The 57,671-nt window shown below is 42.4% G+C and carries 58 protein-coding genes and 2 pseudogenes (1 of these 60 running past the window's edge); 5 read left to right on the forward strand and 55 right to left on the reverse strand.

All coding sequences use genetic code 11. The features are described from left to right. The 5 genes from ABID29_RS03465 to ABID29_RS03485 form a co-directional block, all read right to left on the reverse strand. Positions 1 to 539 (reverse strand): transposase (locus ABID29_RS03465; protein ID WP_354364430.1); only part of this gene is annotated, 539 nt, incomplete at its 3' end. Between the two features lie 477 nt (positions 540 to 1,016). Beyond that, positions 1,017 to 2,027 (reverse strand): ArsR/SmtB family transcription factor, encoded by a 1,011-nt coding sequence (locus ABID29_RS03470; RefSeq protein WP_354364431.1) that lies wholly within the window; start codon positions 2,025 to 2,027, stop codon positions 1,017 to 1,019. Beyond that, a complete protein-coding gene (locus ABID29_RS03475) occupies positions 2,011 to 3,291 on the reverse strand; it encodes an MFS transporter (protein WP_354364433.1) in 1,281 nt (426 codons plus the stop codon). Before ABID29_RS03475 ends, ABID29_RS03470 begins: the two co-directional genes overlap by 17 nt. Before the next feature lie 361 nt (positions 3,292 to 3,652). Next, positions 3,653 to 5,383 (reverse strand): phosphoenolpyruvate--protein phosphotransferase, encoded by a 1,731-nt coding sequence (ptsP, locus tag ABID29_RS03480; RefSeq protein WP_354364434.1) that lies wholly within the window; start codon positions 5,381 to 5,383, stop codon positions 3,653 to 3,655. Positions 5,384 to 5,385: 2 nt separating this feature from the next. Next, positions 5,386 to 5,649 (reverse strand): phosphocarrier protein HPr, encoded by a 264-nt coding sequence (locus ABID29_RS03485; RefSeq protein ID WP_168549411.1) that lies wholly within the window; start codon positions 5,647 to 5,649, stop codon positions 5,386 to 5,388. 262 nt (positions 5,650 to 5,911) lie between these two features. On the opposite strand from ABID29_RS03485, the gene ABID29_RS03490 reads away from it, so the two are divergent. Both ABID29_RS03490 and citG read left to right on the forward strand, forming a co-directional pair. Beyond that, positions 5,912 to 6,607 carry a GntR family transcriptional regulator gene (locus ABID29_RS03490; protein ID WP_354364436.1) on the forward strand — a complete coding sequence of 232 codons (696 nt, stop codon included), beginning with the start codon at positions 5,912 to 5,914 and terminating at the stop codon, positions 6,605 to 6,607. Continuing rightward, complete coding sequence (citG, locus tag ABID29_RS03495) at positions 6,600 to 7,466, forward strand: triphosphoribosyl-dephospho-CoA synthase CitG (RefSeq protein ID WP_354364438.1); 867 nt, start codon at positions 6,600 to 6,602, stop codon at positions 7,464 to 7,466. Before ABID29_RS03490 ends, citG begins: the two co-directional genes overlap by 8 nt. 116 nt (positions 7,467 to 7,582) lie before the next feature. Here the strand turns inward: citG and ABID29_RS03500 are convergent. The 30 genes and pseudogenes from ABID29_RS03500 to ABID29_RS03645 all read right to left on the reverse strand — a co-directional run bounded on the left by ABID29_RS03500 (position 7,583) and on the right by ABID29_RS03645 (position 36,173). Further along, positions 7,583 to 9,153, reverse strand: a protein-coding gene (locus ABID29_RS03500; RefSeq protein WP_354364440.1) for an IS3 family transposase whose coding sequence is annotated in 2 segments (ribosomal slippage) — positions 7,583 to 8,496 and positions 8,496 to 9,153 — 1,572 coding nt in all. Because the reading frame shifts where the segments join, the coding sequence is not laid out codon by codon here. A gap of 94 nt (positions 9,154 to 9,247) precedes the next feature. Further along, on the reverse strand, positions 9,248 to 9,796 hold the full coding sequence (gene citX, locus ABID29_RS03505; RefSeq protein WP_354364442.1) for a citrate lyase holo-[acyl-carrier protein] synthase: 549 nt from the start codon (positions 9,794 to 9,796) through the stop codon (positions 9,248 to 9,250). Between the two features lie 272 nt (positions 9,797 to 10,068). Continuing rightward, a complete protein-coding gene (locus tag ABID29_RS03510) occupies positions 10,069 to 11,355 on the reverse strand; it encodes a 2-hydroxycarboxylate transporter family protein (RefSeq protein WP_354364444.1) in 1,287 nt (428 codons plus the stop codon). Positions 11,356 to 11,376: 21 nt separating this feature from the next. Further along, complete coding sequence (gene citF / locus ABID29_RS03515) at positions 11,377 to 12,918, reverse strand: citrate lyase subunit alpha (protein WP_354364446.1); 1,542 nt, start codon at positions 12,916 to 12,918, stop codon at positions 11,377 to 11,379. 2 nt (positions 12,919 to 12,920) lie between these two features. Continuing rightward, entirely contained in the window at positions 12,921 to 13,814 is an 894-nt protein-coding gene (citE, locus tag ABID29_RS03520) for a citrate (pro-3S)-lyase subunit beta (protein ID WP_354364448.1), read from the reverse strand. Next, on the reverse strand, positions 13,802 to 14,122 hold the full coding sequence (gene citD, locus ABID29_RS03525) for a citrate lyase acyl carrier protein (protein WP_354364449.1): 321 nt from the start codon (positions 14,120 to 14,122) through the stop codon (positions 13,802 to 13,804). The genes citE and citD overlap by 13 nt, the downstream gene beginning before the upstream one ends. Then, positions 14,119 to 15,117, reverse strand: a complete 999-nt coding sequence (citC, locus tag ABID29_RS03530; protein ID WP_354364450.1) for a [citrate (pro-3S)-lyase] ligase — start codon at positions 15,115 to 15,117, stop codon at positions 14,119 to 14,121. Before citC ends, citD begins: the two co-directional genes overlap by 4 nt. 36 nt (positions 15,118 to 15,153) lie before the next feature. Next, positions 15,154 to 16,284 carry a sodium ion-translocating decarboxylase subunit beta gene (locus ABID29_RS03535; protein ID WP_354364451.1) on the reverse strand — a complete coding sequence of 377 codons (1,131 nt, stop codon included), beginning with the start codon at positions 16,282 to 16,284 and terminating at the stop codon, positions 15,154 to 15,156. A gap of 16 nt (positions 16,285 to 16,300) precedes the next feature. Next, positions 16,301 to 16,636: a biotin/lipoyl-containing protein gene (locus ABID29_RS03540; protein WP_354364452.1), complete on the reverse strand. Its 336-nt coding sequence runs from the start codon at positions 16,634 to 16,636 to the stop codon at positions 16,301 to 16,303. Positions 16,637 to 16,647: 11 nt separating this feature from the next. Beyond that, entirely contained in the window at positions 16,648 to 16,938 is a 291-nt protein-coding gene (locus ABID29_RS03545) for an OadG family transporter subunit (RefSeq protein ID WP_354364453.1), read from the reverse strand. A gap of 46 nt (positions 16,939 to 16,984) precedes the next feature. Continuing rightward, positions 16,985 to 18,382 carry an oxaloacetate decarboxylase subunit alpha gene (locus ABID29_RS03550; RefSeq protein ID WP_354364454.1) on the reverse strand — a complete coding sequence of 466 codons (1,398 nt, stop codon included), beginning with the start codon at positions 18,380 to 18,382 and terminating at the stop codon, positions 16,985 to 16,987. Positions 18,383 to 18,775: 393 nt separating this feature from the next. Next, the gene (gene proC, locus ABID29_RS03555; protein WP_354364455.1) at positions 18,776 to 19,573 is read right to left on the reverse strand and encodes a pyrroline-5-carboxylate reductase; all 798 of its coding nucleotides are present in this window, start codon (positions 19,571 to 19,573) and stop codon (positions 18,776 to 18,778) included. Positions 19,574 to 19,596: 23 nt separating this feature from the next. After that, a complete protein-coding gene (locus tag ABID29_RS03560) occupies positions 19,597 to 20,838 on the reverse strand; it encodes a glutamate-5-semialdehyde dehydrogenase (protein ID WP_354364457.1) in 1,242 nt (413 codons plus the stop codon). A 15-nt stretch (positions 20,839 to 20,853) separates the two neighbouring features. Beyond that, positions 20,854 to 21,930, reverse strand: a complete 1,077-nt coding sequence (gene proB / locus ABID29_RS03565; protein ID WP_354364458.1) for a glutamate 5-kinase — start codon at positions 21,928 to 21,930, stop codon at positions 20,854 to 20,856. 446 nt (positions 21,931 to 22,376) lie between these two features. Further along, on the reverse strand, positions 22,377 to 23,219 hold the full coding sequence (dprA, locus tag ABID29_RS03570) for a DNA-processing protein DprA (protein WP_354364460.1): 843 nt from the start codon (positions 23,217 to 23,219) through the stop codon (positions 22,377 to 22,379). A gap of 107 nt (positions 23,220 to 23,326) precedes the next feature. Beyond that, positions 23,327 to 23,881, reverse strand: a complete 555-nt coding sequence (locus ABID29_RS03575; protein WP_354364462.1) for a sugar O-acetyltransferase — start codon at positions 23,879 to 23,881, stop codon at positions 23,327 to 23,329. Between the two features lie 2 nt (positions 23,882 to 23,883). Beyond that, a complete protein-coding gene (locus ABID29_RS03580; RefSeq protein WP_354364464.1) occupies positions 23,884 to 24,894 on the reverse strand; it encodes a YdcF family protein in 1,011 nt (336 codons plus the stop codon). Then, positions 24,891 to 25,664 (reverse strand): ribonuclease HII, encoded by a 774-nt coding sequence (locus ABID29_RS03585; RefSeq protein ID WP_354364466.1) that lies wholly within the window; start codon positions 25,662 to 25,664, stop codon positions 24,891 to 24,893. Before ABID29_RS03585 ends, ABID29_RS03580 begins: the two co-directional genes overlap by 4 nt. Beyond that, the gene (ylqF, locus tag ABID29_RS03590; RefSeq protein ID WP_354364468.1) at positions 25,651 to 26,502 is read right to left on the reverse strand and encodes a ribosome biogenesis GTPase YlqF; all 852 of its coding nucleotides are present in this window, start codon (positions 26,500 to 26,502) and stop codon (positions 25,651 to 25,653) included. Before ylqF ends, ABID29_RS03585 begins: the two co-directional genes overlap by 14 nt. A gap of 443 nt (positions 26,503 to 26,945) precedes the next feature. Beyond that, positions 26,946 to 27,182 carry a DNA-binding protein gene (locus tag ABID29_RS03595; protein WP_354364469.1) on the reverse strand — a complete coding sequence of 79 codons (237 nt, stop codon included), beginning with the start codon at positions 27,180 to 27,182 and terminating at the stop codon, positions 26,946 to 26,948. A gap of 270 nt (positions 27,183 to 27,452) precedes the next feature. Then, positions 27,453 to 27,678: pseudogene (locus ABID29_RS03600) on the reverse strand (helix-turn-helix domain-containing protein). A 176-nt stretch (positions 27,679 to 27,854) separates the two neighbouring features. Beyond that, complete coding sequence (locus tag ABID29_RS03605) at positions 27,855 to 28,739, reverse strand: aldose 1-epimerase family protein (protein WP_354364557.1); 885 nt, start codon at positions 28,737 to 28,739, stop codon at positions 27,855 to 27,857. Positions 28,740 to 28,801: 62 nt separating this feature from the next. Then, complete coding sequence (gene lacG / locus ABID29_RS03610) at positions 28,802 to 30,208, reverse strand: 6-phospho-beta-galactosidase (protein WP_354364471.1); 1,407 nt, start codon at positions 30,206 to 30,208, stop codon at positions 28,802 to 28,804. A 75-nt stretch (positions 30,209 to 30,283) separates the two neighbouring features. Beyond that, positions 30,284 to 31,984 carry a lactose-specific PTS transporter subunit EIIC gene (locus tag ABID29_RS03615; protein ID WP_354364472.1) on the reverse strand — a complete coding sequence of 567 codons (1,701 nt, stop codon included), beginning with the start codon at positions 31,982 to 31,984 and terminating at the stop codon, positions 30,284 to 30,286. Continuing rightward, positions 31,984 to 32,301 carry a PTS lactose/cellobiose transporter subunit IIA gene (locus ABID29_RS03620; protein ID WP_354364473.1) on the reverse strand — a complete coding sequence of 106 codons (318 nt, stop codon included), beginning with the start codon at positions 32,299 to 32,301 and terminating at the stop codon, positions 31,984 to 31,986. The genes ABID29_RS03615 and ABID29_RS03620 overlap by 1 nt, the downstream gene beginning before the upstream one ends. Positions 32,302 to 32,328: 27 nt before the next feature. Next, the gene (gene lacD, locus ABID29_RS03625; protein ID WP_354364474.1) at positions 32,329 to 33,306 is read right to left on the reverse strand and encodes a tagatose-bisphosphate aldolase; all 978 of its coding nucleotides are present in this window, start codon (positions 33,304 to 33,306) and stop codon (positions 32,329 to 32,331) included. Positions 33,307 to 33,308: 2 nt separating this feature from the next. Then, entirely contained in the window at positions 33,309 to 34,241 is a 933-nt protein-coding gene (gene lacC, locus ABID29_RS03630) for a tagatose-6-phosphate kinase (protein WP_354364476.1), read from the reverse strand. A gap of 13 nt (positions 34,242 to 34,254) precedes the next feature. Beyond that, positions 34,255 to 34,770 carry a galactose-6-phosphate isomerase subunit LacB gene (gene lacB, locus ABID29_RS03635; RefSeq protein WP_354364477.1) on the reverse strand — a complete coding sequence of 172 codons (516 nt, stop codon included), beginning with the start codon at positions 34,768 to 34,770 and terminating at the stop codon, positions 34,255 to 34,257. 25 nt (positions 34,771 to 34,795) lie between these two features. After that, entirely contained in the window at positions 34,796 to 35,224 is a 429-nt protein-coding gene (gene lacA, locus ABID29_RS03640) for a galactose-6-phosphate isomerase subunit LacA (protein WP_168549468.1), read from the reverse strand. A gap of 193 nt (positions 35,225 to 35,417) precedes the next feature. Next, positions 35,418 to 36,173 carry a DeoR/GlpR family DNA-binding transcription regulator gene (locus ABID29_RS03645; RefSeq protein WP_354364479.1) on the reverse strand — a complete coding sequence of 252 codons (756 nt, stop codon included), beginning with the start codon at positions 36,171 to 36,173 and terminating at the stop codon, positions 35,418 to 35,420. A gap of 174 nt (positions 36,174 to 36,347) precedes the next feature. Between ABID29_RS03645 and ABID29_RS03650 the strand changes: the two genes are divergently transcribed. After that, the gene (locus ABID29_RS03650) at positions 36,348 to 36,611 is read left to right on the forward strand and encodes a transposase (protein ID WP_354364481.1); all 264 of its coding nucleotides are present in this window, start codon (positions 36,348 to 36,350) and stop codon (positions 36,609 to 36,611) included. A gap of 35 nt (positions 36,612 to 36,646) precedes the next feature. Continuing rightward, positions 36,647 to 36,925: a transposase gene (locus tag ABID29_RS03655; protein ID WP_354364558.1), complete on the forward strand. Its 279-nt coding sequence runs from the start codon at positions 36,647 to 36,649 to the stop codon at positions 36,923 to 36,925. Positions 36,926 to 37,246: 321 nt separating this feature from the next. Here the strand turns inward: ABID29_RS03655 and ABID29_RS03660 are convergent. The 10 genes and pseudogenes from ABID29_RS03660 to ABID29_RS03705 form a co-directional block, all read right to left on the reverse strand. Beyond that, positions 37,247 to 38,016, reverse strand: a pseudogene (locus tag ABID29_RS03660) (zeta toxin family protein). Continuing rightward, positions 38,016 to 38,492, reverse strand: a complete 477-nt coding sequence (locus ABID29_RS03665; RefSeq protein WP_354364482.1) for a helix-turn-helix domain-containing protein — start codon at positions 38,490 to 38,492, stop codon at positions 38,016 to 38,018. The pseudogene ABID29_RS03660 and the gene ABID29_RS03665 overlap by 1 nt, the downstream one beginning before the upstream one ends. Before the next feature lie 250 nt (positions 38,493 to 38,742). Next, positions 38,743 to 39,363 (reverse strand): MgtC/SapB family protein, encoded by a 621-nt coding sequence (locus tag ABID29_RS03670; RefSeq protein ID WP_354364484.1) that lies wholly within the window; start codon positions 39,361 to 39,363, stop codon positions 38,743 to 38,745. 93 nt (positions 39,364 to 39,456) lie between these two features. Next, positions 39,457 to 39,873, reverse strand: coding sequence for a cytidine deaminase (gene cdd / locus ABID29_RS03675; RefSeq protein ID WP_354364486.1), 417 nt, complete (start codon positions 39,871 to 39,873; stop codon positions 39,457 to 39,459). Between the two features lie 11 nt (positions 39,874 to 39,884). Then, positions 39,885 to 40,538 (reverse strand): phosphate signaling complex protein PhoU, encoded by a 654-nt coding sequence (gene phoU / locus ABID29_RS03680; protein ID WP_354364487.1) that lies wholly within the window; start codon positions 40,536 to 40,538, stop codon positions 39,885 to 39,887. A 231-nt stretch (positions 40,539 to 40,769) separates the two neighbouring features. Further along, positions 40,770 to 41,540 (reverse strand): uridine phosphorylase, encoded by a 771-nt coding sequence (udp, locus tag ABID29_RS03685; protein ID WP_354364489.1) that lies wholly within the window; start codon positions 41,538 to 41,540, stop codon positions 40,770 to 40,772. 129 nt (positions 41,541 to 41,669) lie between these two features. Next, complete coding sequence (locus tag ABID29_RS03690) at positions 41,670 to 42,782, reverse strand: ABC transporter ATP-binding protein (RefSeq protein ID WP_354364490.1); 1,113 nt, start codon at positions 42,780 to 42,782, stop codon at positions 41,670 to 41,672. Then, positions 42,779 to 43,624: a carbohydrate ABC transporter permease gene (locus tag ABID29_RS03695; RefSeq protein ID WP_354364492.1), complete on the reverse strand. Its 846-nt coding sequence runs from the start codon at positions 43,622 to 43,624 to the stop codon at positions 42,779 to 42,781. Before ABID29_RS03695 ends, ABID29_RS03690 begins: the two co-directional genes overlap by 4 nt. Further along, positions 43,617 to 44,528 carry a carbohydrate ABC transporter permease gene (locus ABID29_RS03700; protein ID WP_354364494.1) on the reverse strand — a complete coding sequence of 304 codons (912 nt, stop codon included), beginning with the start codon at positions 44,526 to 44,528 and terminating at the stop codon, positions 43,617 to 43,619. Before ABID29_RS03700 ends, ABID29_RS03695 begins: the two co-directional genes overlap by 8 nt. A gap of 106 nt (positions 44,529 to 44,634) precedes the next feature. Further along, positions 44,635 to 46,005 carry an ABC transporter substrate-binding protein gene (locus ABID29_RS03705; RefSeq protein ID WP_354364496.1) on the reverse strand — a complete coding sequence of 457 codons (1,371 nt, stop codon included), beginning with the start codon at positions 46,003 to 46,005 and terminating at the stop codon, positions 44,635 to 44,637. A gap of 444 nt (positions 46,006 to 46,449) precedes the next feature. On the opposite strand from ABID29_RS03705, the gene ABID29_RS03710 reads away from it, so the two are divergent. After that, positions 46,450 to 47,313: an AraC family transcriptional regulator gene (locus ABID29_RS03710; RefSeq protein WP_354364497.1), complete on the forward strand. Its 864-nt coding sequence runs from the start codon at positions 46,450 to 46,452 to the stop codon at positions 47,311 to 47,313. 94 nt (positions 47,314 to 47,407) lie between these two features. On the opposite strand, the gene ABID29_RS03715 is transcribed toward ABID29_RS03710, so the two are convergent. The 10 genes from ABID29_RS03715 to ABID29_RS03760 form a co-directional block, all read right to left on the reverse strand. Next, positions 47,408 to 48,073: a histidine phosphatase family protein gene (locus tag ABID29_RS03715; protein WP_354364498.1), complete on the reverse strand. Its 666-nt coding sequence runs from the start codon at positions 48,071 to 48,073 to the stop codon at positions 47,408 to 47,410. Continuing rightward, positions 48,066 to 48,527, reverse strand: coding sequence for an HIT family protein (locus tag ABID29_RS03720; RefSeq protein ID WP_354364500.1), 462 nt, complete (start codon positions 48,525 to 48,527; stop codon positions 48,066 to 48,068). Before ABID29_RS03720 ends, ABID29_RS03715 begins: the two co-directional genes overlap by 8 nt. A 28-nt stretch (positions 48,528 to 48,555) precedes the next feature. Beyond that, the gene (locus ABID29_RS03725) at positions 48,556 to 49,524 is read right to left on the reverse strand and encodes an acetylxylan esterase (protein WP_354364501.1); all 969 of its coding nucleotides are present in this window, start codon (positions 49,522 to 49,524) and stop codon (positions 48,556 to 48,558) included. A 682-nt stretch (positions 49,525 to 50,206) separates the two neighbouring features. Then, positions 50,207 to 51,115 (reverse strand): ROK family protein, encoded by a 909-nt coding sequence (locus ABID29_RS03730; protein ID WP_354364502.1) that lies wholly within the window; start codon positions 51,113 to 51,115, stop codon positions 50,207 to 50,209. A gap of 71 nt (positions 51,116 to 51,186) precedes the next feature. Beyond that, positions 51,187 to 52,104 carry a dihydrodipicolinate synthase family protein gene (locus ABID29_RS03735; protein WP_354364504.1) on the reverse strand — a complete coding sequence of 306 codons (918 nt, stop codon included), beginning with the start codon at positions 52,102 to 52,104 and terminating at the stop codon, positions 51,187 to 51,189. An 11-nt stretch (positions 52,105 to 52,115) separates the two neighbouring features. Then, positions 52,116 to 54,095 (reverse strand): ABC transporter ATP-binding protein, encoded by a 1,980-nt coding sequence (locus ABID29_RS03740; protein WP_354364505.1) that lies wholly within the window; start codon positions 54,093 to 54,095, stop codon positions 52,116 to 52,118. A 9-nt stretch (positions 54,096 to 54,104) separates the two neighbouring features. Next, positions 54,105 to 54,965 carry an ABC transporter permease gene (locus ABID29_RS03745; RefSeq protein WP_354364507.1) on the reverse strand — a complete coding sequence of 287 codons (861 nt, stop codon included), beginning with the start codon at positions 54,963 to 54,965 and terminating at the stop codon, positions 54,105 to 54,107. An 11-nt stretch (positions 54,966 to 54,976) separates the two neighbouring features. Continuing rightward, positions 54,977 to 55,924 carry an ABC transporter permease gene (locus tag ABID29_RS03750; protein WP_354364509.1) on the reverse strand — a complete coding sequence of 316 codons (948 nt, stop codon included), beginning with the start codon at positions 55,922 to 55,924 and terminating at the stop codon, positions 54,977 to 54,979. An 87-nt stretch (positions 55,925 to 56,011) separates the two neighbouring features. Further along, positions 56,012 to 57,664 (reverse strand): ABC transporter substrate-binding protein, encoded by a 1,653-nt coding sequence (locus ABID29_RS03755; protein WP_354364510.1) that lies wholly within the window; start codon positions 57,662 to 57,664, stop codon positions 56,012 to 56,014. Next, positions 57,657 to 57,671, reverse strand: partial view of an N-acetylmannosamine-6-phosphate 2-epimerase gene (locus tag ABID29_RS03760; protein WP_354364511.1) — the final stretch only. The gene runs 681 nt beyond the window's last position; the window shows 15 of its 696 coding nt (coding positions 682–696); its start codon lies beyond the right edge, outside the window; the stop codon is at positions 57,657 to 57,659. Before ABID29_RS03760 ends, ABID29_RS03755 begins: the two co-directional genes overlap by 8 nt.

Here is a 57,671-nt window from a genome sequence, read left to right on the forward strand (position 1 = left end):
TCCTTGATGGTAAAGTCCGCCTCCACATCAGCCCGCTTGTCCTTGCGCTTCTTCTGCCCATGGGGACTGGCATAGGTTTCGATAATTTTGCCATCTAGAGCCAACTGCTTGCCAAAATCTGGTAAGAACTGATAGAGTTCTTCAATCGCCTCTTGTGCCCAAGCCTCAATCTCCCCCACCTCTTGTTCCAACTGTTGCTTGAAACGTGAGAAAGCAGAGCTTGATGGGGCATGAACCAGCTTTACAGTGCTGTTTTTCAGTTTAACCCCGTGGGTTTCAAAGCCACAGATTTGACGTAATTGGCTGTTCATATTGAGGTGACGAATGAATTGGGCGTCTGTCTTGAGCTGGAGAACGATTTGGGCAATAGAGGCAATGAAGAAGGATTGAACAGAATAATCTTTACGCCCGTGTTTGCGTTTAGCTTCTAAACGTTCCAGAAGGTCTGTTTCTGGAAGACCATCAAGCACCGCCAAAATTTTTTCCAAATCCCCAAGTTCTTGGTCCTCAAACAGGTTTAATTGTGTTATAATTTTCATAGTGAGACCTCGTTAATAGATTTATGCACTACTATTATAACGCTTTGACGTTGGATTGAGGCTCACAAATGGAAAAATCGCTACTTTTCGTGGCGATTTTTCTTTTTGAGGCCTTCAAAATAGGCACGGGGACTGGGCTGGGAAACAAGGGGAATGATTCAGGAGGTCTCATCACGCGTACGCATGAAGAAAATGCATGTAACCATTTTCTAGTCACATGCTTTTTTAGAAATTTTCTTGAAAATATTCCGATAGTCAGTACTATTCTGCTCATCTCACAGAAATGATACCACAATTTTTATCTAAAAAGAGCGCTACTTTTCCGAAAAATCGTTTTCTGAAATCTAATTTTTCTTCATGCGTTTGGCGTGGAGTCTCATAGCCTTCACCTTTTTCCTAGTTAACATGGCAAGATCTGATAACTTATTGCCAGCTACCAGGCCTTGACAAGACCATGATCTCATCTAATTCATTCCATTAAGGCAGGTCCAACCCAAAATCTTCGACCAGTTTTGCAATAAATTCCTCTAACAAATCCTTGTTGAGATCGTATTTGATCCCTTTATCTGTGACATTATCCAACAAAAGCTGGGCTGTTTGTAGCTTTTGAGTATGAAAGGAAACGGCTGGTCCCGAAATGTTCAAGCGCTTTGCAATTTCTTTGGTTTTTGCCCCTTTTTTCGTCATTTCAATCAGAACTTGATAGCGACTCAGATCACTGAGAACCTTCAGAATGCCTACCAAGGTATCGTCGTCCATCTCTTGAGAATTGGCTAGCAGAGACTCGCTATGACAAGACTCGTAGAGGCTATAAGTCTGCTCACCAAAGGAGATCAGATAAGACCGCATTAGCCAGGAACTTAGAAGGATAAGTTCAACATCTCGTTCACCGACAACTGCTTCGAACAAATCCATCTTGTAAAACGGAGAAAACCGATGACTGGCCACTCGTCTTTCTGATCGGGAATTAATCAAAAAGGGCTGATAGAGAGCGATCAATTCTTCTGAAAGCTTTAGGAGCTTGGTCATTTGCTCTTTTGGATGCTGGTAAAACCGCATAAACTGCCACTTAGCGGCCGGCGGCAAGAGAGAACCCTCGACAAACTCCCAGAAATCCAAGCCTTCTTTCCAAGGATTTTCAGCAGTTTCCAACAATCGCTTCAGGCAAATGACAATCGCTTCCTGCTCAAGACTAGCTATCAGCTGATGCGTTTCTTGGATTGTCTTTGGATCCTGACCTTGCTCACGCAAATAAAAGTAACAAACTTGCAACAGGGTCACTCCGTTGGCCTCCAAATAGAGCTCTGCTATTGACGAACGATAGGGTAAAAACAACTCAGACAATTGCTCCAAGACCCTGAACGATTCCCTTAACAGAGAGTCGTTCTTCACGCCTTGAAAGCTGTCACGATCGGGCTTTTCGACAAAGGCCGATAGAAACAACTGTTCAACAATTTCACTCCTATATGGTTCATAGATTAATCTCATGTCCCTTCTCCTCTTCCGATCTATCGGGTAAATCGACCTTCTTTCTACTAGTATACGCTAAAACAAGGACTGAAAGCAAAGCATAAAGGAGCGAAATTTCTGACGTTCCCCGAATCAGTAACACACCTGCAACCAGGACCTGACTGGCCACCATTCCCAAATAGCAAAGCGTGTCTACTCCTGCCCCAACTGTGGCCAAGTGATTTTCTGGAATCAAGCGGTAAAACAAGGCTGACATTTTGGGCTGAAATGCTCCAGCAGCAACTGCCCCTAAAAACGAGAAGAGCACCACCCCATAGACATTGACTATAAAATAGGACAGGTAGAGCAAAAGGGTTGAAAATAGACTGATCCTTAAAAGATTGATCATGCTGATTTTCTTAGAAATCGGACCGGTTAAGAGAGATCCTAGAATATTCCCCAGTAATTTAAAAATCACAATTATAGAAAGCGTCATAGCAGGACTGATCATAATGCTAGCAGGATTCTCCTTCAACATTAAGACTGACAAACTGGTCGTCGCAGTCCCTAGACCATTCCCAAGTGCTAAAAGCTGGACAACTAACTTTAGAAACGGGTATTTTGCCAAAGCTTGGTAGGCTAAGGCAAGACTCTCTTTTGTGTCTTTCAAAATTCCTTGTCTAGGCGTCGGCGCCTCAAGCGGTTGTTCCTCTAGCAATTTGAGGAAGGTCATTTTCAAGCTCAGCATCACCAAGCTACAGACCAAGAAAGTCCCGGCATTAAATAGAGCCAAATTTTGGTAGGAGAGAAAGCCAATCAGCAAGGCTCCGCTCGATCGAAAAACTACTGACAGGGCGGCATTGACACTTCGACTAAAACCAAACATGGCCTGCCGGTCTTCGTCTGGCACAATTCTCAAACTGAGAGGAATATATAACATGCCTTCGTACTGCCCTGCGATATCGGAGATAGTGTTGATAAGGCTAGCCACTATAACAATCCATAAGCTAGGTTGAAAACCCATCACCAAACCAACAACCAGATACAGAAGAGCCCGTATCCACTGAGTGGCAATAATGGTATCGACTTTATTTTTTGTTTTATCCGCCCATACACCTGCAAACAGGAGAGTAAAAATCGGAATCGTTTCAGACAAGGTCACTAGAGACAAGGCCAACTGCGTTTCTTTCAGCCTTAAAACATAGTCCATTAGTGCCAGATAATAAACTGTATCCCCAAAGTTAGACAACATATCCACCGAAAACACCGTCATATATAATCGATTACTTATTATTTTTCTCATATAAACCTCTTTTTTAAATATTTGTTTATATTTATTATACAAAAAGAGGAGGATCTGTCAACGAAAAATAAACAAATATTTACTTTTTGATAAATGTTTGTTTCCCGAAATGTCGATACGGAAAAACTGAGTATACGAACTACTTACCAATCTATCGTCCATTGATACAGTCGTTTAATCTGCCATCATCAGTTCTAAACACTTTGAAAGAAGATTGGAACTTTACTTTAAAGTACAGATTGACCACATCACCAGAACATAATCCATCCGTGACACATTAAAAGATTTTGAACAGAAGGTAACTCTCAATCGAGCACAAAAAAACTAGACACACGTCTAGTTTTTTATCAATTTCTACGGATTAAAAAGTCACGTATTCTTTTTGGAGTTCAAGGACTTCTTCAGCTGTTGAACATTCTGTCAGAGCACGGTGAGCGTATTCTTCCATCTTCTTGGTATCAAGAGTTTTCATCAAGCTACGGGTACGAAGGACTGAGGTTGCTGACATAGAGAACTCATCCAAGCCCATACCGACAAGAAGTGGCACAGCTTGTTGGTCACCCGCCATCTCACCACACATACCAGCCCATTTGCCTTCGGCGTGAGCCGCTTTGATCACATTGTTAATCAAGCGCAAGATAGAGGGGTTGTAAGGTTGATAGAGGTAAGACACCTGCTCGTTCATGCGGTCAGCCGCCATGGTATACTGGATCAAGTCGTTGGTACCGATGGAGAAGAAGTCCACTTCCTTAGCAAACTGATCAGCCAACATAGCTGCCGCAGGGATTTCAATCATGATACCCACTTGGATATCATCTGCTACTGCAACGCCTTCTGCAATCAACTTAGCCTTCTCTTCGTCAAAGACTTTCTTAGCCGCACGGAACTCGGTCAAGAGAGCCACCATCGGGAACATGATACGAAGTTGTCCGTGTACAGACGCCCGAAGAAGCGCACGGATTTGCGTACGGAACATGGTATCGCCTGTTTCAGAGATAGAGATACGAAGGGCACGGAAACCAAGGAATGGGTTCATTTCATGTGGCATGTCAAAGTATGGCAACTCCTTGTCACCACCGATGTCCATGGTCCGAACCACAACTGGCTTGCCGTTCATGCCTTCAAGCACTGCCTTATACGCTTCGTACTGTTCATCTTCCGTTGGGAAGTCTTGAGAATCCATATAAAGAAACTCAGTACGATAGAGACCAACCGCCTCAGCACCGTTCTCATTTACCCCTTCAACGTCTTTTGGCGTACCGATGTTGGCTGCAAGCTCAAAGTGTTTGCCATCCGCTGTTACGGTTTGAGCATCTTTCAAGAGGGCCCACTCCGCTTTTTGAGCAGCGTAGGCTTCACCAGCCGCCTTGAATTCAGCAATCACATCATCAGATGGGTTAATCACTACCTCACCTGTAATCCCGTTGACCGCCAAGACATCTCCATTTTTTACGAGTTCAGTAATGTTATTAGTGCCAAGAACCGCTGCAATCTCAAGGGTACGTGCCATGATGGCAGAGTGAGACGTCCGACCACCGATATTGGTCACGAAGGCCTTAACAAAGTTCTTATCCAACTGAGCGGTATCAGACGGGGTCAAGTCGTGTGCGATGATGATAGACTCTTCTGAAATGGCTGCTGGGTTTGGCAAGGTAACGCCAAGAAGGTTTGCCAAGACACGCTTAGCCACGTCGCGGATATCCGCTGCACGTTCTTGCATGTAGGGGTTATCATCCATCCCTTCAAATAAGGTAATGAACATGTCTGTCACTTCCTTGAGACCTGTTTCAGCATTGGTTTTCTTAGCACGGATCGTTTCTTTAATTTGACCGATCATTTCTGGGTCAGAGAGAACCATGAGATGGGCATCAAAAACGGCTGCCGCCTCTTCACCTAAGCTATCTACTGCTTTTTCACGGATAAGAGAAAGCTCGTTTTGTGAAGCTTCAAGAGCTACATCTAAACGAGCTTCTTCTGCATTTGTATCTTCAACTGTTACAGTTTCAAAGGACAAATCCGGTTGAACAAGTAGATATGCTTTAGCAACGGCAACACCATCAGATGCTGCAATTCCTTTAAGCAATTCTGTCATTCTTATGCCAATCCTTCTTTTTCCATTGTTTCTGTGATGGCTGCAAGTGCTTCATCAGCATCTGCACCTTCAGCAGAGATTGTCACGTCAGCACCTTGGCCAACACCAAGACTCATAACGCCCATGATAGATTTCAAGTTGACAGATTTGCCTTTGTACTCAAGGGTGATATCTGATGAGAATTTGCTAGCCGTTTGTACCAACAAAGTTGCTGGACGCGCGTGAATACCTGTTTCTGCCACTACGTGGAAGTCTTTTGAAGCCATTTGGTTTCTCCTTTTGTGTTTACATTTTTTGAATTATCAATTCTGATAACCCTTACAATTTCCAATTATACCATGTTTTTAAGTTTTTTTCAAATGTTTAACCATAGGTTTTCAGAAAATTATTTTGGCGGAGGGAGCCTTAAAACTTTCAGTGTTCTAAACGCTAACTTTCGCCGGAAGATACTTTTTATTATCAAAGAATTTAGGTATAATAGTCGTAAACATATATCTTACTTTACTTATCTTTTTAAAGGGCTTATTTATGAATCCATACATCGAAATTGTCAAGAATAACTTCCAACAAAGTTCACGAAAAACCTTGAAAGAATGCCTTTACGACGCCTTCAAAAAAACGATTCTTCTGAGAGAAATTCCAGCTGGGGAACGCATCAATGAAAAGGAATACGCCGAACTACTCAATATTAGTCGAACTCCGATTCGTTATGCCCTCCAAGAGTTGACAAAAGAGGGGCTGGTAGAGCATATTCCTAAGATTGGTACAGTTGTCAAAGGAATTAGTCTCGCCGATGCCTATGAAATTTTTGATATCCGTAAAGCCCTTGATACGCTGGCAACCTCTCGAGCAGCTCAGCTGATGACACCGCAAGATTTTTTTGAACTGAAGGAACTTCTGGAATACGGAGATTATCTCGATCGCACGGATCAAGTCGACCTCTTGCTACAAAACTTCACTGACTTTAATCACTTTATCTATCACAAGAGTCAGATGCCACGGTTACAATCGATAGCAGAATCCTTAAGAGAATACCTGCTTCATTTTCGTGATGTCTCTATACGGTCTGCTGATCGCCGGCATATTGCTTTAGAAGAACATTGGCAACTCTACAGCGCAATGATGCAAAAGGATGAAAAAACTATCAAAGACATCACCAGCATCCACTTGGATCATTCCCTTCGATTTATTCTTCAAGAAATGGAGAAACGTCAAATTGGTTGAGAACTTATCATCTATAGCACGTTTCGCCACAAATGCTCTGATTTATGAGGTAAGCCTCAGTCCTAAGCCCGGACTGGTCGACCACTTAAATAATGGATCTCACCATGACATGGATTTTGACCTCTTTATGGCTAGCACGACTAGCTTAAAGCCTTATTTTCAGTTATATCTGGAAGCTGGTTTTTCCCATAAAGGTGAGCCCGAAGCCTTATTTGACCCCCTAAGACGTTTAGGAATAGAAGCTGAGAAAGCCATGTTTCAGGCAACGCAAGGCATCAATACCCATAAAGGTGCTAATTTTTCCTTTGCTCTTATCTTGGGAGCAACGGGTGCCTTCCTCAGACAAACCTCGCTATCATTCCCCTTAACCGCTAGTCAGAGTGAACAGATTTTAGAAATGGTTTCTCAGATATCTTTCCGGGCTATGGAACGGGACTTTAACACGATTTCCGCTGATAATCCTTCCTATGGAGAAAGGCTCTACCTCGAACATGGATTCAGAGGCATTAGGGGGGAAGCCGCCACTGGCTACCCTAGCTTAAAGAATTTACTCCTTCCTGCCTTGAGAAAAGACTTGAAGCAATACTCCTCAGAAGAAGCTTTTCATCGTGCTCTCCTTCTTTCGATGTCCCAAATTGAAGATGGCAATCTCATTCACCGTGGCGGTATAGAGGGCTGGAGAGCTGTTAAAGAAGATTGCCAAGAGGCCCTAAAAAATAATCTTTCTCCTCAGGACTTATACCAATGGTTGACTGAGTATGATGCAATCTTAAGGTCAAAGCACCTCAGTCCAGGTGGAACGGCAGACCTTATCGCTTTGACCTATTATTTTATGCAGTTGGAGGGACTGATTACTTAGATATTGGAAGCTCGCTAAACATCGATGGAGGCTAATACACTAGCACTTAAAAATCAGAAAACCAAGCCTCTGATATGAACTGCTCCCTGTCAAGTGGACAACGAAATAATAAAAGATTAAGCAACGGCCTTGTTCCTCATTTCAAGAGGAGCGAGGCCGTTGTACTTCTCTTGGAATCGTTGATTATTGTAAAAATAGATATAGGCATCAATATCTGTGACCAATTCTTCAAAAGTCTTGTAAGTTTTAAAATCGTAGCACTCGGTCTTAAAGTGACCGAAGAAGCTTTCTATCGGAGCATTATCAATACACTTGCCAACACGGGACATAGAACGTGTTATCTGATATTGTGTGGTAACCATACGGTACTCTCTAGAAGTATATTGAGAGCCTCGGTCACTATGAAGAAGAGGTCTGGCACCAGGATTGGCTTCCATAGCTTTAGCTAGTGTTGTCATAACAAGCGGATTGTCATTATGTTGGCTGATATGATAGGCTACGATTGAGCCATCATAGAGATCCTTAATAGCACTTAAGTAGGCCTTACTGCCTAATCCGTAGGTCATAAAAGTGACATCTGTACACCATTTCTGATTAGGAGCAGTGGCAGTAAAATTGCGATTAAGGAGGTTGTCTTCGATATTCTGGTAACTGGTCTTTGTACAGTAACCTCTTGATCGGCGAATGACAGATTGATGTCCTAAGATTTGCATAAGACGACGAATGCGTTTCTTGTTGTAGTTAGTCCCTAGCAGACGATTGACGTTAAGCGTCATCCGACGATAGCCAAAGATGCCATGATGCTCATGATGAAGGTCTTTAATGTGACTCATGAGCTCCCTATTAAGCTTCTCTGACGTTGTTTCCTTATGGTTCAGCCACTTGTAATAGCCTGACCGAGATACCTTCAAAATCTGGCAAAGAGCACTGATAGATAGCTCTTTTTCCTCGTCATAATAATCCTTAAGGACTTGAAATTTCTCTAAGTGACGACCTAGTCTTACCTCCGGTTTCGACGTTTGATTTCTTCCAACTTTTTTAGCAGACCAACCTCCGCTTCTAAGTAACGAATTTTCTCCTCCTGTTGTTTTATCTTCAGTTGTAGTTCTTCCTCAGTAGTTAGGTTTGGTTTACTCTCAAGACCCTTACCACGGCGGTCTACTAAACCTTGACTACCTTGCTTTTCAAACTTCTTAACCCAAGAATAGACCTGCTGGTAGGAAACGCCATACTTTTCCATAGCTGCCTGATAATCCTTCTCATGAGCAATGGTAAAATTGACAATCTCAACACGCTCTTCAAAACTTGTCTTACGCCCCTGTCTCATACGAGTGCCTCCTTTACTAGTAGCTGTTAGTTCCTTACCACTAGTATACCTCTTTATCCAGCTCCTGAGAACATAGGTAGAAGAAATCCCATATTTTTGACAGATGGTATGTGTACTTCCCTTGCCATCAAGATAGTCTTCCACAGCAGATTTCTTTAACTCTGATGGGTACTTCTTCCAAGTCTGACTCTCCACAAGACCTTCAATGCCATTGGTTTGGTATTTCCTTATCCAATCTCTAACAGAATATTCTGAGGTACCATATTCTCTGGCTAACTGGTCTGCAGATTTCCCTGCTCTTTGATACCTTAAGACAACCTCTAATTTTTCTTCTACACTTTTTGGACTTCTTTTGGACATACGAAACCCCCTCATAGTTTCTAGTGAAATGTTTTTGTTATTTCACTGTCCACTATAAGGGGAGTATATCAATATATGACTTGGTTTTTCTTTATCACATTTTCTCTGTCAAACTCTGAACAAGCTCTTCGATTGTTGCATACATTTCTTCCAAAGAGTGTCTGCGGCTTCTGCCACAATTTTTGGCTGTGTCATCGCAGACAAAGCAGAGTCTCGGTAAAAGTCCTAAATCTTGCCTTGAAAGACTAAGCACTTCATCCTGACTTTCTCCAAGTGATAAGACATCAATATCGTAGAGCCTAGCCAAGTCCGATCCCTCTTCTATCACTATCATCATCTCCTTGATTTGTCTCAAGGGTTTTTCTACAAGCAGATAAGCCTCCGGGCCTGTCATCGGATCTACAAGTTCTTGATGACGGATGGCAATAGACTTCCTTTCCAACTCTTCTTGAATCTGGACTAGACCATGTTCAAATAAAGCCTTGATATAATGATTGCTTTTAATTGGACCTGGGATATTGCACTTAAAATTAATCAGGGTTGATTTCGGATAAACAGCCAGTAAATCTTTTTGTCGGGAAACCCGCTCATCTCTTGCTTGCAGAACATCCTGCAAAGATACTTGGGAGCCAGTCGAAAACATACTCTTCCTCCAATTTATAAAACATAACAGGAAGCGATTGAAAGTGATCAGCTTCCTCTATTTTTTATAGCTTTATTTATAAGGCGTAGTGGGGTTAAGTGTCAAGTGTTTGGAGTAGGAAACCTTTAAGATGATCTAGAAAGGCAACCATCCATACCAAACAAACTGACTTCAAACGCCTTCAAATGGAATTCAAAAAAGGAAAATAGTGAGGAAAAATCAGACGTTTCCAGAAACTAATTTTCCCTCACTCCTCTTATAGTTATAGCCTATTATAAGAACATCCCAAAAATGATACTTCCGATGACAAGCACCAAGCCACCACCCAGACGAGAAGATAACTGGGCGTAAGAAATCAAGTCCATACGCTCTGCGGCACCAAGCACTGCCAAGTCACCAGAACCACCACGGTTGGCCATACAAAGACCGGCTGTTACAGCAGAATCAATTGGGTAGAAACCAACCAAGTAACCAATCACAGCTGAACCTAGGATGGCACCGATAACAATCATGAAAGCCATCACGACGTTTGAGAAGGTAATTGCTGCAGCTAATTCTCCAAGGTCCGTGTCAACACCAACTCCGACCATAATGATTAAAATCATATTTTTAGTGAAAAAGCTCTGTAGAACAGTTGCGGCTTTGCGTACATAGGCTGGAACCAAACCAGTTGCATTGGCAATAACAACAAAGATAATCATGTAAGCAAAGGTATGAATAGAAACACCGAAAATAGATGGCAAGAAGGTTTCGCTAAAGAGACGGCCTAAGGCATAGAAAGTCAAGGCCAATAAGAAGGCTCCCCCGTAATCAATCATTGAAAGTTTGATGTCTTCTTTTTTAACCTCAATCTCATCACTCTTTCTCATCAAGGTCTTACCATCACCTGTCAAACTGGTTACTTTTTTACCAATACCATTAAGGACACCTGCTGTAATAATCGCAAAAATGTTCGCGATAGTCAAAATGGTAATAGCAAAACTGTAGTAGGTTGCAGCCGGTTGACCAGTTGTTTTTTCATAAATTTGACTGAGAGGCACCGCACCTGCACCGTTACCACCACCCATGATAGGAAGGACGTACTTGATGACAACATCAGCTGGGTTAATTCCAAACAAAAGTCCTGTAATAATCCCCAGTAAAGCAGCACCTGCAACACCACCTAAGATAGCTGGAATGTAACCAGCCATAGAACGAAGCAATAGCTTGCGTTCCAAACCTAGGATAGATCCCGTAATCAGCATAACGATGAAAAGTGTCAAGAAATTAGCATCTTCCGTTGCCCATTTCATGGTATCAACATATTCTTGTGGAATTGTGTTGAAATAGACCAAGGCTGAACTTCCGAGAAAGGCAAGAACCAGACCGCCACCGATATAAGTATTCCAGAATGGAATCCGTTTACCGATTTCATTGAAGACAACCCCAATAGATAGCATGATAGCAAAAGCACCTGCTAAATCATGTGACAAGGCTCCTGTGTACATCGCAGTTACACAGATAGCGATTAACCCAACCACCAGAACTGGTGGCAAACCTAGAAATTTCACGTTTTTCATGAAATATTCCTCCCCTTTACATTAATTTAAACTATTTTTAACGGTATCAATAAGGGTACCATCTCGGTACTCAATGAGAGCAACCACCTTGTCCCCATATTCAATCGGTTCAGGGGTACCTACGATGGCATAAGCTTTTTCCTGTAATTCTTTAATTGTGAATTGAGGAACTTTAAGGTCCTTGAAATGCTCTACCAAATCAGGACGATTAGGATTAATAGCAATTCCAATTTCAGTTACAATAATATCTACACTGGTTCCTGGTGTAATGACTGTGTTAACCTTTTCAACAAAGGTAGGGATTCGACCACGAACAAGTGGAGAGATAACTAGACTCATCTTGGCTGCAAAGGCTGTATCACAGTGACCTCCAGAAGCGCCACGAATGAGGCCATCTGATCCTGTCATAACATTGACGTTAAAGTCTGTATCGACTTCTAAAGCAGATAAGATGCAGGTGTCTAGTTGATTGATCGCTGAACCCTTGCTGAGCGGAGAAGCGTACATGTTGGCATCAATTTCATAATGCTTACCTGCATTACGGTCTAGCGAAAGGGCCGATGGATGATCAAAGTCTTGAACATCAATAATCTTCTCAACAAGACCTTCTTCCAAAAGCTCAACCATCGCATTGGTAATGCCGCCAAGTGCGAAGCTTGCCTTTATCCCGTCTTTAATCATCGCTTCCCGTATAAACCGTGTCACAGCTAGGGACGCTCCTCCCGTTCCTGTTTGGAAGGAGAACCCTTCCTTGTAGTAAGGAGAGTTGGTAATAACCTTAGCAGCATACTCAGCAATCAGGAGTTCCTTAGGATTTTTTGTAAAGCGTGTAGCCCCTTTGGCAATACCAGCTGGATCACCAATCGCATCTACCAGGACAACGTAGTCCACGTCTGTTTGAGGAATGCTTATTGGGGTGTTGGGATAAGGGACCAAGGTATCTGTGATGATGACCACCTGATCCGCATACTTGGCATCCACCATCGCGTACCCCAGAGAACCACAGGTCGCTTTGCCCTTGGTGCCATTAGCATTACCATAAGCATCTGAACTTGGTGCTCCCAAGAAGGCCACATCAATATGGATATCTCCACTCGTAATCGCTCTTGCGCGTCCACCGTGTGAACGAATGACCACAGGATTTTCCATAATACCACTTGAAATAGCTGCTCCGACCTTGTCACGCAGACCACTTGAGGTGATATTGGTTACTACACCACTCTTGATATGGTCAATCAATGGCGCGTGGACATTGGCGATTGAGCTCGGTGCTATAGACAGATTTTTAATGCCCATCTTGGCAATTTCGTCTAAGACCATGTTCATGACATAGTCACCTTCTCGGAAATGATGGTGGAAGGAAATTGTCATGCCGTCTTTAAGTCCCGTTTTTTCAATCGCTTCCCGAATGGAGGAGAGCAATTTTTCATCACGAGGCTTGACTGGTTTTATGCGACGGCTGGATTCTTCATAGTCTTTTATGTTAGCCAGTTCACCCGAAAAGACACCATACTGATCCGCATATTCTGCTGGAATATCACGTCCTAATGTATTTAAGACCATCTCTATTCTCCTCCTTCTTCTAAAATTCCCGCTGCTCGTGCCAAGGCTAAGACACGTTCGGCACGTTCTACAATCGGTTTGTCGATCATCTTGCCATTGAGTGAAATAACCCCTGAACCTTTGGCTTCTGCTTCTGCAATTGCCGCCATCACTTTTTGAGCATGGTCAATCTCTTTCTCGGTTGGTGCAAAAACATCATTAACTACAGGAATTTGCCTTGGATTGATGACTGACTTGCCATCAAAACCTAGTTGTTTGATACGCTCCACTTCACGCCTAAAGTTATCCATGTCATTTACATCTGAGAAGACTGTATCCACAGCTGCAATACCTGCTACTCGCGCTGCATGGACAATCATAGATCTAGCAAAAAAGAGTTCTTCCCCATTTTTTTCTGGATAACGCTTGGTCTTCATAGCTGTGACATAATCCTCTGCCCCAAGTGCGATCCCTACAACCCGCTCACTGGCTGTTGCAATCGCTAGAGCATTAAAGACTCCAATCGGTCCTTCGATTGCACAGAACATCTTAGTTGATCCCACTTCGCGACCAATTTGTTCTTCAACCTCAGTAATCACTTCAGCGACATCAATAACATCCTGAGCTGTTTCTGTTTTGGGCAGGCGGATACAATCGATCCCTGCTCGAACCATAGCAGCGATATCATCGCGACCACCAGCTTCTAGGTCATTGATCCGAACTATCGTCTCTGTCTCTCCAAAATCGAAGGTCTTAATGGCTTGATAAAGGAGAAAGCGGGCACTATCTTTTTCTTTTAAGGAAACAGAATCTTCCAAATCAAACATGATAGAATCTGCCCCGTATAGATTGGCGTCCCTTAACATGGCTGCATTGCTGGCAGGGACAAACATCATGGTTCTTCTTAAACGTTCCATTTTTCAATTTCCTCCCAATCAATAGATCCTGTTTGACCGCTTGCCCGGTGAACAGCAGCAATCAATCGTGCTTTAATGGTGCAATCCAAGGCTCCTTGATCTTTAACCACCAATTTAGCCTGAGAAACCCCTAAATTTTCTAAGGTTTCACCAATAACTTTTCGAATTTGTTTTCCAAATTGTTTTTCGACCGAGCTAGTCAGTTCAAGCTCAATTCCCTGGTCAGGATTTTGATCGATTAGGATTTGCACATCTGACGACTCTAAGGTCCCGGCAACCCCTTGTTGCTTGATTTCAAAACGACTCATGAGTTTTGTTTCCTTTCTATTCGTTCTTTTATGTACTGATAAGTTGTTAGAGGAACTAAAGGTTTAATTTCCTCTAATTTTTTCTCTTGCCAAAGCTGGCGGACTAAGGAAGCACTAATGACTTGACCTTCAACCTCTAGTCTTTCTTTTATGACTAAAGTTAAACAATCCGCTAACTCTCTGGTCAACTCTTGATTATAGATAGCCGTTGTCTGAGATTTTGGTTCTGTCCCTAAAAAACGATGCGTGATACCCAAGGCTGGAATAATATGGGTTTTGAAGAGTTGGGCATCTAGATTGGCCTGTACTCTTGCAACGCTTTCTTCCTCCGGTAAAAAGTAGGAGGGAAAGGTAGCTGTTGACACCATATAGGGGCCTGTTTCGACTACGACAACATTGGACAAATGAGCTACACCATCTTCAACGAGTCTAAAGCGATCTTTAAAGGGAACGTAGGAACGATCCTGCGAGACCACAAAAAGATACAGCGCATCCACAACCTTAGCAGCTTCTTCTACAAGATAGAGGTGCCCCTTGGTAAAGGGATTGGCGTTCATTACAATAGCACCTTGTTTTTTTCCTGGTTGGTACTTGCTTTTAAGCTCATTCAGGTAAACTGGCAAACCTCTGACGGCTTTTTCCATAAACACCAGTTTGTCCTCTACCCTGACCAATTCCTTAAAGCCTAGGTGTTGAAAAGAAAGACTAGCTTCTGGCTTGGTATAAAGATAGCAACGGTCATATTTCTCAAAAACCTGAACCTCTAATTCCGTCAACAAAGCACTAATCATTGCGCCACCAGTGTAATCCGGATGGACTGCAACACATTTGATCACATTATCAAAGATCGCTCCCGTCGCTATTAAGCAATCGTCCTGATAGATGCCATACACTTCTTCGAGATTGGCTTCAGGACGAATCCCTCCCTTGTCTAAGAGATCTAACCAGGCGGTTTTCACACGAGGCTGCTTAATCCATAAGCGTTCCACAAGCATAGTTTCTCCTTTAAATGACTCTGTTTCAGAGTTTGATTAACCGAAATACTGCAAGAGAACCCCTGCGGCTACGGCAGATCCAATAACCCCAGCGACATTTGGCCCCATAGCGTGCATGAGTAGGAAATTAGAAGGATCCTCTTCAACCCCTACCCCTTGGACCACACGCGCCGCCATCGGCACTGCCGAGACCCCTGCAGCTCCAATCATCGGATTAATTTTGCCTTTAGTCAGATAATACATCAGTCGGCCCATAAGCACTCCCGCTGCTGTCCCTGCTGCAAAAGCAATCAGTCCAAGTATAATAATTTTAAGGGTGTCTGGTGATAGTAAGACATCTGCTTTAGCCTTTGCACCGACACTCACTCCTAATAGAACGGTGATGATATACATCAAAGAATTTGACAAGGTTTCTGTAATTTTAGGAACCTGTCCAGATTCTTTAATCAAATTTCCTAACATCAACATCCCGATCAGGGGCGCTGAGGATGGCAAGAGCAAGACCGTAAAAATAGTCACAACAATTGGGAACAGGATTTTTTCTTTCTTTGACACTGGTCGCAATTGTTGCATTTTGACCTTCCGTTGCTCTTTAGTTGTCAAGAGCCTAATGATAGGAGGCTGGATGATGGGAACCAAAGCCATGTAAGAATAGGCCGCTAAAGCAATTGTCGAAAGAAGATGTGGTGCTAATTGACTGGACGTATAGATTGCCGTAGGTCCATCCGCTCCACCAATAATACCTACTGAAGCAGCCTCTGGTCCAGTCATGCCTAACATAATCGAACCTAAAAGAGCAACGAAGATTCCAACTTGAGCAGCTCCCCCCAACAAGAGGGTCTTCGGATTTGAAATCAAGGGGCCAAAATCTGTCGTGGCTCCCAAACAAAGAAAGATTAGAGGAGGGTAAATCCCCTTATCCACCCCCTGATAAAGGTAATAAATCAGTCCACCGTTTGCCCCTTCAACTGGAGGTTCCATCAAACCACCTAAAGGCAGGTTGACTAAAAGCATCCCAAAAGCAATTGGAATCAAAAGATAGGGTTCATAGCCCTTGGCAATAGCCAAGTAAAGGAAGACACAGGCAATCCCTAGCACAATTATCGTCTGTAAATCAAGTGCGAATAGGCCTGAAGAGGTCAGCATCTCAATCAAAGCATTTATCATCTGCTTCTACCTCCTTCTATAATGTGACTAAGACTGCACCCGCCTCAACTTGTGCTCCCTTAGTCACAAGGACTTCACTTACGACACCATCTTCTGGCGCCACGATTGCATTTTCCATCTTCATTGCTTCTAAGACACACAAGGTATCTCCCGCTTTAACCGTTGCTCCTGGTTGAGCGCTGACTGCAATAATGGTTCCCGGCATTGGTGCTGTGACTGGGGTTCCCTTACCTGTTTCTGCTGAAGTAGGCACACTGGTCACTGGCGTTGGCTGGCTAAATGCCTTATCTGCCACTTCCTCAACAAGAACCTCATAGGTTTGCCCATTGACAGTGATATGGTAATTTTTCATCATAATCTCCTTTATTTTATCCGTTTAATTGATGTAATATGGTATTTTTTATCCTGTTGATCTCCGCTAGCCATGGCAAGGGCAGTCAGGGCTGCAACTAGCTTTAACTCCTCATTAACAACAAGACTTGCTGCAGAGAGCGCTCCTGCTTGTGCGTTTGGCGTTTCCAAAACCGGTTCTGGGCTATCTCCAATAAATCGAAACCCCTCGATGATAAACATCAGACCAACCAATACCACCATGACGACTGTGATAGCAACAACTGATAAACTGAGCGCTTCAATCATCGTAATCTGATTCATACTTCCTCCTTACTTTTGTATATCTCTAACTAATTTAGTTGAAAGCTCACACAAACCTTGCTTCAATGCGAATCGGTTCCTCAGATGAGATCGTCTTCTCTGGGAGGGCGTATTTAGCTTCTAAGAAGTCTTTTCCAAGTTGTGGGAACATGGCATAGATTAAAACATCCTCTTCTGAACGAGCAATTCCTGTCAATTCCTGACGAAGATGCTCCAACTCTGGAGACAGTAAATCAGCTGGCCTTTGGCTAATAACGGCATCATCTCCAATAATCTTGTCTTTGATTTCGGGACTAATTGGTGCAGGTGATTGGCCGTATTTTCCTCTAACATAATCTTTGATTTCATTTGGAACCATCTTATAACGTTCATTTGTCAAAACATTAAAGACAGCCTGAGTCCCTACCATTTGGCTGAGCGGTGTCACGAGCGGTGGATAACCCAAATCTTCACGAACTCTTGGCACCTCTTTGAGGACCTCCTCGTAAAGGTGCTCCGCCTTGGCTTGTTTAAGCTGTGAATAAAGGTTAGATAACATGCCTCCAGGAACCTGATAGATTAAGGTTTTTGGCTCCAGGCCCATCATTTTAGGTGCTAGGGTCCCCTCTTCAATGTATTTCTCTTTAATCGGCTTAAAGTAATCACTGATAGCAACCAAGGCCTCATCATTCAGATCTACCTGGAAGCCTAATTCTTTAAGGACAACACTCAGGCTTTCTGTTGCTGGTTGACTGGTTCCACCAGCCATGGGCGAAATAGCCGTATCAATAATATCGGCTCCAACTTCTACCGCTGCTAAATAAGTTAACTCAGAAGTACCGCTTGTCGCGTGGGTATGCACTTCAATTGGAAGGTCTGTCACTTCCTTTATTGCTGGAATCAGCTGACGTGCTCCAGCTGGTGTTAAAATACCAGCCATATCCTTTACACAGATGGAATCTGCCCCTAGAGCAACCATTTTCGCTGTCAACTCTTTATAGTAGTCAATCGTATGGACAGGACTAGTTGTATAACAGATAGTCAATTGGGCATGTTTTCCATTTTGTTTAACAGCTCGAACACTCGCCTCCAAGTTACGAACATCGTTTAGAGCATCAAAAATCCTGAAAATATCCATACCATTTTTGGCTGCTGCAGTGATAAAGGCCTCTACAACATCATCGGCATAATGACGATATCCCAAAAGATTCTGTCCTCTTAACAACATCTGCAATGGTGTCTTAGTCGCCTTAGCCTTAATCGCTCTCAACCTCTCCCAAGGATCTTCATTGAGGTAACGGACGCAGGCATCAAAGGTTGCTCCCCCCCAGCATTCTAGAGCATGATAGCCCGCCCTGTCTAACTCTTCCATGATGGGTAACATCTCATCGGTTCTCAAACGAGTCGCCATCAAGCTTTGATGAGCATCGCGCAATACAGTTTCTGTAAATTGAACACGTTTCATTTTTTCTCCACCTTTACTGAATCCTTCCTACCAGTTAGTAGGCGCTTACAAACAAAGTATACCATTTCACAATCTGTTTTGGGGAGAAAACACACAAGAAAAACACCAAGAACACTAAAAAAACAGCGATCTATAAATAAACTATATCCCCTAATGTCATTGTCCTAATCAAACAATCCTCTGCAAATGATTGGCCCACTCACTTTAAGTCACAAAGTCCTAGCATAGCCCCCCCTTACAAGCAGCACTTCCTATATCTATAATCACCACTAATCAATAAAACAGCATGATTTCCCAGTTTTTGCACATGGAAACCATACTGTTTTTACGTTATTCTAATTTTCCTAAGAAGACGAGACACTAGCCTGCCTAGATTCTTTTAGTATCTCTAAACTAGTCCCCCAATTCCTTGGTCCGCCTAATGGCTCGATTGACGGCTGAAATAGTTGCATGCCGAAAACCATTTTCCTCAAGGGAAACGACACCTGCTATGGTCGAACCACCAGGAGAAGTCACCTGATCTCTGAGCACTGCAGGGTGTTGGCCGCTGTCTAAGACCAACTGGGCAGCGCCCAATAAGGTCTGGGCAGCTAAGGTTAAACTATCTGCACGTTGAAGGCCATTCTGTACCCCAGCGTCAGCCAAAGCTTCGATAAATTGGTAAACAAAGGCTGGCCCGCACCCAGCAATGCCTGTCGCAGCATCTAGAAGGGATTCAGGTAACTTAAGCAGCTTTCCCGATTTAACCATCAAGGCTTCAAACAGGGTCTGGTCATCTAGACTGCGCGCACTGGCATTCAGGGCATAGGTCGTCATCCCTTGACCAATAGCGACTGGTGTATTGGGCATCATTCGGATAAGGCCTGCTTCTGCTGGTAATTGCGCTTCAAGCTGGCTCAAGCCTAGACCAGCTGCCATCGAAATCCATAGGGCTTGAGGTTTTTTAGCTACAGAAGCTGACTGATCCGTCAAAAATGGACCTATCTGAGAGGGCTTGAGGCCTAGGAAGATGACTTGACAGGTCTCGATGATGGCTTGGTTGGAAGCAATCTCAGCGCCTGACAGACGCTTGGCAAGTGCTCTTGCCTTGTCTAGATTGTGGTTGGACAAGACCAGCTCGTAGCCTGCTGCTGCAAGAGCACTAGCAACGGCTGAGCCCATATTGCCAATTCCGATCATTCCGATTTTCATCTACTTGCTCCTTTTTTCCATCATCATATCCTAACTTGGCCATCGCCCTCGATGATATACTTGTAGCTGGTCATTTCACGCAAACCCATTGGCCCGCGGGCATGCATTTTCTGGGTTGAGATGCCCAATTCACAGCCCAAACCAAACTGTCCGCCATCTGTAAAGCGCGTCGAAGCATTGACATAGACTGCTGCGCTATCCACTTGAAGGGTGAAGAGGTCAGCGGCAATCTGATCCTGGGTGACAATGGCTTCGCTATGCCCTGTCGAGTGCGCATTGATATGCTCAATAGCCTCTTTGACATCTGAGACCAGCTTGACTGCCAGGATATAATCTAAAAATTCCGTGTCAAAATCAGCCACTCCCGCAATTTCAAAGCTTTTCAAATAGACTGCCGCCCGTTCGTCCGCCCGGAAAGTCACTTGACCAGCCAAGGTCTCTTCTAATCTCGGTAAAAAGGTCTCTGCCAGGCTTTCATGGACCAGAAGCACCTCAATGCTATTGCAAACCGACGGACGGCTGGTCTTGGCGTTGACAGCTATCGCAAGCGCCTGGTCCAAATCAGCTTCACGATCAATGTAAAGGTGGCAAATCCCTGTCCCTGTTTCAATTACTGGGACCGTCGCTTGTTCAACGACAGCTTGAATCAGACCTGCCCCTCCTCTAGGAATCAAGAGATCGACCTTGCCCTTAGCCGTCATCAACTCGATTGCTGACTGTCTGCTGGTATCTTCGACCAACTGAAGGACTTCCGGTGATAATCCTGCTGCGATCAAGCCCGTTCTTAAAGCATTGACAATGACCTGGGAAGTTTGAAAGACCTCTTTACCGCCTCGTAAGATGCAGGCATTGCCGCTCTTGATGGCCAAAGCAGCAGCATCTGAGGTAACATTTGGCCGACTCTCATAGATCATGGCAATCAGGCCAAATGGGACAGCCTTCTTGGTCAATTTTAAGCCATTAGGCAATTTCTCCTCATCAAGGACGCGCCCCACCGGGTCTTCCAGATCAATCAGGGCACGAATACCTGCCGCCATCTCCTGAATCCGCTCTGGGGTCAATAGCAGGCGATCAAGCATAACAGGGGCAATCGTCCCCTGAGCCCTTTCCATATCAGCGACATTGGCCCTTAGAATGGTTTGACTGGCAATTTCTAAATACCGCGCCATCTCTTCCAGGGCCTTATTTTTAACATCCGTCCCAGCAAAATTAATGTCTCCCTTATGGACCAAGGCCAGGTCCAAAAGTTCTTGTGTCGTCTTCATTGATTCTTCTCTCCTTTACAAACTAACCCAGTCATTGCGATGGATCAAGATCCCTTCAGGGGTCAGCTGAGTCATCTTCAGCCTCAATTGGTCCGAGCTGATCTTGACCCGTCCCTTGCCAATCAAGCTTTGGTCTTCTTGTCTGAAAACAGAAACGATGTCCCCGGCCTGAAAGGCGCCATCAATAGCCTTGACCCCAGATACCAAGAGGCTCCGCCCCAAATCCGTCATGGCCCTTGTCGCTCCTTCATCAAGATAGACTGCGCCCTCTGTTCGGGCATAGAAGGCCAGCCATTGCTTGCGCTGGTTGAGTTTTTGGCGATCAGCATGGAAAAGAGTCCCGCGATTCTTACGCTGAACAGCATCGAGCAAGGCCGTCTCTGACTGGGATGAGCAGATGTAAACCGGAACACCTGAGCGTGTTGCCAGCAGAGCTGCCTGTAACTTGGTCGCCATTCCGCCTGTGCCATTGGCTGAGCCTGCTCCTTTGGCCATAGCCAGCAAGTCATCTGTGATTTCAAAGACATCCCCTATGTGCTCAGCTGTCAGATCCTGAGTCGGATTGGCCGTATAGAGACCATCCACATCCGTCAATAAAACCAGCAAATCTGCCTTGATCAACGAAGCAACCTGGGCAGATAGGGTGTCATTATCCCCGACCTTGATCTCTTCAACCGCTACCATATCGTTCTCATTGATGATGGGAATAGCTCCCTGCTTCATCAGAACCTGCATGGCCTGAGAGGCATTTTGGTAACGTCTAGCATCTGCAAAATCGTCTTGCGTCAGCAAAACTTGCGCAGACACAATCCCGTCCTCCAACAAATACTTGGTATACTCTTCGATCAAAAGCCCTTGCCCAACCGCTGCGGAAGCCTGCTTCTCAGCAATTCGCGTCGGACGTTTATCAAACCCTAACCGTCTAAATCCTGCCGCAATTGACCCCGATGTCACAAGGATCAACTGGTGGCCCGCACGGTGCAGTTGAGCCAGCTGGCGGGTAATCTTTTCAATCTTTTCAGGAACCAGATTGCCCTCAGCATCTGTTAAGGAGCTCGTCCCCACCTTAAATACAATCTTTTGGTATGTCATTTGTCATCTCTCCAAACATGATACTACATTATACCATATCTCGGAGAGAAAAGAGCCCTTTCCATGATAAAAGACCTAAGATATGGCTGGGACATAAAACAGTATGGTTTGATTTCCAAACACCGCAATTAGCTAAAAATTTCTTCAGTAGTCTGGAGGACTATAGAAAAGCGCGCTATAGGACTAGATAACCTAGTGGGGGTAAGGCTATACATGCTACGATCAAGTAAACGAACCATTTATGGGAACTTCCAAAAACTAGCTTTTTCCTGCTTTTCCGAAGTTAAAAGCCCGTTAAATCAATATTTTTAAATTTGTGGAATTGAGTTTTTAGAAGTCCCCTTATGCTTTCTATTTTTGATTTTGAAAGGATATGAGCCACTTCAAGGAAAAAATTCTCGTCAGCTTAGTTGACTGACGAGAGTGACTTTCTTAAAAAACTGCTTTTAATAGGCATACTCAACCAGGATATCCTGGCCTGAACTGATGCACTTGGCGCCTTCACGGATGAGGTGATGGCAACCTTCGGACTGGCCATCGACAATATTGCCAGGGACAGCAAAAACATCTCGCCCTTCTTCTAAAGCCCTTTCACACGTGATCAAACTGCCAGAGCGCATTTTGGCTTCGGCAACGACGAGGCCACTAGAGAGTCCTGCAATAATGCGGTTACGCTCGGGAAAATGAAACTTCAAAGGCTGGGTTCCCGGTGGGTATTCGCTGAGAATCAGCTGGTGCTTGGCCATATAATCCTGCAATTGACGGTTTTCCTTGGGATAGTAGACATCAAGGCCACAACCAATCACTCCGATGGTCTGACCGCCATTTTTCAGGCTGGCCATATGGGCAGCCGTATCAATCCCACGCGCCAGACCGCTGACAATGACAAACTGATTTTGCAATTCCTTGACAATTTTTTGAACAGCAGCCACGCCTGACGAGCTGGCATTACGGCTTCCAACGATACCCAGTTTGGGCTGTTCTAACAAATCTAAATCACCTTGATAAAACAGAAGTACCGGTGGATTATAGATTTCTTTCAAGGCCAAGGGATAAGCATCATCCAAGATAGACAGGCTAGGAAATTGCTCGAAGGCCTTGCGACAGGCGTCCTCGTCTAACTGCTTATAGTGCTCCAAGATCACAGCTGGATGTTTGACCTCAGAGACCACCGCACAATCCCTAGCTGACAAGGCTTTCCCTGTTTTGGCTTGGTAGGCCAAGATTCTATTGAGCTGCAGGTTGCTAAGACCTGCTTGCCGCCATTTAAATAATTCAAAACGCTTCATGACTAATCATCCTCCATCTCTTTATTCGAAAAAAACTCAGCTGAAAAACTGAGTTTTGACATATTAACGAGAAGTAAGGCATCTAGCGGAAAAATTCTCCCTCCCCTTTAAGACAAAACCTTGACAATGCGGGCCGGATTACCAGCAAGGACGATATTGTCTTCGTCGAAGGATTTGGTCACCACGCTTCCCGCGCCGATGACGACATTGTCTCCCAAGGTAACCCCTGGCAGAATGGTCACGCCACCACCAATCCAGACATTGTTTCCGATCGTGATGGGCTTGCCGTATTCTAGCCCTGCAATGCGCTCCGTAGCCTCCAAAGGGTGCAAGGGCGTTAGGAGCTGAACATTTGGGCCAATCAAGGCATTATCTCCAATAGTGATGGGACAAACATCCAAAAATGTACAGTTGAAATTAGCGAAAAAGTTTTCGCCGACATGGATATTGCTGCCGTAGTCACAGGAAAAACGAGGCTCAATATGGACCTGTTCTCCACTTGTTCCCAGCCAGGCTTTGAGCAAATCGCGCCGTTTAGTTGCATCCAGTTCCTGATTAAAAACCTGCATTTTTTCTCTTGCCTGTTGGCGCAAGGCATACAATTCGCTATCACTAGCATCATAATACTGGCCGGCCAGCATTTTTTCTTTTTCTGTTAACATCTTTATCTCCTTAAAGCAATAACTAGTATCGTGTATAGAACACCTAAAATGCCAAAGAGCACCAAATGAATCTTTCGGCTGATAACCAGATAGCCGATAAATTCACGGATAAAGGCATTGAGGCTGAAATAAAATTTAGTCTTAGCCCCATAGCCGATACAAGGAACGCCTTCCAAACGAGCAAAGTTGAGGGCCCGAAAAAGATGGTAATAATTGGTTACCACCGCAAATCGACTCCCTTCAGGCATGAGCGCAACCGAAAAGCGAATATTCTCCTGCGTATTGGTCGATTGGTCCTCTAGCAGGATGTCTGACTCTGGCACCCCTTGCTCAATGGCATAATCAGCCATCGCTCTCGCCTCTGCTACCAATTCATCAGGTCCTTGACCACCAGACATGATGAGCTTACAGCCAGGACGTTTGCGATAGATTGCGATAGCTTTGTCAATCCTTGAAGCTAATAAAGGAGTTACCTGATCCCCCATAAGACCTGCACCTAAGACGACAAGGTACCTCAACTTCCCCTTAAGCGGGGGCTGATAGGCGTTTAAGATTGCTGATAAAGTATAGGCAAAACTTAAGATAAGGACATAAGTAATGATTAGTCCTACCAAAAGATAAAGGTAATAAAAAAGCGAAAATGAGGTGAATTGCGAAGCTAATCTCGGAAAAAAGTACAGGTATATAAATAGGCCCAGAGCTAAGCCGAGAGACAGAAAATTGTACCATTTGACGCCTTCTCGGTGCAATAACTTGATTCCGTTGAGCAGAAGCGTCACCATCAACAAAAGTGGGCCTAGAGCTACTCCCACAATCAAGAAAAGCCCTAAAATCAGAACTAAGCCATAAAGCCATCGAGACGTTTCCACAGAAGCATTGACCTGAGAAACCACAGCCGCTATACTGAGTACACTAGAAACTATAAAGACAACGCCCAATAATATCTGGCGACGCTCTAAATGGTAAATAAGAAAAAAGATCAACCAGGACAGGGCGGTTAGACCGATTATCATAACATGTCCTCCAATATAGACTTGATAGGTTCAAAAGATCTGCGGTGGATAGGGGTTATTCCTAGCTCCTTCAAGCCCTGCAAATGCTTGGCCGTTCCGTAGCCGGCATTTTGGGCAAAATCATAGCCTGGGTAGAGCTGGTCATAGTCAGCCATCAAGCGGTCGCGCGTGACCTTGGCAACGATTGAAGCGGCGGCGATGGACATGCTCTTCGCATCTCCCTTGATGATGCTGGTCTGAGGAAGCCCCGTCTCCAGCGTCATGGCATCAATCAGCAGGTGGTCGGGCTGCGGTGATAGCTGGCTGATGGCATCCAACATGGCGATTTTGGTCGCTTCGTAGATGTTAACACGGTCGATGACCTCTGGTGACTGGACACTGATGCCTACTGCTACTGCTTCTGCAATGACAGCGTCATACACCGCTTCATGCTTTTTCTTGGGGATTTTCTTGCTATCATTGATGCCTGTGATTTTACAGCCGACAGGCAGGATAACCGCTGCTGCAACGACAGGACCAGCCAAGGGGCCTCGCCCGACTTCGTCAACCCCTGCAATCAGCTGAAAGCCTTGCTCGTAGAGCTTTTTTTCGTACCATAGCAGAGCTTCAAGGCGGTCCTCTTCTGCCGCTAGCTGCTCTAGCTCTTTTCGCCGTTTTTTGACCGCAGCTTGCACCCCTGCTCTGCCATCTGCCAAAAACTCCTCAAAGAGAGGGTCAGACAAACTGGTAACAGCTGCCAGCTGGGCTTTAATCGCTTTAATCGTCGCCATTACTGTCACTCACACGATCTAAGGTATAACGTCCCATCTTGCCATCTCTAATCTCCTTGACAAAAAGGCTGTAGAAACGGTCGTAATCGTCACGGAAACCCAGTTTCTTGGTCATCTCCATAATAATCTCAGGCGCCTCAGCTTCTAAGTCCATCTGTTTAAAGCGCTCTTTTAGACGTTCTGGGTAATGCATTTTAAAGTAATTGAGGCCAAAAATCGTCACTTCATCCATAGGCAACAATTGATCCTTGATGGCACCTGTCAGGGCCAACTTAAGGGCCACTTCTTCATCCTCAAACTTGGGCCAGAGAATCCCAGGTGTGTCCAGAATTTCCAGATCCTTGTTTGATTTGAGCCACTGTTGCCCCTTAGTTACACCAGGTTTATTGCCAACCACGGCAATTTTCTTACCTGCTAGACGATTCATGAGCGTGGACTTGCCAGCATTGGGAATGCCGATGATCATGGTTCTTAGAGTTTCGATTTGAATCCCACGCTCTTTTTGGCGCGCTATCTTATCTGCCATCAAACTTTTGGCAGCTTCTGTGACCAGCTTGACTGCTGATTGCTCTTTAGAATTGAGACTTAACGTCCTAATCCCTTGGCTTTCAAAGTAGCTCTGCCATTCCCGTGTCAATATGGGGTCAGCCAAATCCGCCTTATTCAAAATTAAGAGCTTAGGTTTGTCACCCACAATTTTTGTCAGCATAGGGTTCTGACTGGAGAGAGGCAATCTGGCATCGACCAAGACGGTCACAAAATCCACAAATTTAATGCTTTCTTGAACCTGCCTCCGAGCTTTGGACATGTGCCCTGGAAACCATTGAATAGTAGCCATATGTGTAAAATCCTTTCGTATCAAGGGTTTTCAAGCCCTTTACTTCTTAAAAATCATGCGAGTCACCAAAAAATCGCCAAATAGTGGACACTATTTCCAAACCAAGCGATAAGCTTGTAATTTATTGTGATTATTTTTAATACCAATAATATCAAACGATTTATAGACATTTGATAAATCTTTTCGGACTTTTGGGATAATGTTAGACGAGATGTGTCGTGGTGTGTAACTAGGTGCAATACCGATGACTTTTCTAAATTTATCTAAGTCTAGTTCAAGTTCTAGGTCTGAAAGGTTCTCTTCGATAATCTCATGTAACTTAGGCGAGTATTTACAAGACCATTTTATTGATGGCTTAAATTCAAAACCATTATCTTTATCGAACTTATTCAAACTAGTTCTAGTAGAATAAATTGCTATCTACCATTATACCACGATTTCCATTATCTGACCGCTATTCGCTGCTTCCATCGTAAAAACTCCTCGAATCCATCAAGATTGATAAATACCAGTTTATGAGTTGGATTTATAACATATTGCCTAAACTTCCCATGCCCTCTCATTTCAGAAATCCAACGATTCAAGGTATATTGATTCAATCCTTCCCAACGTTTTAGAAGAGACTTTTTATCTCCCCACTCCGCTATTGCATTTTCAACAGGTACATATTTTACTTTCACATTTGTCTCCTTATCATCGTTAATTTATGACCTCAGTGGGTAGAACTGGTTAGGTTCTTCATGGGAATCTCACCCGCTGTCCTTTCTCGCTGACAGCCTAAACGTTTAGAAGTATCATTATTCATACTTGTTGTCTTGGCAGATAGTTTCCCAGCCTATTTTATAGTCAACGTTTCTCGCTCATATCCTAGCGTGTCTAACTAAATTGCTCGACAAATGTAAAAGCCCTACCTTGGTCTATTCAATTGTCAATGAACAAACAAGGAGAGACTATTTTTTCTTATATCGCTGAATTCGCTTAGGGAAATCTGTTAGCCCCAATAGATAATCAACACTGACGTTATAAAGATTTGAAATTTTAATAAGCACTTCTGCCGTTAAAACTCTCTCCTCTTTCAATTTTTGAATATGCTGAATGAGTAAACGAAAGATAATTAGCAACTTCTTTTTGAGTAAGATCATGATCTTCTCTCAAATCTCTTATACGCCGATACATCTAGCTTTCTCCTAAATCCAGTATAAAAGGTTTTTAGAAGATTCTTTTTGAATTGTCCTAATTGGACAATTAAAGTTATTGCATGACTTTCAGAGTGCTCCTGGCTATGCTTAATAATAAAAACCTCCACGAACAACATGGAGGCTCGCCAATAAAAATTAAAACGATTCTTACCTTTATAAGATAGTGATGTCAAACTCTTTACTACTCGTTTGACTCGGTTCAACTATTTCTAGCTGGCGTTTTTGGTGGAAGTGATCACCTTCCTCAAGAGACGTCGACAGACCACTCCAGGGCTCAAGGGCAATAAATGGACCTTTATTGGTCGTTGACCAAATGATAAGATTTGAAAAATCAGCAAAATCCACTCTCAGACCCTTATGACTTTTTTTAGATTTTAGGCTGACACTACGGGAAGTCAGTTGGTCTAGCGTAATCGCATCATGACTAAATAAATCGTAATCTAAATCTAAAATCTTTTGTCCATTCAAAAATGGTGTGCGATCGTTTACATCCAACAAACCAGTTTCTGGAAAGCTCCGTGGAACGGTACAGGTTTCAGCAGTCTCGAACTCCAGATAATAATCTTCGTAAGCTTCACCATCAAGCAATGGGCAATTGAAACCAGGATGACCACCGATAAAATAAGGCAATTCCTTCTCTGTTTCATGGTTAATTACCTGATAAGTTGTTCTAATAGTCTTGCCAAACAACGTGTAAGTAATCCTCAATTCAAACCGATAAGGGTATTGTGCTAACATCTCATCAGTTGCTTGAATAGCAAATGTTACCTGATTCTCACTATGGTCTACTAATTCAAATTCACACTTTCGAACGAGACCATGGCGTGGCATAAAACCAACTTCATTTTCGCTGTAGATAGCTCTGTCATTTCGCAAGCTACCACAAATCGGGAACAGCACAGGTGCCTGCCCACTCCAATAAGTAGCATCACCCTGCCAAAGATACTCAACGCCATCTTTATCTTTGATTGAAGACAGGGAGCCACCTAAAATAGAAAACTCAACTGTTAGTTCGCTATTTTTTAACTGAATAACCATCATCTATCCTCCACGCAGAAGAGGGAGAGGCGTTAAGCGCAACCCTCCCATCGAAATATCTCTTATAAAATTGTTAATGTCTCAGCTACTTCTTTGTACCAATAAGCCGATTTCTTAGGGTATCTTTCTTGAGTTTCAAAATCAACATAGAACAAACCATACCGTTTTTCGTAGCCGTTTGACCATGAGAAAACATCCATCAGAGACCAGATAAAGTAGCCTTTGACATTTGCACCGTCAGCAATCGCATCAGAAATCACTTCTAGGTGTTTCTTGACATAGTCAATCCGACCATCATCATAAACAGTACCATCGACAAATTCATCTTTATATCCTAAACCATTTTCTGTAATATAGATTTTTTTATAGTTGGGATAATCTGCTTTGACACGCATAATTTGATCATACAACCCTTGTGGGTAAATAATCCAATCCCAGTCAGTTTTTGGAATATTGTCAGGTGCCTCACGACGTCCTACCCCCTTAATTTGGTATTTAGAACTGCCTTTTTCTCCCTTGCCATTATGAATGATTTCCGTCTCGCCATCGAAAGCCCGCATCCAATCACTCATGTAATAGTTAATTCCCAAGAAATCATTAAGATCTTTAGCTGCTTCTAAGGCTGCAAAATCATCCTCACGGAGATCCAATTCACCGCCGTTAATCGCTAAAATATGATTAACTCCAGACATGGTTGCTTCAGAATAATGACCCAAATAGGTGGCATCAAGGATAAATTTATTATGGATAATATCCTCTAATTCCGCTGCACGAACGTCTTCTGGGTTTTCAGGATCATAGGGGTATTTAGTCGGCAAGGCATGAACCACGCCAATTTCACCAGTATAACCCTTCTCTTTATAGAGTTTGACCGCACGCGCATGGGAAACCATCATGTTATGGTGAGATTGGAAAACCTTAGCCAAATCGTACTGGATTCCAGGAGGGAACTTTCCGACCAAGTACTGTCCGTCGCCAATCGGACCAATCTCATTGAAGGTTGTCCAATAATTAACCTCTGAAAATTCTTCAAAGCAAAAGGCTGCGTAATTCACAAAGTGGTCAATATTGTCACGGTTCAAGAAGTCACCATTTGAATGTAGTGCTTCTGGGGTATCAAAATGGTGCAGTGTGACAAATGGCTCCACCCCACGTTTATGGCATTCTGAAAAAAGCTGGTGATAGTATGCAACACCTTTTGGATTGACCTCACCAAATCCCGTTGGAAAGATACGTGACCAAGCAATTGAAATCCGAATGCCATTAACACCAAATTCCTCTGCTAACTTCAAATCAACTGGATAACGGTTATAAAAATCGCTAGCTGGCTCTGCGGTGTACCAGTAGTTTTCTTCCAGATATTTATCCCAGGCAACTGGTCCCTTACCATCTGTTTTTGTTGCCCCTTCTGCTTGGTAAGCAGCTGTTGCGCCACCGAAAATAAAGTCTTTTGGCAATGTTTTTGTCATCATATTCCTCTTCTAAAACTAGTTCTTCTAAGCAAATAGAAGGCTGAGTTCCCCCAACCTTCCATGTTTTCTTATTTAATTTTCAAATTGTTGCTTAACAAATTCAAGTGAACCTTGACCATCACGGGTCAAACCAATGTATTGAGCCCCTTCAGTCTTAGCCAATTTAATGCCAAGTTTATCGGTTTCTGCCTTCATATCTTCATAGTTAGAGGCAACCTGAGGAGCAAGAATAACCAATTGGTACTGTGGCAAGATTTCACGGTGAGCACCATAGCTTCCAGCAGCAGCTGTTACTGGAGCCCCATACTCTTTCGCAGCCTTATTCAAAGCATTAGCAAGAAGACCGCTTGTACCACCACCCGCACAAAGGACGAGAACATTAGTCTGCTCAGTGATTTCTGTTTCTGATGCTTTTTCTGTCACACCAGCTTTTTCAAGAATGGCATCCGCTTTAGCTGTATTAAAGTTCGCCGCAACTTTTTCTTTCAAGCTATCATTACTTGTACCAGCCGCTTCCTCTGCTAAAATTTGGTCATCATAAACTTTCAAGAATGGGTAGTAGATAGCAACATCAACAACAATAAGCAACGCTGCAAGAACAAATGATAGAGCTGCAAATTGTGTTCCCATAATAATCCCCAAAGGACCAGGAGTTACCCAAGGAAGGTTAACAGAAAAGCTATTCATCCCCAATGTATCAACGAAGAACTTGAAGATCCAAACGTTTACAATTGGTGTCAAGATAAATGGCACAAAGAAAATTGGGTTAAGAACAAGCGGTGCACCAAACAAAATGGGTTCGTTAACACCGAAGAAAGTCGGAACAACTGAGGCACGTCCAATGGCCTGATTGCGTTTTGATTTTGTCAACCACATGAACATGAATGGGACTACCAAGGTAGCTCCAGTACCACCCATGGTCACGATAAACATTTGTGTCCCGGATGTCAAAACTTTGTCGGCATGTTGACCCGCTTGAAGTAATTGCAAGTTCGTTTCAATATTTGCGTAAGTGATAGCCGCAATCGCTGGTTCAACAATTGATGGACCATGGATACCAACAAACCAGAAGAGGGCATAGGCACCAAAGATAATGGTAATGCCAAGGTAACCATCTGCAGCCGTAAAGAGCGGGGCAAGTAGCGTACCAATAACTTCAGCAACACTGGTTCCAATGGTATTGCGAGCAAGCAAATCTAAACCATAGAGCGCAAAGATTGAGAACGAGAATGGGAACAAGTCTTTAAAGACCTGAGAGATGTTCGGTGGAACTTCGTCAGGCATGCGAATGGTGACATTGTTTTTAACACAGACTTTGTAAATGTTAACGGTGATAAAAGCCGCCAGGAAGGCAGAAAGCAACCCCTTCGTACCCAAAAAGCCATTAGCAAAACCACCCTCGATAGAATCAGAAGCTAGCAACAAAAAGCCTGTAATTGATGCCAACATGGTAGACATGTAGTTAATCTGATTGGTACTTTCCAAATCACGGTTAACCGAATCTGTCAATGATTTGGCTGTTGTTCCAGCAACCAGCAAGGCAACAACACCCATGGTATAACCATAAGGTTTCATGAGCATGCTGACAACATCATCGCTCCATGTAAAACCGAAAATGTTTGGCACAAATGCAATCAACAGGAAGATACTCGAGAAAAGAATCACTGGCATGCTGGCGATAAAGCCATCACGAATAGCACGGAGATAAATGTTCCTTGAAATTTTCTCAAACAACGGTTTTTGTTTTTCTAACGCGTTAATCAAAGCATTCATTAGCGATTACTCCTTCTGTAAAGTTCAATCATATGTTTCATCATATCTTTTAACAACAGGGTTGTCATCAAGTGATCTTGACCATGCATCAAGGTCACACTAAATGCCAAATCTTCCCCAAGTGCCTCTTTTTGAAGCAAGCTTGTTTGAACCTTGTGTGCATTTGTGATGCATTCACCAGCTGCTTCAACAAGTGACTCAGCTTTGTCATAATCACCCGCTTGTGCAGCTGACAAGGCTTCCAGGAGACGTGAGCGAGCATCGCCTGCATAAGCAACGATTTCAAACCCTAACAGGGTAATTTCTTCTCTATTCATCAGAGAATTCCTCCTAAATAATTTCTCTTATTTTTGTTTCCATGAAGCAGCTGAGGTTTCCAAAACTCTATTTAAGGATTCAATATTTTCAGAACCAACTGTTCTTAACCATTGACGTGCAGCCTCTTCACCTTCTTCAATGAAAATCTTGACTGAACCTGCCCATGTGGCTCGACCACACAAGACACCATTAAATTTTGCTCCTGATTCACTGGCAAAAACAAGTGTATCTTGGAATAATTGTGCTGAAACACCTGCACTAAGGTAAATATATGGTAAGTATGTTGAAGCTTCTTGGTCTCGGAAATATTGAGCTGCTTCCTCTTTAGTATAAGCGACTTCACCATTTCCAAAACCTTCTACAAAGTTCATATTGACAGGAACCTCTACTTTGAGAACATCAATGCCAAATCTTTCATCAGAGAAAATTCGCATGGCTTCATTTACCTTACGTGGTTTAACACGAGCAAACTCTATACTTGAGTTATCCTCAATTTTTTCATCATATGATAGAATTTCCAAAAAGAATGGGATGTCCTCAGCCTTACATTCAGAACCAATTCTCTCAATATATGCCTGCTTCTGCAGATTGACATATGGATCTCCATCGACATCATAATAGAGTAAGAATTTAACTGCATCTGCCCCCTCTTCCTTAAGGCGTTTTGCAGACCATTCTACAAGGCAATCAGGTAAACGGCTTGTTGTGCTTGCATCATACCCTGTTTTTTCATATGCCAGTAATAAGCCTGATTCTGCATGTCTTGATTTGGCTGCGGGCAAACCATATTCTGGATCTAAAAGAATGGATGACGCAAACTGAGTTAACTCCTCAGAAACGATGACTTTCAAACGTTCGATCTGTTCAACAGATGGTTCCTCTGTTTGATACTGACGCATCATTTTTTTCAATGCTCCACGCTGGTCAAAAGCTAATGCAGAGATAATTCCACTCTTATCACTAACCTTTTCCATAAATAAACGTTTATTTTCTGTTAATACCATAATTACACCTCTTCTACCTGAATTTGATCAGCTAATTTCTGATAATTGGCTAAATTGACATAGCCAGTCAATTTTTCTTGTGCATTTAACATTCCTAAAACATTAGCTTTTTTAAGAAGTTCTACATCATCCAAATTCCCAACAATTGCGGAGGCAATACCAGCAACAGTAGAATCACCTGAACCAACTGGATTTTTTACTTCAATTTTAGGAATACTGACCTTATAATAGTTATTCCAATGCTTAGCAAAAGCACCTTTTGATCCCAGAGATACAATCACCCACTCAATACCTTCGAAAAGTTCGTTTTGTAAACTAAATTTCAATTGATAAATATCATCTGTAATTTCTGAACCAAGTAGTTGGGATAGCTCCTCTGTATTTGGTTTAATTGCTTTTGGTTTTCTATTCGATTTTAAGACTTGTTTCAGAGAATCACCCGAACAATCAAGCACAACAGGAATATTCTTTTCTTCACAAATTGATAACATCTGAACATAGTAATTTGACGGTAATCCTGAAGGAAGACTTCCTGAAATAGTAACTAGAGTAAAATCAGATATGATATTTCTAAAGTATTCTAAAAATCCATTGGATTCCTTCTCGCTAATTTCAGGTCCTTGTTCTAGAATTTCAGTCTGATTTCCATCATGTAAAATGGCGATACAGTTTCTTGTCTCTCCCTTGATATGATAAAAAGAGTGTTTAATAGAGAAATTGTCTAGTTCACTTTCAATAAATTCTCCTAGTTTTCCTCCAAGCAGCCCGCTTGCTACTACTTTATTATCCAACTGATGGAGAACTCTCGTGACATTTAGGCCCTTGCCACCTGCTGTCTTAATAGGGTTTGCAATACGATTAACGGTGTCAACTTCAAACTTTTCCAATGGATAGGAAATATCAATCGATGGATTCAGTGTTATTGTCAAAATCATAATACCTACCTACTTAGTCGTGATATTCTCCACGATCCCATTTTTCCAAAAATTCATCAAAGAACTCTGGGTTAGCCTGTTCAGCATTTTGAGTTTCAATCTTACTGATTTTTTCAATCAATTTTTTATTTTCTGGTGTTTCTTTATACTCAGCAGCAATGAATGCGTCAATAATATCACACATTAGAAGCTCTCCAGTAACTTTTCCACCAAAACCAATGACATTGGCATTCAACTCTTCCTTAGCATATACAGCAGAAGACATGTCTCGAACAAGAGCCGAGCGAACACCTGGAACCTTATTGACGGCATTGTTGATACCGACACCAGTTCCACAGATACACACTCCCAAATCTGCTTGTCCACTCACAACGGCTTCACCAACTTTTTTCCCATAAATTGGATAATGAGTTCTGACATGGTCATAAGTTCCGCAGTCAATGACTTCATGTCCTTGGTTTTTTAGATAATCAACAACAGCCATTTTCTCATCGGTAACGATATGGTCACAACCAACAGCAATTTTCATAAATGTTTATTTCCCTTCTTCTATTTTAACCCATTTTATTGAGCATATCGACACGAATTTGGTGTCTACCGCCATCATATGAACCAAAGACAAACCCTTTTACGATATTTTTAGCTAATGTTGTACCAACAATTTCTGATCCAATAGTAATCATACGAGAATTATTGTGGCCTCTCGTCATGTAAGCGGAACGTTCATCCGATACCTCTGCGGCTACCATACCTTTTACCTTCGTAGCAACCATAAAGCTACCTGCTCCATAAGCATCAATAGCAATACCCAAATTCTCGTCGTTTTTTTGAACCTCTTTTGCAACAGCAAGAGTCGTATCTACAAAATCTCTTACCTCTCCTTGACTAACATCAATAACCTCTAATTGATTTTCCTTAAGGTAATCAACGATAATATCTTTTAATTTTAGTCCAGCTTGATCTGCACCAATGACAATTGCCATAATGTACTCCTTATAGTTAATATATAGAAAAAGCGTTTACAACCTTTTTACAACTATGATTATATACCCAAAGAAACATTTTGTCAACACTTTTTGTTTAAAAAATGTCTAAAAAATGTTATTTTCTTATTTTTTTATATGTAAAACCAAAAAAACCAACATTTTCCGAAGTTTTTGTTGGTTTTCTCTTATATCAAGAAATGACTTCTGTGAAATCTCTAATTTTTTGTAGTTGTTCTGGTCTAAAACTATCTGTAATTACTGCAGTCAATTCTCCTAATTGACAAAATGTTGTAAAATCTTCTTTTCCTATTTTAGTTGTATCAATGAGTAAATATTTTTCCAAAGAATTTCTTAAAGCTATTTGTTGTGTAAAAGCTTCTGCAAAGGAAGAAGTCATGACCTCTCCTTCTTTAACACCATTTCCGCTAAAAAACATTTTACTGAATTTCATCTTTTCCAAAATAGTATTAGTAATTTCACCCACAAATGATTCTGTCACCTGTCTCATTTCTCCCCCTAAAAGATAAACTTTAAATGTTTCAGTCTTTTTTTCATATAAATGCTTGAAAACAGGATAGCAATTGGTTACAACAGATAATACACTATTCTGAATTTCTGTTGCCAACAGTTCAACAGTTGTACCTGGTCCTAAAAATATGGTATCTCCATCCTCAATTAAAGTAGCTGCTTTCTTGGCTATTTCGGATTTCTCTGCGATATTTATATTGTGTTTTTCTTGATGAGAACTTTCTTTCAGTGCAAAGGCATTATTACTACGAGCACCACCATGAATTTTTGTCAGTAAACCTCTCTCTTCTAACTCAGATAAATCACGTCGAGCTGTCATATCTGTGATATCGAACATTTCAACCAGTTCAGCTATTCTAATCGTTCCCTTTTCTTGTACAAGTCGTACTATTTCTTCATGTCTTCTATATTTTTTCATTTTCAACTTCCTCAAATTTGTTACTTTCATTATATCACTTTTCCAACATTATTTGTTTGTTTTATTGTCAAAAAATATTAAATCCATCATTTTTTTGTTGATTTGGAAATAAATTCTCTTTTTCAGCAATTTGACTAAGAACCTGTATTCACAAAAAAATGTTAAACTAAAGATATGATACGAAAAGCATATGACACTGATTTAACGGATAAAGAATGGGCTGAACTTGAACCCTATTTCTCCAAACACCGCACCTATAAATGGTCTAAACGAGAACTCGTGGACGCAACCTTGTATATCACTAAAACAGGTTGCCAATGGCGCATGCTCCCTCATGATTTCCCTCCTTACCCAACTGTCTGGAGTTTCTTTCGTCGTGCCAAGGAGAGCGGCTTGTGGGACAAGATTCTGGCGGAACTAGTTAAAAAAAGCGAGTAAAAGCAGGTAGAGCAGCCACTCCAAACTATGCTATCATTGATTCTCAAAGCGTCAAAACAACGGATGCTGCAGAAGAACGTGGGATTGATGGAGGTAAAAAAGTCAAAGGGAGAAAATGCCACATCGTTGTTGATACCATGGGGAATCTGCTTGATGTGGTGGTTCATGCAGCTAATTTGCACGACACAACATCAGGGCTTTTAGTGGCGCGCAAAGTGATGATAGAATTCCCAACTATCAAGGCTTTTTCGGCCGATGCAGGTTATCGGAAAAGTTTTGAAGAGATGATGAGTGAGGCGTTGGGCTCATATTAGTTGTCTTTTAAGGGCTCTATAATTTTGTGAATACAGGTTCTAAGCTAATTAGGCTAGTTTTTGGCCAACTGAGGACAATTTTTGCGGGCATAATGGCCGTACTACCAGAACATTTGATAGTGAGTAAGCTAAAATTCGCCCATTCTAGTCAGTGTTTCTATTGTGAATACAGGTTCTAACATAATTTCTAATGCTCCCATTCAACCATTGAATGTTAGCCATATTTTCCTCGTTTCACTACTTATTTCTTCTATTATAGTATGATATTATTTTCGATTAAAAAGATATGCTGCAATTTATGTTTTATCTGATAGCGGTTGATTAATTATCTTTACTTCTCTCTATAAACTTTGCGAATTTCTCTTTCTCCACTTTCATCATCTCGTCCTCAACCTTACTCCATTTTCCGAAGAGACATTCTTGTAGCACTTCTGCTGCTGAACCTTCATCTATTTCAGAATCATAGACACAGGTTCTGTCCCTCTGATATATCTGAATCTGGTCAAAAATTTTGCTCTGCTCTAACTCTCGAAGATTCCCCACCAAATGCTCCACGATGCCATCATGATGCTCTTTAGGGGTTGCTCTAGCCTTATTTGGGTCTAGGGCATAAAGCTCCTCATAGCGGATAAGCGTGCTGAGGTAGGATAATTCTGACTTGGTCGCCATCACGGCCAAAGAGACTTTGTAGTTTCTTGAGCGTAATAGCAGAGCTCTTTGCTGAGGAACCTCTGTCGTTCTCAAGGTTCCCTCTATAAGCAAGTGATAGCCTTGCTTACTCAACTCTTCAACTAGATGTTCGACCATTTGCCCCGCAAATCCTTTGGTATAATACTAGCCTTGCCATAGGTTTCCTGTAAAGCCAGATAATTGGGATGCAGGGAACGGTAACTATCACCGTCAATAATGATGATATTTCCTTGAAATTTCTTTTGCTTAATCCGGTAAATGGTCGTTTTACCTGCTCTGCTTTGCCCACCAAGTAAGATAGCTTGAGGTTTCTGGGAACTTATTTTTCCTCAAGTTAAGGCACGAATGGTCCGTTTTAGAGCTAATTCAAAATCTGATTGGTTAAATGCCTCTAAGGTCATCAGGTCACCACCTGTTGCTTGGCCAGCTCCAACAGCCGCTCAATGCCATCCAAATAGCCAGTGTAACGCTCGACTTCATCAAAGCTGTCCACCAGGTAAATCTTGGTCTTGATGAGATCTGACAGGTCATCGCTCATCAAGACCCAAGGATTGGTATCGTCATCAAAGGCAATGCCCAACCCATTCTGGTGACGATAGAGTCTGGATAAAATGGCTGAGCCTCGCTCTTTCATGACCTCAATTTTCAAGGTCAGCTGGTAATCTTCTACTGGCGTCAACAGCTTTTCTTCCCCCACAATAGCCACATAAGAAACATTAAACTCGCGACAAATGCGATCTATCAAGTCGATTGATACAGAGCTTGTGCCATTTTCATAACGGCTCAGGCTATTACGAGAAATCCCAATCTTCTCCGCAAACTCCGACTGAGACAATTGTTGCTTTTGGCGAAGAGCCTTAATATTTTCTTGAATCATTGTGGATCCCACTCCTACTTTTCACTCTATTATAGCATAAACACTATAGCATAAACACAAAACACTTGAACCAAAAATGGTGCAAGCGCTTTGTGTTATTCTACCTTAAACTGTTCAATCCGCTTCTCCAACTCTTCTGTATTTAACGGTGCTCTGACAGTCTCAATACAATCATCCAGACTGTCTGCTCGAATGGCTGGCTTCTTGGATAGATTATTTAACTGGCGTATGCTTTCAAGGATAAGGAAAGCTATAATTTCTCCAAATAATAAATTCCTGAATAGGAATGGACAATTCGACAAATTTCGTCATAGGAATAATACTCATGACTCCGTATCGATAGTACCAGTGGCAAACTATTCGAAAATCCAGTCCCAGTTTTCGCATATTCAATGCTACTAATCTCAATATCCCGCTTTTGGGCATATTCTATAAAAGTCTCCAAATCCAACTTTTTATCAACTTCAATATAGAGGCTGTACTTTTTACGCGTTTTTTCGATAATAAAATCTAAACGGTGAACTAATTCAATGACAGTATAGAGGCTGACAGTAGCAATGATAGCAATTTCATAAGCACCAATCCCAATAGCAAGACCATTGGCAGCACAAGCCCAAAGGATAGCTGCTGAGGTCAGCCCTCTAATTTGATTTTTAGTGGTCACAATGATCGAACCTGCACCCAAAAAACCAATCCCGCTTATAACCTGTGCTCCCATACGAACAGGATCACCAATTTTGAATACTTGATAGATATATTGGTTGGTCATCATGACAACAGTCGCACCGAGAGTAACTAGCAGATAGGTTCTGAAACCTGCTGCCTTGTTCTTCATCCCTCGTTCAAAGCCAATAGCACCACCCAGAAACATCGCTAAACCAATTCGGACAAATATTTCAAAAAAAGATAGCTGACGCGTCACCTCAAAAGGTTGAAACAAAAATTCTGCGATAAGTCATCCCCCCTATCTAAGATTTTTCGGCCCAAAACCTTCTGGCAAGATCTCCTTGAGTTTATAAACCCGGTATTCCGTCGTAGACTTGGCAATAATAATTTCAAAATCTTGGTAGCGTCCAAACTCCATCATGACCTGACGACAAACACCACATGGAGCTGTATAGTCCGTCAATTCAGCCTTCATGCCTCCGACCACACAAATGCGTGTGAACTCTCTTTCTCCATCGTAAACAGCTCGGAAGAATGCTGTCCGCTCAGCACAGTTTGTCGGGGTATACGCTGCATTTTCAATATTACAGCCCTGATAAATCTTACCCGTAGCAGTTTCTAAGGCTGCTCCAACGTGAAAATGAGAATAAGGCACATAAGCCTTGTGCATAGCCTCAATAGCTGCTTCGATCAGTTTCCTATAATCTTGTGTCATAGTATCTCCTTTCATAAATTCACGATTTTGCCGATGCCCAGATAAACAATCCATGCACAGACATCCTTAGCATAGTCTCCCAAACGCTCCAAATGCAATAGGATTTGATAATACTCTCGGCCATTTTCGATGCGCTCAGGATAGTTTTTGATATAGTCCGTCAATCGGTCTTGCGTCTCCTTGTAGATCCTATTTATAGTTTCATCCCAAGTTGCAATGAGAATTGCTTTATCAGGGTCTTGGGCCCGATAGGTTTCAAAGGTCTCTTCCAGTAATAGGGTCAGAGCCTCGAAGATGGCATTGATGGGTTCAGTCATTTCTGACAAGCTGCCGCTGTTTGATAATTGGATAATAGACTGGGCAATAGAGCGCAGATGATCACCCATGCGCTCAATATCGGAACTAGCCTTTAGCACCGTGATTATCCTTCTCAAATCTCCTCCAACTGGGTGTTGTAGGGCCATGAGTTCGACAGATTTTGTTTCCAATGCAAGTTCTCGGAAATTAATGTCTTCATCAAATACCATAATCTCAGCAGCCAATTCGCTATTCTCTTCTTGAAAAGCTACAGCGGTTCGTTCTAGCTGCGACAGAACAGCTTGTCCCATATCGTATAAATCGTGATGCAATTCTACTAGAGACTGCTCAAAAGCTTGTCTTAACATAAGACTCCTTTCATTTTCATTGATTAATTGGGCGGTAAATACCACCTACCAGCCATCAGCCTTTGACAGCCGATGGCCGCTTTTAGGAAGGTTCTGAGAGGAGAAATCCTCTCTCTACTAAACTAGAAACGAGCTCAGTAGAAAATATGGACTCGTAGAAACATGAACTACTTTGAAGTATGTCCTACGAGCCTAACTGATGGCGAGCGATCAAACTCGACACCAGAAACATTATGCTTTCTCAGCTAAAATCAACTGACGTACAGCTTCAACTGCTGTTTTAATAGCTATTGAAGTATCGTGTACAATAGGATTGTCTAGCCCTTGTTTTTCCCGCTCTTGATTTCCAAGAGCTAAGAAGATGGCACCAGCTTTCACTTTTCGATAAGCTGCCACGATAAAGAGGGCAGCTGATTCCATTTCAGAGGCCTTACAGCCCATGCGCAGCCAAGCTTGCCATTTGCTTTCTAATTCAGATTGCACAGGCTTGGTTTCAGGGCTATGTTGACCATAGAAGGAATCCTTGGATTGGACCACACCAACGTGATAAGATTGATCGAGAGATTGAGCTGCAGGTATTAGAGCATTGGTCACTTCTACATCCGCAACAGCTGGAAACTCAATAGGAGCATATTCGCGGGTTGTCCCCTCCATGCGAATAGAACCAGAAGCAATGACCAAGTCTCCCCCTTTGACGTCCGTATCCATACCGCCACAGGTCCCGATCCGAATCAAAGTTTCAGCTCCACAATTAACCAACTCCTCAATGGCAATAGCGGCAGATGGTCCACCAATCCCTGTTGAAGTGACACTGACAGGAACACCTTCAAGGCTACCTGTGTAGGTCACATATTCTCGACTGTCGGCTACCAGTTCTGCATTATCTAAATATTTGGCGATGGCTGAACATCGCTTAGGATCTCCAGGTAAAATCACATATTTCCCAATTTGCCCTGGCTCCACATTAATGTGAAATTGTTTATTATCGCTTGCGTATTTCATTTTAACTCCTTAGATTCTCTAGAAATCTCCTAACAACCACGATAGCCTGAGTCACTCTTACAACTCATGGTCTCAATCATAGGCATCTCCCATCTGGGCTAATCCATTTCTTGCACTAAAATAGCCCGTTTATGTTGTCTCATAGGTTAGATTCTGGCCTGTTGCCTTATCGAAGATATGGTGTTCTTCAAAGACGATATGAATGTCCTTGCCTTCATAACCACTGACTTGTCCAACCAAACGGTTATTGAGATCCATCAGGCTGACACGTACATAAGAATCACCAACCAAACCTGTGACCATCACTTCTTTGCCGAGGTTTTCCACCATTTGAACTCGTAATGGTACAGAGTTTTCAACGGCTTCAAGGTGAACACCAATTTCATGTGAACGAGCACCAATGACAACTGACCGCTGACTGGTATCTGTAAAGAAGTCTTGTAAACGCTCAGATACAGCCACTTTAAATAAGTCATGTACAAGATAGGCACGACCGTCTTCATACACTAATTCTGCATCAATAAAGTTCATCGGTGGATTCCCCATGAAATGAGCCACAAAGAGATTTTTAGGATTATGGTACAGCTCTTGCGGTGTATCAAATTGCTGAATGCGACCCTTATCTAAAATAGCAATCTTATCACACATGGACATGGCTTCTTCTTGGTCATGGGTTACTAAGATAGCAGTAATCTTTGTCTCTTTTTGAATACGGCGAATTTCTTCACGAATCTCAATCTTCAAGCGTGCATCTAAGTTGGACATCGGCTCATCCAGAAGCAAAATTTGAGGATTTTTAATCAAGGCGCGCGCCATAGAAACACGTTGCTGCTGACCACCAGAAAGCTGAGCTGGTGTCCGATCCAAGAGAGCTTCAATTTGTAGTTTTTTCGCAATCTCACGTGCTCTAAGATGACGCTCTTCCTTCTTCACTCCCTGTTGTTTCAGTGAAAAAGCAATATTATCAATCACCTTCATGTGAGGATAAAGCGCGTAAGACTGAAATACCATGCCGATATTTCTATCTTTTGGAGCGAGATAGGTAACATCCTTTTCACCAAAGGAAATCTTGCCAGATGTCGGCTCCAAAAGACCCGCCATACAGTTGAGAGTCGTTGACTTTCCACATCCAGATGGGCCTAGCAAGGCAACAAAGGATGACTCTTCAATCTCCAAGTCGATATTATCCAGAGCGACTGCTCCTCCTGCAAATTCTTTTCTAAGCTGTTCAATTTTAATCATATCCCTTTACCTCCTGAAACATTCCCTTTCATCAACTGACCTTGTGATACGATAAAGAAAATCACGACTGGCAACATATATACCAGAGCCATCGCTGAAAAAATACCATAGTCAGCAATCATTTGCTCATTACTGGACACTTTCCGTAAATAGGTTGCTAAAACAGGTGTCTTAGTATTAAAAATCAAGACATTAAACAGGATATAGTTGGACCAGGCTGCCATAAAGGCAAACATAGATGTCGAAGCCAAACCAGGCTTAACCATGTGAATAATCACCTGGAAAAAAGCTGTCAATCGATTACACCCATCCACTAGAGCTGAATTTTCAATGTCCCGTGGAATTTGTAAGAAAAAGTTCCGAATGATAAAGGACGAACCTGGCAAACGAAAGGCAATAGCAACCAAGATAACACCGACCATTGTGTTCAAAATCTTAAGGTACATCAAGACATACACAACCCCAATAAGCAACAACATACCAGGGAACATCCGCAAGACAAGGAGTAACCACGTTAAGAAATTTTTCCCCTTAAATTCTAAACGAGACAAGGCATAGCCCGCCATACAGCTAAAGACAACTTCAAAGACAGTCACAATCACTGTGAAATAAATTGTATTCCACATAGACTGTCCTACAGGGTCAATATTTGTCTGGTCAATCCGAACCGTTTCCGTTAAAAACTTAAAGTTTTCTAAGGTGAACCCACCTGTATCTTGATTTAGAAATGCATTGAGGAAAAACTTCCCATAGATAAAGACAATAGGTAAAATACAAAGACACATGACTGCAATAGCAATTCGTTCATGTTTCTTTTCTAGATTTAATGGACGTTTAGCCATGCGCTAGGACCTCCTTTCTCTTCATTCGACGACTGACTAAACCGATAATCAGCATCAGTGCAGCCACCACAATAATCAATACCAAAGAAATCGCCGCTCCATAACCATATTGGAGATTGCCAAAAGCCTTGTGATAAGCGGAGAGGGCCCAAACTTCCGTCTTCACACCTGGACCACCATCGGTAATCAAGAGGATGGCTATATAGTTAGTTAAAAGACCAAGAGTTTCCCAAAGAGCAATAAAGAGGATGTGGGGTTTGAGATTGGAAAGAATGATGTGCTTGAAAATCTCCCACTCTCCAGCCCCATCTACACGAGCTGCCTTGAATTGGTTCTCAGGAATACTCTTGATGGCACTGGAATAGATCGTTGTACCGTAGGCAATACTCGTTAAAATCTGAACGAAAATAACAATTTCAAATGGATAGGTTGCAATCCAGTTGACAGGAGCATTACCCGTCAAGGCCATATACCACTGGTTCAGGACACCATTTTCAGATGAATCCAACAACCACAACCATAAAACAGAATAGACCACTGTTGGTGTAATCATGGGAATCATCAACATGGACTTGAAGAAATTGCCGATCTTTTCATTGCGGATAAAATAGGTTGTCAACGTTGCAAAGAAAAGTTGCAGGACAATAGTAATCGCAATCGTAATCACGATATAGACAATCGTATTTTGAACAATGGTACCTGTATTTGGATCTTTTAAGATTTTGGTGAAATTTGTAAAACCTACAAAGTTCCAAATAAAGCTACTATTGAGACTGGTAAAAGCCATGATAATGGTCAAAATTGCTGGTAAAATATAAAGCGTTGTAACCAAAATAATAAACGGTGATAGGAAAGCGTAACCTTCAATATTTCGTTTTAGGGCTCTTTTTTTATCAGGGTTCATTTACTTCCTCCTAAATAGTGACAAATCATCAGCTTATAAAGAGAGAAAGAGAGCAGGATTCCTCCATTCATAGAGATCCCAGCCCTCCCTTCTTTATGATATAGAATTAGTCATTAAAAACGATGTTGCTCGTATCTGCCGCGTTAAGCTCAATCTGTACCTTAAAGTCTTCATAGGCTTTTTCAGGTGTGATTTGACCAAGTTCGAGCAAGGTAATTTGCTTGAAGAGTTCGTTGCGGAAGACACTTTCATCGCCAATTGGTGGAACAGTGATAACATGTTCTGCCATGTAGCCAACGTCCTTCAAAATTGGGTTTTCAGTGATTTCTGGCAATTCATTGGCATCTTTAACAGAGGCAAGGGCAAAGATTGTTCCTCCATGTTTGGCCAACTGATTGACAGAATCACCTTTATGCAGTTCATCCAAGAGCTCTTTGGCAATTTCTGGATACTTGGTGCTGGCATTGACTGCGACTGCTTGAGGAGCAGCAACAGTGAATGGTTTTTTATTGTATTTGGATTTAGGGAATACTGCAAACCCGATATGGTTGACAAGCTCTTCTGGAGTTTGGTTCACTTCTTGTGCCACATACGTTGAAGCAAAAACTGGTCCATAGTATGAGAAGGCTGTGCCATCACCCACCATTTTTTGGATAGATGTCCATTGTTGTTGGGTCAAGTCTTGTGGTGTAATCTTATCCGTATTGGCTGCATCATACATGAATTGGAAGAAGCGAGTGATACTCTCCTTGTCAACTACTAGCTGTCCCTTCTCATTATAGTGAGCTGACCCATATTCACGAAGCACATCTAAGAAGTCAGAGCCTTTACCTGGGCGGTGAAGGAGACCCCATTTTACAACTCCAGCATCTTGCAATTCTTTGTTCAGAGCGATGAAGTCTTCCCATGTAAAGCTACCATCAGCAAATTTTTGTGGAAACTCTGCAATCTTTTCTTCAGACCAACCGTGTTTACGAAGGGCATCTTTGTTAAAATAGATCGCACGAGTCGGTACATCGAATGGCATAGCATAAAGCTTCCCATCCATCTTAAATGAATCCAGAGCACCATCGACAAATTTTGATTCATCCAAACCTGTCACATCCAGTACCAAACCATTATTGACGTGGTCTTGTAAATTCCCAGCTAAACTGAAAATATCTGGACCTTCACCATTTTTAGTGGCAAAGAGGACATTTTGCATGTACTCATCCCAGTCAATCCGCTGGTAGTCTTTTTCAATGACAATCTTGAGGTCACGGCCTTCTTCTTTGTATTTTTCATTCAGACGGTCAGCGGCGGCTGCAATACCATCAGGAATAGAAACAAAGTCCATGTTATGCGCCACCTTGATGGTTACTTCTCCTGTAAGGTCGTTTGTACCAGTTCCCGCATCTTTGTTTCCTGATGAGCAGGCTGTTGCAATGGTTGCTGCTGCACCCAGCAAACACAATGAAGCTAATTTTTTGAAGTTCATGATTTTCTCCTTTTAAAGTCATTTGCCTAAATCGCTGAAAAATGTTTAGCCTCCTTTTATTAATTTGCAAAACAGACAAACTATATTTACTATAACGCTTTCATATAGCTATCTCTATTATCTTATAAGAAAGCGTATTCCACCAGATAACAATGTTTCATCTTTTTTAACTTATGTTTCCTGATGCTTATAGTATTTCACAAAATAGCTTATCATCTCAGCTGTACAGCATATCCCAAATCTCCCGAAATCTTGCCTTATAAAATATCATCTAAGCAAGAATGTCAAACACTTTATCATATTCACTGCGAATTGTTACTAATGTCAATATTTTAAGTGGATTATCGACCATAGACCTCATCACTTGGAAACCTATTAAATCTTCTCTTTACAGTACATTTTTTGGTATACTAGTATTATCTATATGTATTGGAAGGAATAGACATGACACATTTGAATCGCTTGACAGATATCTCTTCAAGAGCCAATCTTTGGAATGTAAGGTTTAATAACTACTTGGATTATATCACCCTTTCTCCTCAAATAAATGTCTATCAAAGTGGTCACAAATGGTACTCCACACCTGGTTATTTATCCGAGCCTGCGATTTATGATCACTACATTATCCATTACATCATCTCCGGCAAGGGCAAATATTTTATTGATGGAGAAGTTATAGAAGTCAATAAGGGAGATTGCTTCCTCATACCGCCCTATAAAGTCGTCCAGTATCAAGCAAGCCATGATTCCCCTTGGACCTACTACTGGATAGGCTTTAATGGCATTGAAGCTCTTGATTTGCTAGATCTTGCAGGTTTTACCAACAACTATGTCCTATCCTTTAAGTCAACTCCATTAGATTCTATTTTCAACGATATTGTCTCTATCAAAACCTCTACAAAAGCCTTAGAATTAGCCTTACTGGGTCAGTTATATACACTATTTGCACAGCTTATCAATAACAGTGACACCAAGGTTAACCAAAATAACACTTACTACAATAAGGCCATCCAATACATTCAGGAAAATTATTCGCATTCAGACCTGTCCATCACTAAAATTGCTTCCCATGTTGGTCTAACACGCTCCTACCTTTATAAGATATTTATTCAAGTTTCAAAATTATCCATATCTGACACTATTACCAACGTCCGACTCAGCAAAGCGCTATCCCTCATAAGAAATAGCAATTACTCTATCCAAGAAATAGCCTTTATGGTTGGATTTAATTCTCAGGCCTATTTCTCAAAAATATTTAAATTGCATTTCAACATATCTCCAACAGACTATCGAAAACAGCTTAAGTAATCAGATGCAGGATAAGGTCTCTCAAACCTTATCCTCTTTGCTGTTAGCTATCACACTAGTTTTACACAACCACTGCTATAAAGACCTTAAACCATCACAGGTCCAATTCCTCTCGGTTAAAAATATTATAAGCAACAACTCGGTATCTTCCATTCTCATAAGTCATGACCGAAACAGAACCATTTTCAGGATCAACATCTGTCTTATAGTCTGGATCGAGTAAATTAAACAAAGCCTTAATAGCTGAACTATGAGAAACCAAAAGAAGGTTTCCATGGCTGTGGTGGCCGACAATATCTGCCATAGCATCCAAGAGTCTACTGGAAAAATCATCATAATTTTCAGCCAGCTGGGCAGGATCTAGTTCTTTTAGCATATTGAGCTTCATGCCTTCGGTGATGACAGCATCCTCTTCTAAATCATAGACATCACGCGCCCGATCTTCAGCAATTTTCCAAACTTCTGGACCATACAACCCCTCATAGTAGCCAAAACCCACCTCACGTAGCTTTTTGACTTCCTGAATCGGAGGTTGCTGTTGGTCTCGCTGAGCCAGAAAAATCCTACCTGTTTCGATAGCACGCGTCAAATCACTTGAATAAACTGCCTCAAATGAGATATCTGAAAATGCTCTACCTGCCTCTTGCGCAACAGTTATCCCCTTCTCTGTCAATTGCGAGTTGGACCAGCCCTGCAAACGACGGTAAACATTAAACTGTGTTTGACCATGCCTAAGAAAAAAGAGTTTTAGTTTAGTCATAGTAGGGCTCACTTTCTAAAAAAGTTATATAATGACGCTCGATAGCCTCCGCCAAAGCTTGCTTGAGCGAAGCATGCTTTTCGCTAAACGCATACTTGGGATCTTGAAAGACCTCGTCATCATAACGCCATACGACACTTTTTCCCAGGGTCTCATCTTCCCAATCATAGCGCGGAAAAAGATGGGCATGTGTCACGGGATGACTGTTGCCTAAAATACTATAATTGATTCGTCGTGCCTGCAACACTTCCATCATGGCATCACCTAAAATAGACATTTCTATCAAATATTTTTCTCGAACATCGATTGGCATATCCGTCAGATGGTCATATTGCCCTTTCGTGAATAGGATACAGTATCCCTCCCAAAACTGATTTTTCCCCATTTCGACATAGCTTGTTTCAAATTCATAAACAAAGTAAGGCCTATGTGTGAAATTGTCCTTATCCTCCATTTTAACCTCTTTTCTAAATGATTCTATTCTACTTTCTCACAATGCTTGATCCAAAGATAAAGTCGTAGATGTAATCATTAACCTTAACATGCATGGCGTCGTGGCCATACTCAGGTAAGATTTTCATCTCTTTTTCACAGGTCAAGCGGTTATAGATCGCAAACTGGGTTGATGGTGGACAAATCTCATCTTCCAGACCGACCACAAAGGCTACTGGACATGTGATGCGGTGCGCCAAGTTTTTGATGTCTATGTAGGACAAATTAGACAAGAAATCTGCTTCCGTTTCATGGAAGGGGTCTGAAAACTTAAAGTATCGGAAGAGTTCATTATAAGGTTCACTGTTGTCCCCAAGTTCCAGAATTCGCTTGAAGTCAGACAAGAATGGGTAGATAGATGCTGTTTTAGTGATTTTAGGGTTAAGTGCCGCAGCAACTAAGGCCAAGGCCCCACCTTGTGAAGCACCGTAGCTGACCAGATTGCTCTCATCGACAAAGTCTTGAGCAGCGATGATGTTAATCAGCTGGTAAACATCCAGGTAAACATCCTTATAAAAGAGTTTATGTGGCCCTTCTAGTGCCCCACGGATGACTTGACCCTTAACCGTCATGCCGTCAAACTGACCATGGTCAATCGACCGTCCGGCTTGACCACGTACATCCAAATAAACCACTCCATAGCCAGCAGCCACAAACTTGAGGCTCTCTGTCCAGTCTGGGCTCTGCCCTTGGTAACCGTGGAAGTAAAAGAGCACAGGCACTTTGTCATCCGTCTTAGGGAAGATACACTTGGCAAATACCTTACCATTATTGGTGCCGTCAAACCACAACTCGTAACACTTGGCAAATGGCAGGTTAAAGGACTGCTCTGTCAGCTTATACTGGGGAAGCTCAGAAACCTTGTCCAGTTCTGATTGCCAAAAATCATCAAAATCACCAGGCACTTCATGACGACCATGATAGGCCTGCATGTCCTTTAAACTCATATTATCAATCATCTGTTTCTCCTTTTTATAGTTAACTTGCGAATCATACTCAAAGAAAATCAATCTAGACTAGGCAAGGAGTCGCAGACAGCTCAAATAGTCCAGTGGACTGTTTGAGGAGCGAGCCCAGAAACAAGTAAGCGAGCTAGAGGGCTACGGGCAGACCTTAGACGTCAAGCCCGATGAGGCAGTGGCTAAGGTCTGCCCTAGTTTGGAAAGAAAATAAAATCGATTTTTTTCCAAACGTTGCAAGGCGAGTTATAGTCACGCTGGTGCTCACTACTTTAGTCACGCTTCGCTCACCGCTCACGCCGTATAGTTTTGATTTCAAAGAGTATCAGTCACAGCCTCACAGCTGTTACTGAGCCTTTAGAGGCTGGGAGTCAGTCCTTACCACTCCATTATATTTGATTTGCTGAGTAAGACGCAGGGGTTGGGAGCAACTCTTGCTGGCTTTGCCAGTTTTAGAATTGCCCCTGCACAGTTCATTAGGTGCTTTAGCACCAATGAACCACTGCTAGTGGGCTCTAATGCGCTGATGTCATCAGCTGAACAGTCCTAACGAACGAGGGAAGTTTTGCTTCCCTGATTTCCAACCTCAAACAGTCACTCCCCTAACTGTTTGAGCTGTTCGGAGGTGGGAGTACAAGCAGCCCGAACCCTAAAAACTTGGGAGGTGAGGGGAAATCGAATTCTATCGAATGACCGATTTCTGTCCGACTCTCTGTTTCTGTCTGAAATGATAATAAGCACCGAGCATACCAGCCACATTTTCATTCTGGGCAAAGACAATGCGGGTCTTGTCTGCGATACTAGATACCAGATGCCGCTTGAGGGCAGCCTTGATGCGCTCTTCTAAAAACTCTCTCTGTGCCATGATCCCACCGCCTAAGACCACTATTTCAGGGTTGGTCACATAGCAGATATTGGCAATGCCCTGCCCTAGATAATCAACCATACGATCGATAGCCGCCAGACAAACGTCATTGCCGCTCTTGGCCTCGTCAAAAATGCGCAAGCCACTCCAGTTAGACACTGGCTCATCCACTTGTTTCGCCACTTCGGTTACTAGAGCTGTTGTCGAAGCCAAATCTTGGAAAGCACCATCTGGCAGATGGATATAGCCCACTTCACAGGCAGAATTGCTAAAGCCATGAAACACCTTGCCATCCAGAAGTAGGCTACCGCCGATGCCTGTACCGATGGTCAAGCATACCGCAACGGAAGCTCCTCTAGTTGCTCCAACCTGACTTTCTGCCAAACCAGCACAGTTGACATCATTTTCCGCCTCACAAGGTAGGCCGAATTCAAGTTCAATAGTCGCCTTAAAATTTGTTCCAGCATAATTTGGAATTTGTGGTCCAGCATAAAAAATTTCTCCTTTATCTGGATCAATCATGCCTGCCGAGGAAATCCCTACACCAATCAGCTCATGTTCAGCCTGATAGGTCCCAACAATCTGCCCTACCTTGTCCAAAATCGCCGGTCCCCCCAGATGAGCCTCGGTGTCAATCTTGTAGTCTTCCAAAATCGTTCCCGTCTCGTCAATTAGACCATACTTTATCTGTGTTCCCCCAATGTCAATCGCCACATATTTTGACATAGATCCTCCTTTGCCATGTCATAAACAAGACGGAAAGTCTATTGCCGACCCTCCGCCCCATTTTTACTATCTTAGCAAAACTTTTCTTTGGCTTCCCGAATCAATTCGGCTGCTTTAGCTACCAAGTTCTTGTCTTCTTCAGCAATAGGTGCCAAAGGTGAGCGAACTGAACCAAGATCTAGATTCTCATTAATTTTAAGAACAGCCTTAATCACGGCATACATGCTACCGCGACCGACCACCAAGTGACCAATGATGTCATTGATAGCATATTGCAATTCTTTAGCTCTTTCTAGCTCACCTGTCGCAATCAGCTTGTCTAATGTCAAGAACAATTCAGGCATGGCACCATAGGTTCCACCAATACCGCCTGCCGCACCCATCAAGCGACCACCCAGAAATTGCTCATCTGGTCCATTGAATACCAGTTGCTTGCCTTGACCAAGACTATTAAAAATTTCAATATCTTGAACTAGCATAGACGAATTTTTTACCCCGATGACACGAGGGTTCTTGAGCATTTCACGGTAGAGGCTCGGTGTCAAAGCCACGCCAGCCAGCTGTGGAATGTTATAGATGATGAAATCCGTATTTGGTGCTGCGTCACTAATCGCATTCCAGTAAGCCGCAATCGCATGTTCAGGCAAACGGAAATAAATTGGAGGAATCGCTGCAATAGCATCAACACCCAATTCTTCTGAGTGCTTAGCTAATTCAATCGAATCCTTGGTATTATTACAGGCCACATGGTTAATGATCGTTAATTTACCCTTGGCTACTGCCATGACGTTTTCCAAAACCAACTTCCGATCAGCGACACTCTGATAGATGCATTCTCCTGACGAACCATTGACATAAAGGCCCTTAACACCCTTATCAATAAAGTACTGAGTCAGGGCACGAACACCCTCTGGGCTAATCTCACCAGCCTCGTCATAGGCTGCGTAAAAGGCAGGAATAATGCCGTGGTATTTACTCAAATCTGACATATACATCTCCTTTATTTGGCTACCCAGTGCGTTTCACTAATCTGCACCAGATCTTTGACACGACCATCTCCATCGTAAAATTCCGAATAGCGATTCTGGTATTCCACTTCTGCCGTTTCACGACGAGCTTTCAGGGCCTCACGATCAGCCACATTGATTTCAGGAATAGCTGCTAAGAGGCGCTTGGTGTAAATATGTTGCGGGTTATTGAAAATATCCTCCCGAGTGCCAATTTCTACAAACCGTCCCTTATGAATCACATAGATAAAGTCACAGAGGTATTTGACCACCCCCAAATCATGGGAAATAAACAAATAACTTAAGTTTTTAGCCCTCTGGATTTCTATCAAGTAGTTCAAAACCTGTGCCTGAACCGATAAGTCAAGAGCTGAAACAGGTTCATCCAAAATCAATATTTCAGGTGACAAACACAAGGCACGAGCAATGGCCAAGCGTTGACGCTGTCCTCCTGAAAACTCATGCGGATACCGGTAGAGATACTCTTCCGGTAGGTTAACCAAGGACAAAGCGTGCTTCATGACTTCCAAACGCTCAGACTTATTCCCCATCTTATGAACGGTCAAGGCCTCATCAATAGAATCATAGATAATCTTTGATGGATTAAAGGACGAATAAGGATCCTGAAAAACCATCTGAATCTTCTTCCGAAAGTGTAGATCATCCTCACCTTTAAGATCAAAGATATTACGAAACTCCCCATGATGCTCTACCTTAATCTCGCCACTTGTAATATCATGCAACTTCATCAGGGATTTAGCCAAGGTGGACTTGCCACAACCAGACTCACCTACGATACCGATTGTCATGCCTTTCTTCAGTTCAAAAGTCACATCATCAAGAGCCTTCACCCCAATACTATCAGCCTTAAAGAGGCGACGTTTAGGCTTATAGACCTTATTAACATGTTCCACGGATAGGACCGTCTCGCCAAATGTCTTTTCTGGCAAATCTAGACGGTCATCAAAGTCTTGAAAGTCAAAATTTTGGTAGCATGTGCAACGAACAAAATGGCTATCTGAAATCTGGTGTAACTGTGGGTCGGTCTCATGCGCATCCTCAGCTATCCATGGAATACGATTAGCAAAGCGACAGCCCTTCTCTGGCAAGGTCGCAATTGGCGGTACCATGCCTTGAATAACATAGAGGCGTTTATCCAAATCCCCATCAGGAATAGACTTCATCAATGAACGTGTATAGGGATGCTTAGGGTTTGAAAAAATAGCTTCAACAGGAGCATACTCGACAATCTCCCCAGCGTACATGACAATAACATCATCAGCCATCTGAGCCACAACACCCAAATCATGCGTGATAAGGATAATCGATGTCTCGCGCTCCCGTTTCAAGTCACTGAGCAAATCCAAAATTTGTGCCTGAATGGTCACATCAAGAGCCGTTGTCGGCTCATCGGCAATCAGAACTTCAGGGTCACAAATCATAGCAATCGCAATGACAATCCTCTGACGTTGCCCACCTGAAAATTGATGGGGATAATCATCAAACCGTTTATCAGCTTGCGGAATCCCTAAACGGTTCATCAAATCAACTGCCTTGGCACGAGCATCCGCCTTAGAGACCTTATAATGTTCAGTCAGAGCTTCCGTAATCTGACTCCCAATAGAATAGACAGGGTTTAGAGCCGTCAACGGATCTTGAAAAATCATGGCAATCTTATCCGCCCGAAGACTACGGAATTTCTTACCATACTGCTCCAGCTTTTGCAGCTCTGTCACTGTGTCATCTGTATATAACTTGATCGAACCTTCCTTAATCTCGCCATTTTTAGGCAAGAGGTTGATGATGGTGTTAGCCAGCATGGACTTGCCACAGCCTGACTCTCCCACGATACCTAGCACACGACCTTTCTGGATGTTGTAGCTAATATCTTTCAGGACACTAAATTCTGTCTTCTTCTTTGGATTTTTGATAACCGTTCTAACCTGATCCAGTTCAATAATATTATTTACCATAATTCCTCCCTACTGTTGCTTAGCATCCATGGCATCCCGTAGACCATCCCCAATAAAGTTAGTGGATAAGGTAAATAGGGAGATGACCATGCCAGGAATCAACCAGACCCACCAAGAATTTTGGATAATATTGATGGATTTTGCCGAGTTGATAATATTGCCCCAGGTTGGTGTTCCAGTCGGTACCCCAAGTCCTAAGAAACTCAAACTTGCCTCTGTAAGAATAAATGCTGCCACGTTCATAGAGAAGGATACAACCACCGGAGAAAGAGTATTGGGCAATAGGTCTCCAAAGATAATTCGCCAATCACTAAATCCAAATGAACGTGACGCCTCGACGTAAACTTCTTCCTTGAGAGACATAAAACGGTTCCTTACCATACGAAAGGTGGTCATCCAACCACGAATTGATAAGACCAAGATAATATTCCCCACGCTTGGACCGAGAATGGCAGATAAAACCAAGATCATAATCATATTCGGTAAAGTCAATAAAATTTCAGAAAGTCGTACCAGAATAGTATCCACTTTGCCACCGAAATAACCGGCCAGAGCTCCAAAAATGATACCAATCGCTCCTGAAATCACAGAAGAAACAATACCAACAGCAATGGAGACCCTACCACCATAAAGTATACGAGCAAAGATATCCCGCCCCAGCTCGTCAGTTCCAAAGAGATGATTCATGGATGGCGCCTGTAAAAAAGAATCATAATCAATCCCCCCAGGATCATAACTGGTAAAGATAGGCGCAAAAATAGACATGATAGTGATGGTTGAAAAAACAATCAAGCCAAACAAAGCCAGTCTATTATTGACAAAACGTTTCAAGTTACGTTTCCATAATTTTTCAGTGTAATTTTCTGCCATGACTAACCTCCCTAATCATCTAAGCGAATCCGAGGATCGAGGTAGGCAGACACTACATCGACCAATAAACTTGATAGCAGGATAGCTACAGATACCATCAAGGTAGTCACCATAATAACAGGGTAGTCACCAGAGTTTACTCCATTGACGATGACACGACCAATACCAGGCCAAGAAAAGACAGCTTCCAAGGTTACTGCTCCCGAAATCAAAGATGGCAAACGAAAAATCAAAAGAATTAATACTGGTAAGAGAGAATTTCTTAAAATGTGCTTGGTATAAACCTTCCACTCTGGAATCCCTTTAGCTCGAGCAGTCTTGACATAGTCTGAATTAAAAACATCCAACATCGAGTTACGAGTGTAACGCATCACAGCTGGTGTCAGACCGATAGACATGGTTAAAGCTGGTAAAAAGAGGTGCATGAGGTGAGAATAATTGTTTGAAATCCGCCCACCAATTGGGAACCATTTGAGTTCAATCGCAAAGACATAAATCAAAATAATCCCGAAAAAGAAGGTCGGTAAGGAAGTTCCTAAAACAGCAAAGAAACGGGTCGCGTTATCGATGAAACCATTTTGTTTAACCGCTGTTATAATCCCTAAACCAATTCCCAATACTGTTGAAATCAACATGGATACCAGAGCCAACTCAAAGGTAGAGGGCAAAGAAGCTGCAATTATAGTCTTCAAATCACCACCATTAACCAAAGAGTAACCTAATTCTCCTCTTAGCAGATCTCCCAACCAGCGAAAGTAACGTACCAAAAAGGGGTCATTAAGCCCTAAACTCTCTCGTAAAGCCTCAATATTATCAGCATTGTTAGCAGCCAAATCAGGGGATACTAGATATTTTATGGGATCCATCGGAGTCAATTCCAAGGAGAAGAAAATCAAAAAACTGATTATCAACAGCATTGGAATCATCTGTAACACTTTTTTAAGAATAAACTTATGCATACGAGTTCCTTTCAAACAGACTAGAATGAGCAAAGGTCAGCACTCCTTAACAGCCGTTTCGATGTGCTGACCTCCTGTTAATCACTCTTACTTAATGTACCATTCTTCAAAACGAAGGTCATAGTAGTAATATGGGTTAGAGAATTTCATGTCTTCTGGCAATTGCACTTTATCGGTATTGATAAAGAGGTAAGCTGGAGACGTAAACAACGGCAACTTATGCAATTTCTCTTGTTCCAATTTTTGCAATTCTGATAAAATTTTAGCTCTTTCTTTTTCATCAGATGTTGTAATCAATTGATCAAGCAACTCATCAAAGCTATCATCATTGTTAAAGAGTGGTGTCAAGCTAGTGCTCTTAGACGAGTACTCACCATACCAACTTTCATAAGAGAAGGTTGAGAAGCCTTTAAGGGCAATATCGTAGTCTTTGGTTTGTGTCAAGGCAGTTGTTGGGTCAGAAGTAATCTGAACAGTCTCCACCGTGATACCTAACTCTTTCAATTGCTGAGCTACAGCTTCAATAAAGTTGATAGTTGTTTGGTCTGTATGATAGTAAGTAATCTTGAAGGTTCTTGAGAAGTCAAAATTAGCTTCGTTAAGCAACTTCTTAGCTTTCTCTGGGTCAAAGGTGTAGGTTTCCAATGATTTCTCATATTCTGGGAATTGAGATGGTACACCCGCTTGGTTGACCGTCATGTGACCACGGAAGATGGAGTTCGCCAATTTCTCACGATCAATACCGTACATCAATGCTTGACGCACCTTCACATCATCAACCAATGAGTTCCCCTCACCCTTGTGACCTGACAGGTTAGTGATAAAGTAACGGTAGAAGAGAATATCCACATCAAATCCTGTGATACCAGGCGTGTTGCTCAACTGCTCATAATCATCAATCTTGTTGGTGTAGAGGTAGTAAGACTGACCATCTTTCATAGCCAAGAGTGAATCGTTGATAAAAGTGCTGACAACACGGTCAATTTTTGGCTTGGTTCCTTCATAGTGTTCATTGCGTTCCAACTCAATGTAGTTACCAGCTGAAATTTCTTTGACCTTGTACATCCCGCTTGACACAGGGTTCTTCCAAAAGTCACTGTTGTGGATTTCAAGGACATTTTCATCTTTCAACTTGTGTTCTGGAATGATGTCAAGTTGTCCCAAAACCTTAGCAAAAAGACCAACTTTTTCTGTCAATTTGATGGTAACGATATCCCCATCAATGGTAATCCCTGATACGTGGTCAGCCTTACCTTCCTTGAATTCAGTAGCTCCTTCAATTTTCGAGAAGTTTTCTGGAAAAATACCGTTAACCAAAGTAGCTTTCAGTACTGTTTCGATACTGAAACGCACATCCTCTGCTGTCAAATCGTCACCATCAGACCACTTGAGGGCATCTTTCATATCAAAGGTGTAGGTCAATTCATCATCAGACACTTTCCACTCATCGACCAGTTGTGGTTCAAGTTTGTCATTGGATGGATTGTACTTAATCAGTGGACGATAGAGAAGGTAGTTCATCATGGTACCACTGCCCTGACCTGCAGCATGTGGTATAGCATCATTTGCACCATCAGCCAAGGGTTGACTTAGGTAGAAAACTTGTTCTGTCGCTGGGTTTGTGGCTTCCGTTGATGACTTATCATCTTGTTTAGACTTGTTACTACCACAAGCAACTAATGTTAAAACAGCAGTTGCTGCTAAAACTGTGCCACAAAGAGTTTTGAATGGTTTATTCATTATGTTT

Source organism: Streptococcus rupicaprae, from assembly GCF_040545225.1.
Classification (GTDB): domain Bacteria; phylum Bacillota; class Bacilli; order Lactobacillales; family Streptococcaceae; genus Streptococcus; species Streptococcus rupicaprae.

Coding starts and splice junctions, on each gene's coding strand:
- dprA (WP_354364460.1), bottom strand. CDS start 23,219: ATGAAGCGTTTTGAATTATTTAAATGGCGGCAAGCAGGTCTTAGCAAC.
- ABID29_RS03695 (WP_354364492.1), bottom strand. CDS start 43,624: ATGGCTAAACGTCCATTAAATCTAGAAAAGAAACATGAACGAATTGCT.
- ylqF (WP_354364468.1), bottom strand. CDS start 26,502: ATGGCTACTATTCAATGGTTTCCAGGGCACATGTCCAAAGCTCGGAGG.
- udp (WP_354364489.1), bottom strand. CDS start 41,540: ATGAAATACGCAAGCGATAATAAACAATTTCACATTAATGTGGAGCCA.
- ABID29_RS03535 (WP_354364451.1), bottom strand. CDS start 16,284: ATGATAAATGCTTTGATTGAGATGCTGACCTCTTCAGGCCTATTCGCA.
- citF (WP_354364446.1), bottom strand. CDS start 12,918: ATGGTCTTAAATACATTAGGACGTGATATTCCAGCAGAATATGCGGAT.
- ABID29_RS03745 (WP_354364507.1), bottom strand. CDS start 54,965: ATGGCAGAAAATTACACTGAAAAATTATGGAAACGTAACTTGAAACGT.
- proC (WP_354364455.1), bottom strand. CDS start 19,573: ATGAAAATCGGAATGATCGGAATTGGCAATATGGGCTCAGCCGTTGCT.
- citX (WP_354364442.1), bottom strand. CDS start 9,796: ATGTTTTCGACTGGCTCCCAAGTATCTTTGCAGGATGTTCTGCAAGCA.
- ABID29_RS03620 (WP_354364473.1), bottom strand. CDS start 32,301: ATGAATAGAGAAGAAATTACCCTGTTAGGGTTTGAAATCGTTGCTTAT.
- ABID29_RS03750 (WP_354364509.1), bottom strand. CDS start 55,924: ATGCATAAGTTTATTCTTAAAAAAGTGTTACAGATGATTCCAATGCTG.
- ABID29_RS03580 (WP_354364464.1), bottom strand. CDS start 24,894: ATGATAATCGGTCTAACCGCCCTGTCCTGGTTGATCTTTTTTCTTATT.
- ABID29_RS03650 (WP_354364481.1), top strand. CDS start 36,348: ATGATACGAAAAGCATATGACACTGATTTAACGGATAAAGAATGGGCT.
- ABID29_RS03470 (WP_354364431.1), bottom strand. CDS start 2,027: ATGAGATTAATCTATGAACCATATAGGAGTGAAATTGTTGAACAGTTG.
- proB (WP_354364458.1), bottom strand. CDS start 21,930: ATGACATACCAAAAGATTGTATTTAAGGTGGGGACGAGCTCCTTAACA.
- ABID29_RS03545 (WP_354364453.1), bottom strand. CDS start 16,938: ATGAATCAGATTACGATGATTGAAGCGCTCAGTTTATCAGTTGTTGCT.
- ABID29_RS03475 (WP_354364433.1), bottom strand. CDS start 3,291: ATGAGAAAAATAATAAGTAATCGATTATATATGACGGTGTTTTCGGTG.
- ABID29_RS03485 (WP_168549411.1), bottom strand. CDS start 5,649: ATGGCTTCAAAAGACTTCCACGTAGTGGCAGAAACAGGTATTCACGCG.
- ABID29_RS03490 (WP_354364436.1), top strand. CDS start 5,912: ATGAATCCATACATCGAAATTGTCAAGAATAACTTCCAACAAAGTTCA.
- ABID29_RS03715 (WP_354364498.1), bottom strand. CDS start 48,073: ATGACTAAACTAAAACTCTTTTTTCTTAGGCATGGTCAAACACAGTTT.
- ABID29_RS03645 (WP_354364479.1), bottom strand. CDS start 36,173: ATGAAAAAATATAGAAGACATGAAGAAATAGTACGACTTGTACAAGAA.
- lacG (WP_354364471.1), bottom strand. CDS start 30,208: ATGACAAAAACATTGCCAAAAGACTTTATTTTCGGTGGCGCAACAGCT.
- ABID29_RS03705 (WP_354364496.1), bottom strand. CDS start 46,005: ATGAACTTCAAAAAATTAGCTTCATTGTGTTTGCTGGGTGCAGCAGCA.
- ABID29_RS03605 (WP_354364557.1), bottom strand. CDS start 28,739: ATGGTTATTCAGTTAAAAAATAGCGAACTAACAGTTGAGTTTTCTATT.
- cdd (WP_354364486.1), bottom strand. CDS start 39,873: ATGACACAAGATTATAGGAAACTGATCGAAGCAGCTATTGAGGCTATG.
- phoU (WP_354364487.1), bottom strand. CDS start 40,538: ATGTTAAGACAAGCTTTTGAGCAGTCTCTAGTAGAATTGCATCACGAT.
- ABID29_RS03720 (WP_354364500.1), bottom strand. CDS start 48,527: ATGGAGGATAAGGACAATTTCACACATAGGCCTTACTTTGTTTATGAA.
- ABID29_RS03575 (WP_354364462.1), bottom strand. CDS start 23,881: ATGTTAACAGAAAAAGAAAAAATGCTGGCCGGCCAGTATTATGATGCT.
- ABID29_RS03690 (WP_354364490.1), bottom strand. CDS start 42,782: ATGATTAAAATTGAACAGCTTAGAAAAGAATTTGCAGGAGGAGCAGTC.
- ABID29_RS03585 (WP_354364466.1), bottom strand. CDS start 25,664: ATGGCGACGATTAAAGCGATTAAAGCCCAGCTGGCAGCTGTTACCAGT.
- ABID29_RS03710 (WP_354364497.1), top strand. CDS start 46,450: ATGACACATTTGAATCGCTTGACAGATATCTCTTCAAGAGCCAATCTT.
- citD (WP_354364449.1), bottom strand. CDS start 14,122: ATGAGTCGTTTTGAAATCAAGCAACAAGGGGTTGCCGGGACCTTAGAG.
- ABID29_RS03725 (WP_354364501.1), bottom strand. CDS start 49,524: ATGATTGATAATATGAGTTTAAAGGACATGCAGGCCTATCATGGTCGT.
- ABID29_RS03615 (WP_354364472.1), bottom strand. CDS start 31,984: ATGAATGCTTTGATTAACGCGTTAGAAAAACAAAAACCGTTGTTTGAG.
- ABID29_RS03540 (WP_354364452.1), bottom strand. CDS start 16,636: ATGAAAAATTACCATATCACTGTCAATGGGCAAACCTATGAGGTTCTT.
- ABID29_RS03670 (WP_354364484.1), bottom strand. CDS start 39,363: ATGTTTCTGGGTGGTGCTATTGGCTTTGAACGAGGGATGAAGAACAAG.
- ABID29_RS03510 (WP_354364444.1), bottom strand. CDS start 11,355: ATGAAAAACGTGAAATTTCTAGGTTTGCCACCAGTTCTGGTGGTTGGG.
- ABID29_RS03550 (WP_354364454.1), bottom strand. CDS start 18,382: ATGAAACGTGTTCAATTTACAGAAACTGTATTGCGCGATGCTCATCAA.
- ABID29_RS03560 (WP_354364457.1), bottom strand. CDS start 20,838: ATGAAGACGACACAAGAACTTTTGGACCTGGCCTTGGTCCATAAGGGA.
- ABID29_RS03665 (WP_354364482.1), bottom strand. CDS start 38,492: ATGATTCAAGAAAATATTAAGGCTCTTCGCCAAAAGCAACAATTGTCT.
- ABID29_RS03755 (WP_354364510.1), bottom strand. CDS start 57,664: ATGAATAAACCATTCAAAACTCTTTGTGGCACAGTTTTAGCAGCAACT.
- lacD (WP_354364474.1), bottom strand. CDS start 33,306: ATGGTATTAACAGAAAATAAACGTTTATTTATGGAAAAGGTTAGTGAT.
- ptsP (WP_354364434.1), bottom strand. CDS start 5,383: ATGACAGAATTGCTTAAAGGAATTGCAGCATCTGATGGTGTTGCCGTT.
- ABID29_RS03735 (WP_354364504.1), bottom strand. CDS start 52,104: ATGTCAGATTTGAGTAAATACCACGGCATTATTCCTGCCTTTTACGCA.
- lacA (WP_168549468.1), bottom strand. CDS start 35,224: ATGGCAATTGTCATTGGTGCAGATCAAGCTGGACTAAAATTAAAAGAT.
- lacB (WP_354364477.1), bottom strand. CDS start 34,770: ATGAAAATTGCTGTTGGTTGTGACCATATCGTTACCGATGAGAAAATG.
- lacC (WP_354364476.1), bottom strand. CDS start 34,241: ATGATTTTGACAATAACACTGAATCCATCGATTGATATTTCCTATCCA.
- ABID29_RS03740 (WP_354364505.1), bottom strand. CDS start 54,095: ATGGTAAATAATATTATTGAACTGGATCAGGTTAGAACGGTTATCAAA.
- ABID29_RS03730 (WP_354364502.1), bottom strand. CDS start 51,115: ATGTCAAAATATGTGGCGATTGACATTGGGGGAACACAGATAAAGTAT.
- citE (WP_354364448.1), bottom strand. CDS start 13,814: ATGGAACGTTTAAGAAGAACCATGATGTTTGTCCCTGCCAGCAATGCA.
- ABID29_RS03700 (WP_354364494.1), bottom strand. CDS start 44,528: ATGAACCCTGATAAAAAAAGAGCCCTAAAACGAAATATTGAAGGTTAC.
- citC (WP_354364450.1), bottom strand. CDS start 15,117: ATGCTTGTGGAACGCTTATGGATTAAGCAGCCTCGTGTGAAAACCGCC.